Raw genomic sequence first — 40,948 nt, forward strand, 5'->3', positions numbered from 1 at the left:
TGTAATCTCGTTGTGCTATTTGTGCAAAGGCCACCACTTCATAGCCTTATGCTCATCCGTCATTCCAGAATAAAGGCACGAGATATCTGGAATCTCTCTTTTCTCATATCTTGTCTTTGCCTTCCCCAAAGAAATTGGAGTTGCAGCTAGGCAGCAAGATTTCCAATATCCATGAGCATAGATCTTCTATGTAATTGGAATTGGTAAGCGCAGCTAACAACGCTGCGGCTTCAATTACGAAGGGGAATAGCCTTGTGGGTTATTCGACTGCCAGTTCCATGTATCCGCCGTCATCTCCATCACGCTACGCGTCGCCTTCCAGCCAAGCTCGCGTTCTGCTTTTTCAGTACTTGCCCAACATTCGGCAATGTCACCTGCGCGGCGTGGGCAAAGTTCATAAGGAACCGGTTTGCCCGATGCTTTTGCGAAGGCTTCAACCATCTCGAGTACACTTGAGCCTTTGCCCGTACCTAGGTTGTAAATGTGTAAGCCCGCTTTCTCGCCCACGGCTTTTAATGCTGCTACGTGGCCATCAGCCAAATCCATTACGTGGATGTAGTCTCTAACACCAGTTCCATCCGGTGTTGGGTAATCGTTTCCAAAGATAGAAAGCTTCTCTCTACGGCCTACAGCAACCTGTGCGATGAACGGCATTAGGTTGTTTGGAATGCCTTGTGGGTCTTCTCCCATGGTGCCTGATGGGTGTGCACCAACAGGGTTAAAGTAGCGCAGTAAAGTCACGCTCCAGTCGTTTTCAGCGTTGAACAGATCGCTCAAGCACTCTTCCACCATATATTTGCTGCGACCATAAGGGTTAGTTGTCGCGCCAGTTGGTGAAGTTTCAGTAATCGGCACTACTTCTGGATCACCGTAAACGGTAGCCGAAGAACTAAATACGATGCTTTTCACGCCCGCTTTCTTCATGCTTCGAGCTAACACTAGTGAACCATTAACGTTGTTATCGTAGTACTCCAAAGGCTTAGCCACCGACTCCCCTACCGCTTTCAGGCCAGCAAAGTGAATCACCGCTTGGATATCGTTTTCTGAAAACACGCCATCTAGAAAAGATTGGTCACGAATGTCGCCAAGATAAAACGTTGGTCGCTTGCCAGTTAACGATTCGATTCGTTTCAGCACTAGCTCTTTGCTGTTGCAAAGGTTATCAACAATGATCGGCTCCATACCTGCCTGTATCATTTGAATGCATGTATGACTTCCGATGTAACCCATGCCGCCCGTAACCAGTACTTTCACAATCAACCTCTCTTTGTCGTCATTCGTGGGCTAACTCGAACTGACATTCAGCTCAGTAGCACCGTATGTCAGAAATAGTAGCAGCCATTTTGACTATAATTCTGTGATCAAAACCACGAAGTGTAAACGTTTACACTAACTTTCATCATTGGAACTGATCATGACATAGAGAGAACGTATAGCTGTTAACCTCTAATTCATTGAATTTTAATAAGATAATTATAGACAGTTAGATTTGAGATATCACAGATGAGTTGAGCATTTATTTTACTAAAAGTTAATGCAATGACGTCCAGTTTGATTACAATAGGTCTGTAGAATAAAGAGGTGCATTGCTTTTTTACTAAATACCAATTTCAAAGCAGCGCAATGTTCCAATAACAGGAAGTGAGTATGGCAACGTTAAAAGATATCGCGACTGAAGCGAATGTATCATTGGCTACAGTTTCAAGGGTTCTCAATGAAGATCCAACATTAAGCGTCAAGGAAGAGACCAAAAGGCGTATCTTTGAAATTGCAGAGAAGTTGGAATACAAAACCAGCAGCTCACGAAAAACCGTTAGCAGTAAAAAACAAAACCATCACTTCCTAGCACTGTATAACTACAAGCAAGAAGCGGAAGTTAACGACCCTTACTATCTATCGATTCGCCACGGGATTGAAACCCAATGTGAAAAGATGGAAGTTAAGCTAACCAACTGTTATGAAAGTAAAATACAGATCAATTCAGCACCAATCACAGGTGTTTTGTTGGTGGGTAGAATGACACCAGAGGTTATCGAGCAAGCTAAAAAGCTGAGCGATAATATCTGTTATGTCGATTTTACCGATCACTCAGAACCTTATGACTCTATCGATATCGACTTGGCTTTGATCAGCAAAGAGATCACCAACTTCTTTATCAACCAAGGCTATGAGCGCATCGGCTTTATTGGTGGCCAAGACGACGTCAATACCCCTGATATTCGTGAAGTCGCTTTTGCTGAATATGGTGGCCTCAAGAACGTTGTCAGTGAGCAAGACATCTACCGTGGTGACTTCTCTAGCTCATCAGGTTACAAGCTTGCAAAACAGATGCTCGCGACGGGCGACTACCCTAAAGCCATGTTTATTGCGTCAGATTCCATCGCAATTGGCGTTTTACGAGCAGTTCATGAGCACGGATTAAACATCCCTGAAGATATTGCGCTGATCAGTGTAAACGACATCCCAACAGCTAAATTTACCTTCCCATCTTTATCAACGGTTCGTATTCACTCTGAATTGATGGGAATTCAAGGCATTAATCTGCTGATTGAGAAAGTACGCGACGGCCGAACCATCCCACTACGTGTCTATGTACCAAGCAAACTCAAGCTGCGCGATACAACAAAATAATTAAATATATCAAGTAGATAAATAAAGGCTACCTTTGTTGAAGGTGGCCTTTTTTGTGCCCGTCACATACATCAATCTCCACGTATCCCCCTCTTTAATCTGCTACATAAATCAGCCAATAGCATTCTTTTAAGTGGATCACACAGCACCGTAAAAAGACCATAAAAAACGTGATGAAGTTAAAGTAAAACGTTTTCACCATTTTCATTTAGTAAAACTTTTACTGATAATTACCTCAATCCAAAAATACTCGTATTCACTACGACCCAATTACGCATAAGAACGTCGGTCAGCAAACTGCATTCAGACCGAGAGAGAGGCAACGTGAACAACTGGGAAAACTTCCTGAACTTACATGAGAACCGTATGGCACCGCGTGCATACTTCTTCTCGTACGCATCAGAAAAAAATGCAAAAACGTTTCAGCGTGAACTGAGCAGCCACTTCCAACTATTGAGTGGCCAATGGAATTTCAGCTATTTCACCAATCCGCTATTGGTTCCTGAAGAGTTCTATTCTCAGGAAATGAGCGACTGGGGAAACATCACGGTTCCAAACATGTGGCAAATGGAAGGCCACGGCGATCTTCAATACACAGATGAAGGTTTCCCATTCCCAATTGATGTGCCTTTCGTACCATCAGACAACCCAACCGGTGCATACCAACGCTCTTTCTTCCTTGGCGAAAGCTGGGACGAGAAGCAAACAATCATCAAATTTGATGGCGTTGAAACTTATTTCGAAGTTTACGTAAACGGCGAATACGTCGGTTTCAGCAAAGGCAGCCGCCTCACCGCTGAATTCGATATCTCTAACCATGTAAAAGCAGGCAACAACCTACTTTCTATTCGTGTGATGCAGTGGGCCGATTCAACCTACATTGAAGACCAAGACATGTGGTGGACGGGCGGTATCTTCCGTGACGTTTACCTAGTGGGCAAAGAACAGCTGCACGTTCAAGACGTTACCGTTCGCACTGACTTCGACGACGCTTACCAAAGCGCTACTCTGTCGTGCAAAGTGGAACTAGAAAACCTAGCAGCAGCGGTAAACGCAACCCTTGAGTACGCATTGCTTGATGGCAGCCAAGTTATCTCCCAAGGCTCTGTAGATAGCTTAGCCGTCCCTAATCATAAGACTGGTGGCAATGTAGATACTCAATTCTCTATCGATGTCGTGAACCCTGTTCAATGGAACGCTGAAAACCCTTACCTATACCAACTGTTGCTTACGCTGAAAGACGCTGACGGCAAGGTGTTGGAAGTGATTCCACAACGCGTTGGTTTCCGTGATATTAAAGTTCGCGATGGTCTGTTCTACATCAACAACAAGTACGTGATGTTGCACGGTGTGAACCGTCACGACAACGACCACCTGAAAGGTCGTGCTGTGGGCATGGATCGCGTAGAAAAAGACTTAGTACTGATGAAGCAACACAACATCAACTCAGTACGTACAGCGCACTACCCGAACGACCCACGCTTCTACGAATTGTGTGACATCTACGGCCTATTCGTGATGGGCGAAACCGATGTTGAAACTCACGGCTTTGCTAACGTTGGCGACCTAAGCCGCATCACTAACGATGCCGCATGGGAAGCGGTGTTTGTTGAACGTATCGAACGTCATATCCACGCTCAGAAGAACCACCCTTCTATCATCATGTGGTCGCTAGGTAACGAGTCTGGTTACGGTTGCAACATCCGCTCTATGTACGATGCAGCAAAAGCAATTGATGACACGCGCCTGGTTCATTATGAAGAAGACCGTGATGCTGAAGTAGTCGACATCATTTCAACCATGTACTCACGTGCTCAACTGATGAATGCCTTCGGTGAATTCCCACACGAAAAACCACGCATCATCTGCGAATACGCACACGCAATGGGTAACGGCCCGGGTGGTTTAACTGAATACCAAAACGTGTTCTACAAGCATGACGCAATTCAAGGTCACTATGTTTGGGAATGGTGTGACCACGGCATTCTAGCGCGTGATGAAGCAGGCACAGAGTTCTACAAATACGGCGGTGACTACGGTGACTACCCGAACAACTACAACTTCTGCATGGACGGTTTGATCTACCCAGACCAAACGCCAGGCCCTGGCTTGAAAGAGTACAAGCAAGTGATTGCCCCAGTGAAGCTTCGCGATTTCGATGCACAAACGGGCACCTTCACGGTAGACAACAAACTTTGGTTCTCAAACATCGATGACTACACCATCACTGCGGAAATCCGTGCTGAAGGTGAAACCATTGCTGTGCAACACATCAAGATTGAAGAACTGGCAGAAAACTCGAGCCGTGAACTGACACTTAACTTGCCACAACTTGATGAGCGCGAAGTGTTTGTGAACTTTACCGTGCGCAAGGATTCTCGTACGCCTTACAGCGAAGCGAACCACGACATCGCGGTGTATCAATTCCAAGTGAAAGAGAACACAGCACAGCTAGAAGCCTTCACTAACAACAATGCGACAGCACTGAATGTGGAAGAGTCTCGTTTAGCTTACCTAATCAAAGGCCACAACTTCGCACTGAACTTCTCGAAAGTGAACGGCAAGCTGACGTCATGGTTGGTCAATGGCGAAGAGATGATTAAGTCAGAACCACGAATCAACTTCTTCAAGCCAATGATCGATAACCATAAACAAGAGCACGATGGTTACTGGGAGCCTGCACACTTGCAAATTATGCAGGAGCACTTCCGTAGCATTGACCTTGAATGCGTTAACGTTGAACAGGTAAATGGCAAGGTAGAGATCACCACCACCAGCATCATTGCTCCACCAGTATTCGATTTCGGCATGCGTTGTGAATATCGCTACCAAGTTAATGCTGAAGGCCAATTGAACGTTGAGCTAAGCGGCGAACGTTACGGTGAGTACCCTCATGTAATTCCTGTGATTGGTTTTGATATGGGCATCAACGGCGACTTCGACCAAGTCCAATATTACGGACGCGGCCCTGAAGAGAACTACCAAGACAGCAAGCAAGCCAACATGATTGATGTGTACCAATCAACCGTTGCAGACATGTTCGAGAACTACCCGTTCCCACAGAACAACGGCAACCGCCAACACGTTCGTTGGGCTGCGCTTTCAAGCCGCGCGGGTAATGGTATTGCAGTAAAACCACAGCAAGAAATCAACTTCAGCGCATGGTTCTACACCAACCAAAACCTGCACCAAGCACAACACACCATTGAGCTAGAGAAAAGCGGTTACATCACGTTAAACCTAGATCACCAAGTGATGGGCTTAGGTTCAAACTCTTGGGGCAGCGAAGTGCTCGACTCTTACCGAGTTTACATGGACGAGTTCCGCTACGGCTTAACTCTGGTTCCATTCCAAGCAGGCGATTGCGACGCACAACACCTAATCAATCACAACTTTGGTGACGAGTTCTTCACGGCGAATACGCCAGCAACTCAACCACAACAGAACGAGGCATAAGCGATGATCGTTTTAGACAACCTAGAGCAATTTAAAGTCGTTTACCGCGACGGTCGTAAATGGCAGCGCTGTGTAGAAGCGATTGAAAACATCGGCAACATCAAAGATGGCGTGATGTATTCCATTGGTGACTCACTGGCTTACATGATTGAAGACGGCGTGGCTCGTAACACAGAAAACTTCACCGGTAACCGCCGTTACTTTGATGTGCACTACTACTTGGATGGTCGTGAAACGGTTGAGTTTGCAGATAAGTCTCAACTTGAACAGACCCAAGCTTACAGCGATGAAACCGACCGTGAACACCTACTGGGTAACGGTGAAACTCGTGAGTTATCTGAAGGCCAAGTGGCGATCTTTGATAACAGCAAAGCTTACCGCTTCCACGGTGATAACCGAGTTCGCAAGGTGGTGCTGAAAGTGACCATTGAAGACGGTTACTTCCTTAATAAGTAAGCAATAACCCTATTAACTCACAGCGCGTTTGAGCCTTGCCGTTCAAGGCTCAAATAGACTGAACAAAACCTCTGTGCTTCTTCCCTACAAAGAAGCATAGGGAAATAACGACTATAATTATGTGATTCCCTGGAGGACACTATGTCTGAATCTGTACGCGGTAAGTTAGGCAAATTTGCCCTACTCTCCATGACATTTGCAGCGGTATTTAACGTTCGCAACATTGTAAACAACAACATCGAATTGGGATTGAGTTCAGCCCCTATCTTTTTGCTCGCGACCCTTATTTACTTCATTCCGTTCGTATTCATTATTGCTGAATTCGTATCAGCAAATAAAAATTCCGAGTCAGGCATGTACGACTGGCTTAAAAAACCGCTAGGCTCAAAAGCAGCCTACCTAGGTTCGTTCCTATACTGGTTCGTAAACCTTTTCTGGTTTGTATCCCTGCTACCAAACGTAATCGCCTATGCGTCTTACGCGATGTTGGGCTATGAATACGCCTTCTCGCCAGTCGTCACATCGGCTATCTCGATTGCTCTATTTGCGGCAGCGACTCACATCTCAACCAAAGGCGCGAGCTGGCTAGGTAAGATTGCCGAGATCGTGGCATACGGTGTATTCGCTCTGTTTGCAATCTACGTTATCGGTGCACTCATGGCACTAGGCGGCAACCATGAGCCAGTAGAACCAATCACGCTTGAAGCAATGACACCGACCATCAACTGGGCAACGCTAGGTATCATGTGTTGGATCTTCCAAGCAGCCGGTGGTGCTGAAACCGCAGCCGCTTACCTAAACGATGTTAAGGGCGGTCACAAGTCTTTCATCAAGGTTATCATTGGTGCGGGTATTGCAATCGGCGCAATGTACGCAGTGGGCTCTCTACTTGTTAACGTATTCGTTGCTCGTGATGAACTGACCTACGCTGGCGGCATGGTTGAAATCTTCACAGGTATGGCGAACTACTTCGACATTTCACAATCTCTAACGGGTCGCTTCGTCGGTATTATCCTATTCGTTGCTATGTTCGGTTCGATGATGATGTGGACAGCAGCTCCAGTAAAAATTCACTTCTCTGAAATCCCTAAAGGTGTTTACGGCGAGAAGACAACAGAGCTTAACGAACACGGCGTGCCAGTACGTGCAGCTTGGTGGCAGTTCGCGTTTGTATTCGTGATGCTTGTGGTGAACGGCTTCGGTTCTGAATCAGTACAAGACATGATGAACACAGCAATCAACCTAACCGCTGGTACAGCAATGCTTCCGCCGATCTTCATCATGGTGGCCTACTTTGTATTCCGCTTGAAGCATGACGAGACACCACGTGATTTCCGCATGGGTACTCGAGTTCAAGGTATGGCTGTTGTCTCTGTGCTTATCGGCATCTTCGTTGTGAGCATGACGGCATCTGCATTCCCAACAGGTGTTGACCTTGTTCAAGCCTTCTTCATCAACGTCTTCATGACAGCGGTATTCTCTGGTATCGCATGGTGGTGGATCTCTCGCTTTGAAAAGAAGCAAGCAGGTAAAGAAGCAAAGCTAGAAACGGCTAAGCAGTCGTAATCCAGAATCTATACATCTAGTTAAAAGCGCCTTAATTGGCGCTTTTTTTGTTTTAAATCAGATAATTAAAATAAAAAACCCAAAAATAAAACGGCGTTCCGTCAAGGTTTCAGTTCACGAAAAACACCAATTAATAGGTAATAAAACTCAAATAAAAACCAAGGTAAAACATTAACTAAATTTATTTACTCAAGGTCACATATTTGATCAATTTCGATTAACTTCCCGCCGCTTAATCTTTAATCTTCTTGCTGAAGAGACAAACTGATTCATATAAAGAAAGCGACAAAAAAGCCCCTACACGCCTTATAAATCTTCGCTCATGAAACAAGCAATCTCTTCAATGAACTTCTTAATCTTTAACTCTTTGTTTTGGTAATAAGTTTACTGAAATACCAAAGAAAAAAATCCCAAAGAAGTCCGATCGTAAATCGATAAAAACAACAATGAGCCAACCCTGACAAAACAAAGCGGGTGTTTGCCAAACCAACATAACAATAAAAGTGCGGCCTAGAGCTTCCCTCTCTAGGACCAAGTTATAACGATCATCAACGTGATTCACCGGAGAACATCATGTCCGAAAATAAACGCAGTACGATAGGCAAATTTGCCCTACTGTCTATGACCTTCGCGGCGGTATACAGCTTCAATAACATCATTAATAACAACATCGAGATCGGCCTTTCCTCAGCTCCGATGTTCTTTCTAGCAACCATCTTCTACTTTGTGCCATTTTGTTTGATCGTTGCAGAGTTTGTGTCACTGAATAAAGACTCTGAAGCGGGCGTTTATTCTTGGGTTAAAAGCTCTCTAGGCGGCCGCTGGGCGTTTATTTCGGCTTATACCTACTGGTTTGTTAACCTGTTCTTCTTCACCTCTCTGCTGCCTAGAATCATCGCTTATGCGTCGTATGCGTTCTTAGGGTTTGAGTACATATTCACGCCAATCACCACGGCGATCTTGAGCACCATTCTATTTGCGGTTGCTACGCACATCTCAAACAATGGCGCGAAACTACTAGGCCCCATCACCTCACTAACATCGTCGCTTATGTTGTTGCTAACAATGTCTTACATCTTGTTGTCTGGCGGTGCTTTGATCGGTGGTATCGAGCCAGCTGACCCAATCACCATTGAAGCGATGACACCAAGCTTTAACTGGGCATTCCTTGGCGTAATCACTTGGATCTTCATGGCGGCTGGCGGTGCAGAATCGGTAGCGGTTTACGTTAACGACATCAAAGGCGGTCACAAGTCTTTCGTTAAAGTGATCATCATTGCCGGTATCTTCATTGGTGCGCTTTACTCGGTGGGTTCAGTACTAGCAAACGTGTTTGTGTCGCGAGAAGAGCTTAAATTTACTGGCGGCTCAGTGCAGGTATTCGAAGGGCTAGCACGACACTTTGGGTTGTCTGAAATCCTAATGAATCGCTTTGTGGGCGTGGTTTCATTCACGGCGATGCTAGGCTCTCTGCTGATGTGGACAGCGACACCCGTTAAGATTTTCTTCTCTGAAATCCCTAAAGGTATCTTCGGTGAGAAAACGGTCGCTCTAAACAAACAAGGCGTTCCAGAGCGTGCGGCTTGGATTCAGTTCTTGATTGTGATTCCACTGATGTTCATTCCGACACTGGCGTCCGATACGGTTCAAGATCTGATGAGTACCATTATCAACATGACAGCTGCAGCATCGATGTTGCCACCGCTATTCATCATGATCGCATACCTTAATTTACGCTTGAAGTTGGATCACTTACCTCGTGATTTCAGAATGGGCTCACGTATGACAGGCATTACCGTGGTCTCGATTCTGATCGGCATTTTCACTGTTGGCTTCTTTGCGTCAACCTTCCCAACAGGTGCTGACATCATGACCATCATCTTCTACAACGTGGGCGGGATTGTTATCTTCCTTGGCTACGCGTGGTGGAAGTACGGTCAATACGAGAAAAGCTTATCTCCAGAAGAGAAAAAACTAGAAGCAAAGCCTGAACCGGCGAACGCTTAGCTTTACCCTACACTCTCATTGAAAGCTTAAGGCACTCGCATTTGGTGAGTGCCTTTTTATTTATCGGTACAGTCCCACTCAACACCTCGATTTCATCAAAACAATTCAAGAAGAAGACATTCGAGCCAACAATCGAATCGCCTACAAAACAATTCATCGATTGAATAGCTACCATCCTAGCCATGCCTCTACACATTCAACTTAAAGTCAAAATAAAAACAAAGTAAACATTTACTAAAAATAGATCACACTTTTAGACTTACTTAATTTTAAACATCAAAATTATCATTAATATCGGTTTTGCGATCGTAAGCAACCTGACCAATACGCCTTGAAGAGCACCCCATATTAGAAGTCAGAACTGCTTACGAACCTTCATTTATAACCCGACACAGAAGTGATTAAAATGAAAAGTAGTTTTACTAAAACCACTCTTATTACAAGCTGTATTCTTGCTGCCCTAAGTACCACTGCCCACGCGGAAGAGTCCGCAGCAAACCACAGTGATACTCAGCCTCCTAAAACAGAAACTGAAACCCTATTTAACTTTTATGGTGAGCTTGGCCTTGGTGGTCACGTGGCACTAGAAGGTGATGACAAAGGCCGTTATGCAGACGGTACTTACATCGAAGCAGGCTTGGCTATCGAACACGGTAATTGGTTCGGTCTTGCTTACATGGAAGGCTGGACAGTGCAAGCCGACGACGAAGGCAAAGCTTGGGCAACGGGACACGGCTGGGGCGGCTTTGAAGGTGGTTTTAACCGCTTTTACGCTGGCTACCGCACCGACAACAAAACAGAATTCATGATTGGTCGTATGGACTCTTCACTGGATGATGTTCAGTGGTGGGGTGACCCTACGGTTGAATACGGTTACGCGATCTCGAATACACGTGACGTACACCTTGGTGTAAAGATCCAAAACCTAGAAGGTAAGCTTCGCTACAGCGTTTCTTTCGCGCCAGAGTCTGACTTCTCTGAAGACGATGCGCTGATTCACTTCGGTAAATACGACAACTTTGCAGACCAATGGAAAGATAAGAACGCCATGGTCAACGGTTACCTTCAATACGATCTGACTGACGACTTAACCCTAATGGGTGGTGGTGAAGTGCGTAACAACAATGGCGGCGAACTATTGCTATTGGGTGCTGAATACAAAAACTTTGCGACTCGTATTTGGCACGACACAGACAAAGGCAACCAAGAATCATTTGGTAGCGAATCCGGTATTCAAACCAGTGCTTGGTACGAAGCGGCTCAGGGTGTTTACCTTTCAGCAGCCTACAACTACGCAAACTTTGATGGTGACAACGGCGACAAAGAGATCACCTCTTACATCAACGCGGGCGTTTGGTACGAATACGGAAACGGCACATTTGCGACTGCTTTTGATAGCCGCTTTGGCGTAGGCAGCGACACCGAAATCGGCGACGCGCAAGTGTTCGCAATGCAATACTTCTACTGGTAATAACAGGAATTGATCATGAAACTGAATAAATCATTCGCAGCTCTCGCTATCGGTGCAGCCCTTGTCGTTACTGGTTGTGCATCAAACTCCATCTCTGGCTCAGCTTCTGACACAAAACAACTGCAAGCCAGCGAATTTAAGAACGTTATCGACCGTACTGGCTCACCAGAATACATGCGTGACTACGACTTCGATGACCACCAACGCTTTAACCCATTCTTCGACCTAGGCGCATGGCACGGTCACCTACTGCCAGACAGTGCAGAAGGCATGGGCGGATTCCCAGGTATAGCACTGCTTACCGAAGAATACATCAACTTCATGGCTGATAACTTCGACCGACTAAGCGTGTTCAAAGATGGCCAAAAAGTGGCTTTCACTATGGAAGCTTACAGCCTACCGGGTGCATTGGTTCAGACACTAAAATCTGACGATGTCACCGTAGAAATGACGATGCGTTTTGCTTCAAACCGTACCTCTCTGCTAGAAACAAAAATCACTACCGACTCACCGGTTGAATTAGTGTGGGATGGTGAACTGCTAGAAAAGACGCACGCCAAAGAAGGCGTGGCACAAACCGACAAAACAATCGCTGAAACTTACCCTGAGTATGACCGTCAAATCGTCGCAACCGACGATGGCCTAAAGGTGACCTTCGGTAAGGTTCGTTCGACATGGGATCTACTGACTTCTGGTGAGTCTGAATACCAAGTTCACAAGTCGATTCCAACGAAAACCACGGTTGATGGTTTAGCGTTTACTTCAACGGCAAACATTGAAGCATCGACGACTATCTACACCACATACTCGCATGTTCTAACGGCAGAAGAAGCGCAAGCGGAACAGCCTGAAATCAAAAAGATCATGGCAAACCCTACCGACTTCTTAGCCGCATCAGCAGAACGTTGGGAAGGCTATCTTGAGATGGGTTTAACCAACCCGAACGCGACACCAGAGCAAGAGCGTGTTGCGGTTAAAGCGATGGAAACCCTAAACGGTAACTGGCGTGGCGCTGCAGGTGCGATGGAGTTTGACTCTGTGACACCATCCGTGACGGCGCGTTGGTTCTCGGGCAACCAAACTTGGCCTTGGGACACATGGAAGCAAGCCTACGCAATGGCTCACTTCAACCCAGATGTAGCGAAAGATAACATCCGCGCGATGTTCGCTTACCAAATTCAGGCTGACGATGCCGTTCGTCCTTGGGATGAAGGTTACGTGCCCGATCTACTCGCTTACAACCTAAGTCCAGAACGTGGCGGCGATGGCGGTAACTGGAATGAACGTAATACCAAACCAAGCCTAGCAGCATGGGCAGTAATGGAAGTCTACAAAACCACCAGCGACGAAGCTTGGCTACAAGAGATGTATCCAAAACTAGTGGCATACCATGATTGGTGGCTACGCAACCGTGACAACAACGGCAATGGCGTTCCAGAGTATGGCGCTGCTCGTGACAAAGCACACAACACGCCTGAAGGTGAAATGTACTTCACCGTGGTTCGTGGCGATAAGCACGAGACAGTTATAGGCCAAGCTGCACTGGATAAAGTGATTGCTGAAGGTAACTACGATTACATCGAAAGCCCAGCACAAACTGCCGCGTCTTGGGAGTCGGGTCGTGATGATGCAGCCGCATTTGGTTTCATCGATAAAGACCAGCTAGACGCGTATGTAGCGAATGGCGGCAAGCGCAGCGATTGGGATGTTGAGTTCGCTCAAAACCGCGCTGAAGATGGCACGCTACTGGGCTACTCACTACTGCAAGAATCTGTTGACCAAGCAAGCTACATGTACAGCGATAACAAGTACCTAGCAGAAATGGCTGACATTCTAGGTAAAGACGCAGAAGCGAAAGAGTTCCGTGAAAAAGCAGAGCACCTATCGAACTACATCAACACCTGTATGTTCGACGAAGGCACTAACTTCTTCTATGACATTCGTATTGAAGACAAGCCTTTAGCCAATGGCTGCGCAGGCAAACCGATTGTCGAGCGTGGTAAAGGCCCTGAGGGTTGGTCACCACTGTTCAACGGTGCAGCAACACAAGCTCACGCTGATGCCGTGGTCTCTGTGATGAAAGATACCTCAGAGTTCAACACCTACGTTCCACTGGGCACAGCAGCGCTTTCTAGCCCAGCATTTGGCCCAGATATTTACTGGCGTGGACGTGTATGGGTAGACCAGTTCTACTTCGGCCTAAAAGGTATGGACAGCTACGGCTACCGTGACGATGCGATTGAAATGGCAGGCGCATTCTTCGACCACGCCGATGGCTTGGTACAAGACGGTCCTATCCGTGAGAACTACAACCCGCTAAACGGTGAACAACAAGGTGCTCCAAACTTCTCTTGGAGTGCTGCCCACCTATACATGTTATACAACGATTTCTTTACTGACGCAGAGTAAGTAAAAACCTATACCTGTCTTCTGAAATTCAATGAAAATCTAACCTCATAAATTTCAGACTTTGGCACTCAGTTTCTCGCTGAGTGCCTTTTTTATATCTGAAGTAACGTAAGCGAAAAACAAGCACTTAGACCATTTGGCCTACCATGATCCTTTTACTCTGTTCGTTGTACTCAGCTAACACAGGCAAGCTTTTACTCACAAAAAGCAAAGAGTGCTCTTGCTATGAAATCCCATTCAAAAATTTCATCACCCTCACTGAAATATTGAATTCTGAAGACTTATTCGAATTTTATTTATCCTTATTAGCCTTCCGGACATTAATTTGATAGTCGTTTACTAAATAATAGCTAAACTATAGCGTCGCCTACCCCTTTTTTGAGAAAACCCAAATGCCTAATGCTGATTCCACCCTAAACAAACGTATGGGAATCGTTGCGCTCACCTGGCCAATTTTTATCGAAGTTCTTTTAAGAACCGCACTCAACACCAGTGATGTATTCATGTTATCGGGATACTCGGACAAAGCCGTGTCTGCCGTTGGTGTTATTTCTCAGATATCCTTTTTCCTGATCATTGTCTCGACCATGGTCAGCAGTGGTACGGGTATTCTAATCGCGCAATACAATGGTGCTTCCCGCACTCAAGAGAGCGCTCACGTGGGTGTAGCAAGTATCATTCTGGCCATTATTGCCGGTGTGCTACTGAGTGTGATTGCCGTTCTTGTTGCTGAATATTTTATCCCGCTTTATCAACTCGAACCTCAAGTCGAACAGTACGCGCAAGAATACCTGTTCATCAGTGGTGCTCTCACCTTCAATGTAACCATAGGTGTGGTTCTCACCACTATTTTGCGCAGTCATGGCTATTCAAAGTCACCGATGGTGATCAATATGATTGCAGGTGTCATCAACGTATTCGGTAACTACTGTGCCTTATATCAACCTTTTGGTTTGCCTGTATACGGCGTGCAAGGGGTTGCGACCGCGACCGTCATTAGCCAAGTAATCGGAATGTTGATCTTGATTGGTGTGGTCAGAAGCAAAGGGATTTATCTACCAGTGAAGCAGTTTAAATCTGTGCCGAAAGCCATCTATCAAAAAATCATGAAGATCGGCTCGATGAACGCTGGAGAAGTGCTCTCTTATAACATGGCTCAGATCAGCATTACCTTCTTTGTAGTGCAGATGGGTACGTCTTCACTGGCTGCGTTTACTTACGCACAAAACATCGCTCGCCTCTCTTTTGCGTTTGCACTGGCAATTGGTCAAGGCAGCCAAATCCAAACAGGCTATTACATTGGTAAGGGTTGGATCGACGAGATTACCAAGCGCGTGCAACGTTACTTTGTGGTTGGCTTTATCGCGTCAACCGCGATCACCTGCATGGTGTATGTGTTCCGTTTCGAAATTCTCGATCTGTTCACGCAAGATCCAGAGATCATTGCGCTAACGGCGGCACTGATTGCAGGTTCCATCATTCTTGAAGCTGGACGAGTATTTAACCTTATCTTTATCTCTTGTCTAAAGGCTGCTGGCGACATTAAATTCCCGATCAAAATGGGCATTCTCAGCATGTGGGGCATTGGGGTTGCCATGAGCTATTTGCTTGGCGTGCATTGGGGTTATGGCGTATTGGGTGCTTGGATGGCAATCGCGATGGACGAGTGGTTCCGTGGAATCATCATGGCCTATCGCTGGCGAGCTAAGAAATGGACTCGATTCTCTTTTTAGGTTGTTGTTGATACGTCGAAATTTATCTCGACCAAAAGAAAAAGCGCTAGGGGGAGCTAGCGCTTTAAGACCAACTAAGTCCGTTTAGCCTGGTAGTTTTTTAAGCTATATCATGAGGATATAACCATTTTTTTACTTAGGTAAATCAAAAAGCCTATTCTTTACGACTGCCTTGAGTCGTAAATTAAGTATAGTCGGGTTGCGAAAAATGGAAGGAATTATTTCGGTTATTTTTGCTAAATCGAATAAAGCTAAAGTAGAAAACCAGCTCAAATGAACTAACCTTTAATCATGATAGGAAATCTTGATGAAGGGCTATATGGATTCAGAGACGACCACCGCCAAACCCGCTCCTCAAAAAGAACAATCAAACTTATTGTCGTCTTTACTTCATGAATTCAGAAGAAACAAACTGATTTTATGGTACGTGGCATTCATTGCTCCGCTCACCTTAACCATCAACCTATTTGTCCCAAATAATATGAAGTATGACATCTATAGTTATATCGATGTCTTAATGACTATTTGCTATGTCACTTTTATTATCTGGGCAACGTATTACTATTGTTATTTACTGTTTAAGAGAGAAAAGAAACCAACCATACGGTTCATCAAAAAAGTGAAATCATTGCTATTTCCTATCTCGAAACCCATTTACTTTACCTTGTTAATGCTCGCTTTGAACATCTCATTTTCGAGTTACACGTTTATCAAGTCACTCATCCCGCACTTCAACCCTTACACTTTAGACCTCGCTTTTTACCACTTAGATAAGTGGTTGCACTTTGGCGTATCTCCATGGGAAATCACACACTTCTTCCTGCCAAATGCAGCTTCAACTTTGGTGATGAACTTCTTATACAACTTATGGTTTTTTCTGATGTGGGGGATGTTACTTTTTTTCATCATCTATCGAAAAGATGACCAACTTCGTAATCAGTTTATCCTCACCTTCTTGATATCTTGGTTTCTCCTAGGTAACGTCATAGCGACGCTGTTGTCGTCTGCGGGCCCCGCCTACTTTCACCACTTCTATGAACAAGATCTCTATCTTAGGTTAATGGAACGTCTACAAGCGCAGGACCTCCAGTTAAAGCAAGCGAATCTATTCCCACTTTGGATGCTATCCGCGCAGGATATGCTTTGGGATAGCTATGTTACAGGCGTAAGAGGCCGAGGAACGGGGATATCTGCTATGCCTAGTTTGCATGTCACTATCGCCGTATTAATGGCAATGACAGCATTTAGGTTGAACAAAAAACTGGGATATTTAGCGTGGGGCTATGCTTTAATTGTCCAGATCGGCTCCGTTCACTTGGCTTGGCACTATGCAATCGACGGATACTTAGGGGCGATATTAGTCGTCGCTCTTTGGCATGCTATTGGGTACTGGTTGCGAAGACGAAAACCACTAATCAAAGTCCCATAAACTAGATATGTACCGCCCCTTATCACATCGGATAACGAGCTACTCTCCTCGACCTGTTACCTCTTCAACCGCCTGACTAATGGTTTTTCTCAGATGGATGTTTTTATCATCGAGTTGCTTTCCTTTGCGATAAACAAGTTGAATGTCGAAATCAGGAACCTCTATCGGCGGGGCAACAGCGATCAGCGAATTCTCCATATTAGAGTCAGTTCGAGCGACCAACTTAGGCACAATACACAGCAACTTTCTTCCACTTATCAGCCGTTTTACCGTCAAAAAATTACTCGATGCAATCGCAACTTTTCTCGCATAACCGAGTTCCGCTAATTTCATGTCTACGCCCGTTTTTAGAGAACCATTGGGGGAAACTAATGCATGATCGACAGAAACAAATGTCTCTAGCGACATCGGAAGCTCAACACCAAGCACTGAGCTATCAAGTAAGCAAACGTGCTGCTCGGTATAGAGATGTTCAATGCCATATAGTTTAGGCACTTCACCAAAGCTGCCTATCGCAATGTCTAGCTTAGCCTCTTCAAATACCTGCTGGTAATTGGTTCGATTAACGTTAAGAAATGCAACTTGAGAGTTTGGCGAAGCTTGTTTAATAAAATCGAAGATCATTGGGCCAAACATCTGTTCCGCGTAATCGGTAAGTCCGATCTTCCAGCTGCCTTTATAACTATCAACTTCGAACCTTTTGGACAACAGAACTTCAGATTGAATAGTATTAAGCAACGCATCGACAGTGCTTGATAATTCAATCGCTCGGTCGGTCGCTTCCATCTTACTACCGACACGCTCAAACAAAGGGTCATCAAACAGCTTTCTCAGTCTTTGTAAGCTATGGCTCATTGCTGATTGGCTGACATAACAACGTTCAGCTGCCTTGCTTACACTGTTTGTTTTATATAGAGCTTGCAGTGCAATCAATAAGTTAAGGTCAATTCCTTTCCAGTTAAAATCAGCCACAAATCAATCCCATATTATTCATAGTTATAATTAAAACAATTAATTTGAATCATAGTTCAACTCCGCCTAAATTACGCTAAACATTTATCTGGAATCGATCATGCTTTCAATTTTTAAAACCTTTTTCTGGCTTGGCTGGATTAGCTTTGGTGGACCAGCGGCACATATTGGCTACTTCCGTAAAACCTTTGTTGAGAAACTGAATTGGTTATCCGACGAAGAGTACGGGCAAATTGTCGCCCTCAGTCAATTTCTGCCGGGTCCAGGCTCAAGTCAGGTTGGCTTCGCGGTTGGTTACAAAAAAGGTGGCTTAACCGGTGCGATTGCCGCATTTGTAGGCTTCACCTCCCCTTCTGTCATCCTAATGTTGATATTGGCCTTAGTGAGCAACCAGTTGTTGGAAGCACCGCTTTTCATTTCTATCATCCACGGACTTAAGCTACTCGCGGTCGTGGTTGTAGCTGACGCCACTTTCGGAATGTACAAAAACTTTTGCCAATCAAAGATAGCAACAGCACTGTGTGTGATAACCGCGATTGTTCTGCTTTTAATTCCTGGGATCTGGCCTCAGGTATTAGTTCTATTGTTTGCTGCTATGGTTGGCAGCAAGTTCTTAACCTCGCAAGACTTAAAAACAACGCCTTCGACACATAAGATATCGTTAACACCACTCGTGATTTTCGTTGCTTTACTGGTTGGTCTGCCTCTATTCAGTGCTTACTCTCAAGGCATTGAAGTATTTGGCTTGTTCTACCAAGCAGGCAGCTTAGTATTCGGTGGCGGTCACGTGGTTCTTCCGTTGTTACAGAATGGCATTGGTGACCAACTGTCTCAAGATGCCTTCCTAACAGGCTATGCCGCAGCGCAAGCCGTACCGGGCCCGATGTTTACGTTAGCCACTTACCTAGGTTATGTATTAATGCCATCAGCACCGATCACAGGGGCACTGCTCGCAACGATTGCGGTGTTCTTACCGGGCTTCTTGCTGCTACTGGGTGTATTGAAGAACTGGCAGGCAATTGCGAGTAAACCTTTGGTGGCTGGTGCTCTTACTGGTGTGAATGCAGCAGTAGTCGGCTTATTACTTGCGGCTCTATACCAACCCATCTTCACAAGCGCAGTGAGCAGCGGCATAGACTTCGCTCTGATCATTGTTGGTGTTTGGCTATTGAAAACCGTGAAGATGCCGATTGTAGGTTTAGTGGGTACCTTTATCGCAGCTGGTGCGATGCTTAACTATTTATAATTAAGTACTTAGATACCCAACTTTAGATACAAAACTGAGTTACAAACATTAGCCCCTGATAAGGACACTCATCAGGGGCTAATTCATTTTCGTTATTTACCATAAGAAGAATAACTCTTCATAGAACAACACTATATTGGTGTTCTCTCCTTCATTTCTCTCACCTCGGCTAACGCTCGATTTAGGTTTTCATTGGCGATTTTGTAATACGAAGGTTTTTTGTCGATGGCTTGTTGCAGGTAAGGAATCGCTTCATCAGGTCGACCTTGAATAATTAGAAAGTAACCAACATTATTCAGAGCTTCCGGTGCATCCATATGACGCATAAACACATTTATTGCTTTTTTTACGTCACCTGATGCCAAATAAATGAGAGCAAGGTTGTTCTGAGCCTTCTCATTATTAGGTTCGATCTCTAAAGCCGAACGAGTGTATTGATACGCTTCTTTGTAGTTGCCGTACATATAATGGGAATAACCCATATTCAGTAGAGCTTTCACTGAAGTTTTATCGATAGTGAGCGACTTTTTAAAATACTCTTGGGCTATCTGATGTTTGCCTTCTACATCTTCCAAGACTCCGATTCCCATGTAAGCCAAAGCAGGAGACATACTGTCAACCTTCAAGCCTGCCACTTCACTTTGACTTAACGCTTGGTAGTTTTTAATCGTGCTACTACTTTTTAAGCGAACTTGGTCTGCATTGATCGCTTTAAAGAAGTAGCTTCGACCTTCGTCTGTACGGCGCTGCTTAGTATATAAAACACCTAACTGCTCTAATACTTCAGTATGCGCAGGGTTAAAATCTAATGCCGCCAAATACGCTTTTTCAGCGAGTGCGTAATTACCTCTCGATGAGTGAATTCGACCGATCGTAAATAGCGTTTTATCGTGAAACTCTTGTTCAGGAAAAGACAGAGATCGGATGTACTCATAGAGAGCTAAATCGATGTTGTTATCTCTAAGAGCGACATCACCACGCATGATTGCTTCTTTTTCACTGACCGGTGGATCGTCACTGGTTAGGGTGTCAATTGGCTTACCCGAATACAATTCGGCATCAAACTGATTAGTTGGCTCATCAGAAGAGGCGCACCCGAGAATCAATAGCGGTAGTAAAAGTAAAACCATTCTGTTCATTCGCATCATAAACCTACTCCTGGCGCACTTAATGCGTCCATAACAATCATCATCCCTGGTCCAAGGGCAACAATAAAAAAACATGGCCAAATAAATAACAACATTGGGAACAACATCTTGGTGGGTATTTTTGCTGCGATTTCTTCCGCTGCTTGTTGGCGTTTATCTCGAAAATCTTCGGTATAGTCACGTAAGGTCTGAGCTAAACTCCCCCCCATTCTTGAAGCATGTGAGAGCAAAGAAACAAGGCCATCCAATTCATGTAACCCCGTTCTTTCTACAAGTTGACTCAAAGCATCTGGCATCGTGACACCTGCTTGTATTTTGGCAAACACCGTATCAAGTTCATCAGCCAATTCGGGTTGGGAAATGTATAACTCGTTAGCGACACGCCCTAGAGCAGCATTAAAACCTAGGCCTGATTCCGTACAAACCACTAAAAGGTCTAAAGCATCAGGAACCCCATTCCTGATTTTTCTCTGTCTCTCTTTTTGCATTTTACTCAATACAAAATTGGGAAAGAACGTCCCGACAAAAACACACGTCACAATCAATAAATTGTTGTAGCTGCCACCTATAGCCAAGTAAAACACCATAAATGCACAGACAAAACCAATTAATGCTGATAGTACCTTGAAGGCATAAAACACTGAAAGTGCGCTCTTTTCATGGTATCCAGCATGCATTAATTTTTCTGAATACGTTTCGTTATCTTTTTTATTCCCTCGTCCAATGAATGGCGTCAGCGACTCCAAAGTATTGGTAAAGTCATAAGGTTTGCGAGTGCCAGTGTGATTCCCTCCGGAAATTTGTTTTAACTTTTTGTCCAACGGAGAGCGAGTGCCAACAAAAAGAAAACCTAAAGTAAGAGTAAGCAGCATCGTAGTCAGAAGAATCATCCCGTAAAGTAGGGTTTGGCTACTGATACCGAACTCAGATAGTGTTTGTTTCCATACTTCTAAATCAAAGAATTCCATAATCTATATCTCGATATTTATTATTTTTCTTATCCACAACGCCCCAATCGCCAACAAAATCACGCCGACACTAACCATAGATATTCCTCTAGGATCACTGTACAAAGGCTCGATGTATTCAGGGTTTACGAATTTAAGACCGAAAAATAGGGCAAAAGGAGAAAGCGTCAGTATCCAAGCAGAAAGTCGACTCTCAGCGGATAGGGTTTTGATTTTTCTTTCTAGCTTAAAGCGAGCTCTTAATACTTCAGATACTTTTTGCAGATTCTCAGAGAGATTACCCCCCGTTTCTTTCTGCAACATGACCGCACTTGAGAAAGCCAGCATCGATACCGTCGGTACTCTTTCTGTCATTTGTAAAATAGCGAGCCTTAAATCGTAACCATAGTTCAGTAAGTTATAGGTATTCTTAAACTCAACCCCGATAGGCTCTGGCATCTCTTCGCCCACCTCATTAAAAGACTGAACCAATGGCTGGCCCGCCTGTAGAGCTCGACGAATAATATCTAAGGCCTCTGGCAACTGTTCTTCAAACCGTGCCATTCTGTAAGTCACTCTGTTTTGTACAAATAGATAAGCAACAACCCAAACAAAGACGAAAGCGGCAACGCAAATGAACCACACTTGATTGAATACCAAAGCAATCAAAGCCAACAAGGTTCCGCACAAAAATACGATTAATAAGAAGCGGCTTAACGTGAGTTTGAGGCCAGCTAACTCAAGCATGCGTTTTAGATCGGCAAAGAAAGGAATAACGATCAACTTTCGATCGAGTGGCGATAACTCTTTGTTGTAATGTTCTTTTAAGAGAGACAAGCTCTCTTCATCAATATTTCTTTGCGTCTCTTTTAAGCGACGAGATAACTCTTTGTGCTTGGCTTTTTTTCCGGCAGCTGGCAATAACAAGGCTTGCGAAATAAACAACACTGCGACAAACAATAGGGCCAACGATACAGTTACGTTATCCATAATCGGCTCCTCAACTATGTGATTCGGTAAAGAGCTCAAACGGCAAGTCAAGACCACGCTTAACCAACTGGTCGTGAGACTGAGGAACCACACCGGTTGCAGTGTAATAACCTAAGATATTACCATTCTCGTCTATACCTTGACGCTGAAAGTGGAATATCTCAGACATAGTGATAACCTCTCCTTCCATCCCGTTGATCTCTTGGATACTCACCATGCGACGCTTACCATCTTCTTGTCTCTCCATTTGAACCACCAAATGAATAGCAGAAGCAATCTGTGCTCTGAGGTTTTTCGTCGAAATATTCCAACCCGCCATCGAGAACATATTCTCAACACGGCTTAGTGCATCACGAGGTGTATTCGCGTGAATTGTAGCAAGTGAACCATCATGACCCGTGTTCATCGCAGCTAACATATCAACAGCTTCGCTACCACGCACCTCCCCAACAACAATACGGTCAGGTCGCATACGCAAGGTGTTTTTTACCAGCTCTCGCTGACTGATCTCACCTTTACCCTCAAGGTTCGCTGGGCGTGTTTCTAAACGAATCACGTGTGGTTGCTGCAGCTGTAACTCTGCGGAGTCTTCTATGGTAATAATCCGTTTATCTCTAGGAATAAACCCAGAAAAAATATTCAGCGTCGTCGTTTTCCCTGAACCAGTACCACCAGAAATAAGGATATTAAGCTCACCTTTTACAGCGGCTTCAATGAACTTTGCCATTTGTGGGGAGGCTGACTTATATTCCAGCAGATTATCCATGGTTAGGCTGTCTACAGAAAAACGTCGTATAGATACGGAAGGACCATCTAAGGCCAAAGGGGGAATAATGGCATTCACTCGTGAACCATCAACTAATCGAGCATCCACCATCGGAGACGCTTCATCAATCCGGCGTCCAACCTGACTGACAATACGATCAATAATGTTTCTTAAGTGACGATCATCTAAAAACGTATACGGTGTTTTTTCTAATTTGCCTCGACGTTCGACATAAACACTTTTAGGTCCGTTGACCAAAATATCTGACACCGTTTTATCGGCGAGCAATGGTTCAAGTGGGCCAAGGCCGAATACTTCATCTTCAATTTGCTTGATGACTCGCTTACGCCCCTCAGCACTTAATGCGTGGCTTTGGTCATCCGCCATTAACTGAACGATCGCTTCATGAAGGTCTACTTTGGCACGCTCTTTATCCAAACTAGAAAGTAGACCTAAATCTAATGTTTCAAGTAGCTGTTTATGAAAGTAGTGTTTAATCGACAGTTCCTGCTCTAAGACTTTTTTCGCCTCATTCACCGACTTCTCTTGCTCTTCACTCGCCTCTAAACTCTTAGCTTCATGAGATACGTTAGCTACTTTCTGAATAAGGGGCGATACAACGCCGTCTTCCTCTTGGGAAAACTGTTCTACTTTCTTTTCAAACTCCGGATTAATATTTTTTCGTTTAAAGAACATAACGATCCCTCATATATGCTGTAACAAACGTGTTATGAAAATATTTTTTTAAGCCAACCTTTCTCTTCTTGTTCTGGAGGAGAAAGGATATGGGACAAATCAATAATCGACCGTGTAATCGAGCTCTTTTTCTTCGATTCAACCAACGGCAAACCTAAATTGGCGCTCTCAAGAGCCACCTTAAAATCATTAGGCATTAAATGGATGTCATGCTTTCCAACGGTTTGTTCTATGTCTGTTAGCTTGATGGTTTGTCGCTTTTCATAACGATTCACAATGATCTCAATTGAGTCCTGCTGCAATCCGTACTCAAACTTGAGCGTTCGAATTAATCGATTACTATTTTTAACCGAAACTAAGGTTTGTTGAGCAACAAGTAACACCTTAGTCGCAGGAGAGATAGCCGATGCGAAGATATGATCCAACCCTCGAGAAAAATCGATAATAATATAGCGATAGAAGCGACGTAATACGGGCAGTAACTTCCCGATTTTCTGAGCATGTTCATAATCATCTGCGTTATTTTCATGCTTGAAACTTAAAACGTGTAACCCTGATGTGTGCTTATTCACCAAGCTACTCAAAGACATCTCATCCAAATCATTTGAGCTATCGATGGCATCAGAAATACTGTAGGTCGGCGTGATATTCAAATACTCAGGAATAACACCAAACTGGAGGTCAATATCGAGCAACAGCACCTCATTCGGGTGATAACTTGCTATTTCTACTGCCGTATTGAGCGCTAAGGTTGTCGCCCCCATACCACCTTTAGTGTTAATAAACAGGAACACCTCCCCGTAGCTAGAGTTTTCAATTTTTTCCGCTGCGGTTTTCTTGAGTAACGGTAAGAGACCAGAAATAGAAATGTCATGAGATAGGAAATCAGAAGCACCCAGTCTTAGCGCTATTTTTAATGATCCATTGTCATTCTCATCACCGAATACAACCAAAGATAAATCATGCTCTTCCAATTGCAGATTATAGCTTTGCAGATCGACCATTTTCTGAGCCCAACCACCACTCGCTTCGACAAAGATAAGGTCGGGAGTATCTATGCTTCTCACATATTCTTCGGTCATGCCTAATAATGAAAAAGAGTCGATATGAATATTTCGACAACGTTTCAATTGCTGCCTCATATGAGCATGAAAGTTTTCATTGCTATAGATAAGCCATACATTCAAGTTGGTTTTAAGGCGAATCGCATCGTCTTCATTCGGTAAAATATCAATTGCTTCGCCCATATTACCCACCTTGTATTTGTTCCGGACATCTTGTCCTAGTATTTGTATTGGCTTTGATTACACCTAAATTCTCAGCGGGCAAAATCGTCTCAAACGCAGGTGCCGCAAGAAACCCATTTGTCCCTAAAAAGCTGAGGTTGCTGATCAGCTGAATGCCATAGCCTGTCGCTCTTGCTCGTACAAACTTAATCGCACTAAAATTGGTTTCGAAATCAGAGGCAATTTCAGAGCCAGCAGCATCCAAATACGCCACCTCCAAGTTGCTATCGCTAAACCCCAGTAGTGGAATGTCTTCTACAACAATCCCCGCAATGTTATCGCGGTCTAAGACGTAACAAACGGTCGCTAGCCTTGCCGCTTTTCTCGTCGCCTCGTTAACAATCTGGAGTGAGAATACATAAGCCCCCAAAGCCAAAATCAGAAAAATCAGCAAGAAAACCAACCAAGAAACTATCGTAAACTCGATAATGGCTAAGCCGTTGTGCTTGTTGATTGGTTTCATCAGAAAACCCTCATAACAGACGACACACTTAAGGGAACAGATAAGCTTTCAGATGAAAATGGAATCGATAAAAAGTGAGGAACATAGTCGTAATTAACCGTTACTCTCACATAACTGTCTGCTGAAGGAGGAGTGACAACTACATCAGAAGTTGCAAGGCTAGAAAGTATCGCCGTACCTACAGTGTTCTTACCGTAAACCACAATATTTTGAATTTCCGCAGTAGGAGCTAATGTCCCACCCTTTGTTCCATACACCTCACTTACAGCATAACGAGCTCCGTTTTGAACCGATTTTGAGATGACATTGTAGTGAATTAGGATGTTTCCCAGTTCAAGAACCAACACCAAGAAAAACAGTAATACTGGTGTCGCAATCAACATTTCAATTGCAGCGAGGCCCTGTTGTTTTTTAAAGTTGTTATCCATAACTAAGAGCCTCCTCCATCTGGGTCTTTATACAAAACAATTTTGTAAGGACCTTCAGTTGATGACTCAGCCCCACCAGAACCGCCAGCAACACTACAAGAATGTATGAATTCACCAAATACTGCAGGAGTACCGGAATTGTTAGTTGGCGCCTTTTGTAATAAGAAGAAGCACCCTATTTTCTGAACGGTAAAACTGGTTACTCCACCACTTTTACCTGAGCAATCGACCATAGGAATAGGAAGAATACGTCGCCATGCTGTACCACCAGACACACAACCAGAGCCCATACTTGCTATACATGCGTTGGTGTCAGCCTCATATTGGGAATAGGTATAAGAGCCATCAAAATCAATATCACCCGTTTTACTGTCTATCTTAATTTCAGAACTGGGCTCAGTCGTTACATAATCAGATGGGTAATCTGAACTTGATAAGCCGCCACCATAATCACCAAAACGAGTATTTAAACCATCAGCTGTAGGCCCAACCGTTCCCCCAGGCTTGGTAGTAACACTATCGCCAATAGCGACAGAGTAATCATAGTAACCAGCCAAGGCTTCTTTTACCGTGCTACCTCCAGATCCAAAGTCCAGTAGGTGATAATTACCATTTCCCATTTGAGACAGTTTTTTATCGCCCACTTTTAGAGCATGAACTGTACCTACCTCATAACCAAAGACATTGGTAATTGCCTCACCGGTAGCATCATCATAACCATCTTCGTTAATATCGTTATCTGAAGTCCCGTCACCAGTACACACTCCAATGGGTACAATATTATTCACAACTTGCAGTCCTGAGCTTGGTCCTGCAACCGCTGTTGCCGATACGCTTTTTGCTAAACCAAACATCTGAATAAAGAATTCATCCATACCTAATGAGCTGACATTAACTCGAACATATACATCATCATCAGCACCAAACGTAGGGGTCCCCGCAAAGCTTTGAGGGTCGTTAGAGTATTCAACGCTAACCACTGCAGTTGAGAAATCAAATTCATGATTACCAGAAGCCCCCGCCATAGCATTCAATGTTGATGTAACTTCTGCAGATACCGCGGTTTGATCTTTACTGTTATCCAAAATAGTCGCTGCCGCTAACGCCGCTGAGTCAACCGCATTCTGTAAGCGCGTTTTATTCACTAGCATATGGTTGATATCCACGGCTAACGCTGACACAGCAAGGAAGACAAGCAACGCTATAGTCACAAATATGACAACCAATCCGCCCTGTTTTTTAGGTTTTCTTGATACTTGATACAACATAAAGTACCTCCAAACTAATTAAAGCTCTGTAAGACCTGACTATTGCTCTCTGAAAGATCTTCATCGCCTTTACCCACGTAACTGTCGTAACCAGCCTGCATGCGCTCCCCGGTACCATCAGGTAAAACCTGCAAGTTCTCTTGAGTTGCATTCGGGTTGTAGGTTTGCTCCATTTTCAGCTTAGCAACCGACTGCCCCAAAGGCGCGTCATTCGCACAACCGACTAATACCAGTGCGAGAAAGACCATCATTGTTCTAATCATATCTATCTCCTTATAAATCATGACCAAATGAACCTTCGCTACCACCATCAGTTGGCGCGATGTCTTTAGCGGAACTTGAATTATTCTTGTCTTCAGAGTCAGAAGGCTCAGCAATGTAAGCGCTTTTACCTAACAAGTAATATTCCAGGTCATTAGGGTCAACAAAGGCATCAGTTGGTAGTGTGACTTGACTTCTGTCCACTGGTTTAGCGAGTCGAGGAGTAACAAGAATGACAAGCTCTGTTTCTCCCGATACGTATTCTTGACTATTGAAAAGCTGGCCTAGGATCGGCACATCACCAATACCCGGCATTTTGTTGCTGATATCACGCACGTTCTCGCTCAGTAGCCCTGCAATACCGATGGTTTGTCCATCTGCAAGCTCAAGCGTAGAAGAGGCGCTTCGACGTGTAATTGGTGGAATAAAGTAAGTCGCGTTGGTCGAGCCGGGGTCGATAGTCAATGAACTGCTGTTCGCAATTTCACTTACATCAACCGCTAAGTTCAGGTTGATCTTTTTATCACTGAGTACGGTCGGTATAAATTTCAGCCCTACCCCGTATTCTTTGTATTCAATGGTAATCCCATCATCATCCGGAACTGGAATTGGAAATTCACCACCCGCGAGAAACTCGGCCTTAGAGCCACTCAATGCAGTTAAATTCGGCTCTGCTAATACCTTCGCGACACCATTTTGCTTGGCGACATCCAATGCAAAGGTAAATAAGGTATTACTATCGATGAAAGACCCTAGAATCCCGTAATCAGTTGAGGTAGGAATATCGAAGATTGGTGTTGCACCCAGTACACCAGCAGGAACAGATGAAGCTCCCCACGAAAAGTTGGAACCACTGGTTTGGAAGAAGTGGAAATTAGCATCGAACTTTCTCACTAAACTCCGCTGAACCTCGGCGACAGTTACCTCTAACATCACCTGTTGGGCGCCACCGATAGACATTAAGTTGATAACACCAGTTGCAGCAGCTTGCTCACTACCACTCTCTTTAGAATCATCTGCAGCCTGCCCTGCGGCGTAGGTTTCAGCAATTCTCATAGCGACATTCATCTTCTGTTGATTACTGATTTGCCCACTCAACAGCAAGCGATTCTGAGCGCTATGTACCTCGATAGTCTCGTCAGGAAGAAACTCATACAGCTTGGATTTCAGGCTATTAAGATCATGAGTCACCTCGATATTAATAGACTCAATCAACTGGCCTCGAGAATCCCAAGCCATCAAGTTGGTTGCACCTAACTTGTTACCAATCAAAAACACTTCGTTAGATTTCAAAATCACGATGTCCAAAACATCAGGGTCGCCAAGTGAAACCTTGCTCGCTTTACCTGATAACACGACATGCGTCGATTTATGATGCGGAACCGTGACCGTTTTTCCCGTCTGCAGTGCAGCAACACTGGCTGCCGAAAAACAAATCAGGCTAAAAACACACGCTAATAATATTTTCATATCTCACCTCAATCCTTGACGCGCACACTAGATGTTTCTGTACCTTTGATAATGGTGACACTTGGTCTAGGCACATATCGACGAACCACTTTTTTCTCTACTTCATGTGGATTTCTCAAGGTCAGCTGAATACTACCTTTGCTTTTAGCCGTGAGAAGCTTCTCTGCCTCTTTTGGCGTCATCTCAAGTGTTACCGCACGAACGATAATCGGACTGTTTTCTTTCGTTTTAGCCGTTTGGTCGACGGCTAAAACCTTAATGTCTTTTAATACCGTTTGAGTCGCTGCAGAATTTTTTCCGTAAGAAACGGTATTGAGAATATCAACCTTGTTCCCGGGTAATAGAAACCCAGCTACACCGATAACGTCATCGACTCGAATTGTTACCGCTCGTTTATTTTCAGGAATCAAAGCCGCAAGTGTGGAGCCTTCACCAGGAACGGTGAAACGCAGCTTGTGAAGCACCTCTCCGGCATAAATGGTATTAGCGACAACCTGACCAATCAGCTCAGATTTATCCGAATAGTTGTTTTCATTGATCCAATCAACTTCCATCAACTTCGTCGTTAAATACTGCTCTTCAATTATGGTTCCAGCTTCAATTTCTTGAGAGGCCACTACAACCGGGTGACGTTCAACTTCTTCGACTTCTATCGTCGGTTGAACTTGGTTGTCCATCCATTGCTTAGCAAAAAATACAGCCGCTAAGCCGAATACTACGGACAGTAAAAACAATAGGAATACCTGACTCTTATTCATTATTTTCTTCCTCGTGTCCATCAGAGGTAAAGTAGACTTCCCATGCCATGGAAAGAATATCGAAAGTAATAACGGGCGGGAGCTGCTCAAATGAAAGGATATCTTTGCTAATACCAGCGAGATCTTTAGGTAAGCAAGGGAAAAGAGGCACTTTGTAAAGCGTGTGCATTTGAGATAAGCGCTCAAAGAAACCGCTTTGAAGTTCTAGCTCTTTCTCTGCCACAACATTCATCCACAAGGATTCATAGTCACGCAGATTAAGAGGCTTGAATTCGATTTTATAACCCAAGCGACGCAAAAATGCCGGATCACTGATCTTCTCCGGATTTAAGTTAGTAGAGAAAGCGAGGGTCAACACAAATGGCATTGTCACTTGCTGACCATTCGGCAACGAAAGATGATCGAAGTAATATTCCATTGGAACAATCCATCGATTGAGCAGGTTATCGACTGGCATGGGTTGGCGCCCCAGATCATCAATAACAAAAATGCCGTTATTCGCCATCATTTGTAACGGTGCCAACCACACTCGGCTGTTCTCTGAATGATTAACTTCAAGCATATCCATGGTTAGCTCTCCGCCCACCTGAATATTCGGTCTCTCACAATTGAGCCAACGCTTGTCGTACTGATCCTTAAGAGAAACCAATGTTTCACTGCCGTTGCGATCAAGCGGTTTATGGTGTTGCGTAGAGAAAACCTTAATAATGTTACCGAAGGCATAGACTGCATAAGGGATAAAAACTGAAGTGTGTAATGCATTAACTATGCGTGTCGCAACAAATGTTTTACCTGTACCGGCATGCCCATACAAAAGCAGAGCTCGTCCCGAGTTAATTGCCGGGCCTAGCACGGAGATCATTTTGTCTACGCCGTAAACATCACTAAGAGCCGCTTCAACATGTGGTCTGGTCACCAATTCCGCTCGCAAGTCTTGTTGTTTTACAATGTCACTGTATTGAGCAAGTGAAACGGGAACCGGGCCTAAATAAGCATCTCGAGTAAAAGCGAGATCTGCTTCTTCTATGCCCTTTTCTGATAAGGAGTAGCGAACATGACTGTGTGAAGAGGAGTCTAAAGATAAAGCTGAAGTTGGTTGAAAGACTTCAATGAATGATTTCTTTCTAAGTACCGCAAGTCCATTCTCAACAATATGGGTAACCACACACAAATGGTTAGAAAGCTCCAACACATCAGACTTAGGGTAAGCGGATAAGTGTTTAAGTAATAAGTTTTCAATCACAACTTCAGGTATACCAAGCGATTCAATGGAAGTCGGAACCAAAGGAGCTGATATTTGAGGCTTTAAATTACTCGGGGACGGTATCCCTCTAATATCCATATGTTCTCTCCAACACATCGAATTTCAATTTAAATTACGTAAAATAGCTATACATCGCTAAGCCTATAACAACTGAAGGTGCGAAAGGCATCGTCACCTTATTTGAATACCTAGAATGAACCGTTGACACAGTTTTTGTGCTGGTTGACATTCCACTAACTAACATTAGTTTCTCTTCAAAATAACCTTTTACCGTTAGAGACTCGCTGTTCGCACGGTTATAAAGTAAGTAAAACACAGCAATTATTCCCGCGGAAATGATAATATAATAAGTAATATCGAGTAGGTTACCCCATCCAACATATAGCCCTATCACCCCAAAAAATTTCACATCGCCAGCAGACATTGCTCTCAAGAAATATAAAATAAGTCCCGAAGAGAAAAAAACAGCCGCCCCAACCAAAGAAGTGCCAAGTGAACCCCAAGTTAATCCACTATTAATCGCAATAATAAAGTACAACAATACAAATAAAATCAGAACCTTATTCGGTATTCGATTTTCTTTCACATCAAATACTGATACCACAACCAATAGCACCCAAAAAACTAGAGATTCACTTATCATTCATATACCTGACACAATTAATTGAAATTTACTGAACAAGGATACAGCTATACCAGAGAATATTGCCCAAGCGAGAAAAACAAGCAAAGCCGCACCGATAATGTATTCGACAATGGTTAGTCCTTTCTGCTTTTTTATTCTCTTAATATTCATAGTTTCTATGGTGCTGTCGTCGTACTAATCGCACCAACAATCGCGCTTAGTTTCGTTGATAACGCACTACCTATTCCACTAAATATAGTTGTCAATCCTAAAACGAGCATAGCAGCACCAATCACATATTCTATGACCGTCAGACCTTCTTCATCATTCATGAATTCTTTAATGTTTTTCAATAAGTTACTCATAAGAATCTCTCCTTGATTTACGTATCAGGTTTTATTTACCTGTAAACTAAATCTAGAGCCGAACCATATATTCGGTTAGGATTTTCTTGCCATTTACTTGCACTTTTTTGTCGCACTTCTAATCTATTTAAATAAACACATTCATCAATACTTCTCTTACTGCTTATTTAAGTATGATACCGGTTTAATAACTATGAATATAATTACACCTTTACTGTCAGATATAGATAGCGACTTTAATTCAATCATCATCAATAAAATAAGTCGTTACTTTCTCATAAAAAACCATAAACAGGACATATCTATAATCAGCCACTTAGATGTAAGGTTAGTATTTTTTATATTGAATAAAACGGATGAAATTCAACTACTTAAAATGGCACTATCTATTTGTGAAAACTTGAACAAGCGAATTGTTATTATTTGTACAGGTCAGATACCTAATAACGTTCGAAATCATAAGAATGTATTCTTCGTAATTGAAACAAGCAGTCATCATCTGACCAGTTCATTCGAAGAACTAAAGCATAAAACCCAACACATCTTTGAAGCACATTTCGACCTCGATCGAGACATGAATAACAATAACCAAGAACCGACAAAACAGTTTACTTCTGAAGTTGTTAACTTTGTTATGGATAACATTAGCAAGGAAATAAGAGAAACAGACATAGCTGAAAAATGTCACTGCTCAGCAACCTACTTTTCTAAGAAGTTTCATCTACACTTTGGAGTAAGCTTTAGAGACTTTGTGTGCGATAAACGAATCCTGTTAGCCAAGAAGTTAATCGAAGCCGATACCGAATCAAAAATAGCTGTAATTTCTTATCAATGTGGCTACAAGGATGTGTCGTATTTTTCAAGAATTTTTAAGAAAAGGACGGGCGTAACCCCTGCAAGCTATAGACGTGCCTGCACAGATAACAGAAAACGCTAATTTTACTCCCTAAAAGAAAAAATCATGGTACATTTAACATGATTTTAACAAAAATAACCAAAAATAACTTAGCGAAAAACATGGAGTTAGACAATGATTCAGCCTAACGAGTTTAGCCAAGAACAAGCAACAGCTCTCCCTACACCCAATGACATGATTTTAAAATGGGCAGAAGAACGCCCAGATGAAGTCTATTTGAAACAGATTATTAATCGCCAATTTGTCGAATTTACTTATAAAGAAGTAGCAGACAAAGCACTGAAATTGGCGTCAGCATTAGAAGGACTCGGAGCCCAACCTGGCGATCGAGTCGCTCTCGTATCGAAAAACTGTGCAGAATGGTTCATCTGCGATCTTGCCATGATGTTAGGAGATTTTGTCAGCGTCCCAATCTTTCCTACAGCGGGTGCAGACACCATTCAGTACTGTATTGAACACAGTGAAAGTAAAATTGTGATTGCGGGTAAGCTTGACGATCCTAAAGCCACTCAAAAAGTACTTGATGACAATCCGAGCTTAGTGAGTATTTCACTACCATACGACAGTGCAGCGAAGTGCCAACACACTTTCGAACAGCTCATTGATACACATGAACGATCAACCAAACGCCCTCAGCATCACGACGATAAGCTGATGTCACTTGTTTATACATCGGGTACATCAGGGTTACCAAAAGGCGCAATGCTCACCTACGGCGCGTTTACTTGGTCTGTTCAAAGGTTGATTGACCATATTGGAATCCAACCTGGCGACCGCCTGTTTTCTTATCTACCGCTTGCTCATATTACAGAACGCGTTTACATCTTTGGTTCTTCAGTAATGGGAGGCGTGGTTACGGCTTTCCCTGAATCTTTAGACACCTTTATTGATGATGTGAAAATGCATCGCCCTACACTGTTTATTTCGGTTCCTCGCTTATGGACTCTGTTCCAGCAGCGAATCCAAGACAAATTGCCACAGAAGAAACTGAACTTCTTACTTAAGATTCCGTTTATCAACAACATCATTAAGAAAAAGCTTGCTGATGGTTTAGGGTTAGACCAAGCTCGCGTTCTCGGATGTGGTTCTGCACCGGTATCACCTGCTCTACTCGCATGGTATGAGAGTGTTGGCCTGCACATTACCGAGGCATGGGGCATGACAGAGTCTTTCGCCTACAGCACGCTCAACTACCCATTCAGAGCTGACAAGATTGGTACGGTTGGTAATGCAGGCCCGGGTATCGAACTCAAAATAGCTGAAGATGAAGAGATTCTAGTTCGAGGCAAAGGCTTATTCTCTGGTTACTACAAGAATGATATTGCAACCCAAGAGTCTTTTAACTCGGATGGTTGGCTTCATACCGGTGATATCGGTGATATCGATAGTGAAGGTTACCTAACGATTCGTGGGCGTAAGAAAGATACCTTTAAAACAGCTAAAGGTAAGTTTGTTGCCCCTGTACCAATCGAAAACAAACTGTTTGAGTACAGCCGCGTAGAAATGATGTGTTTGATAGGGCTTGGCCTACCAGGCCCAATCCTACTTGTGGTACCGCATGACTTCCCTAATTTCGATAGAGCTCGCTATGAGAAAACGACAAAGCGCGTTATCGAGAAAATGAACGAGCAGCTCGGTTCACATGAGAAGATCAAAGGTGTATTGATGATTAAGGAACCATGGAGCATTGAGAATGGCGTGTTAACCCCGACTCTCAAAATCAAGCGACATATCCTTGAGCAGAAATACCATGAAGTTGGTCATAACTGGCCGAAAGATAAATTGGTGGTTTGGGAAGAATAACCATGACTTCCACCTAACACTGAATAAAGAGTGCTACTAAACTGAAACTAGCACTAAGAGGGAGCTTGAGAGCTCCCTCTTTTTATATGACCCACTTTCTGTTGGCCTTTCTTCCTATTGACCGTTTTTCTACTGACAGCCTTATTGCAAGTAAACCGACCCGCAGACAACTATTACAAGGTTAACCTGATAATTACGTCTAACATCTCATCAAAACAAGGACCTAGCGCCTCTTCATCGATGGCATGACAATACACTCCTTCAAGCTGAGCAGGGTCATAATCCGCACTAAGATCAGGATCATCTAATAGCGCACTAGAATTCGCCATCCGTAGCAATAAGTCTTCACCAAACTCGCTATCAGGTCCTGTCGCTGATGTTAGAGATGAACCTAACCCTAACGTAAATACATAAATATCTTCCGTTCTGGCTTTTTCCGCAATATCTTCGACGAGATTACGCGCAACCCGATTTACACGGGTATACAAATCATTCGCTGAATGACTATCTGGATCATATTGCGCGACTGGACGCAACGCATGAGACGGATTTAGAATGTTGAACTCGGTGGCGCTTGAATCATGAGTCGTGTAGTACTGGGGCATCTCACTGATATGGTCATCAATATCATTTCCCTCATAGCCACCAGATAAAGTGGTGGCTATCGAGTCATGCCTCCAAAGCCCTCTCGGCGTACCACTGGAACCATCGCTTGATCGAATAGCGCCCGTATGTGAATCCCCGTCCTCAAAATCAAACGTGGTTGCAAAGGTGTTTGGTGCTCCATCGGTAAAGAACACGATCACTTTCAAATTTGCCGGATCAGTCACCGTTCTCAGTTCATTCAGAGCTCGATACATCCCTTCCGATGCATTGGTATATTGTGCGTTCGAGGTACTACCAAAGTTAAAGCTATCAATTTCAGATTTGATAGTGCTTCGACTGTGTCCTCGAGTCGATGTGAACCCAACAGGTACCTCTGACCCAAACGCAAATTTCACCAACGAGATACGATCAAAACCTTCATGAAAATTCTCAACGAATGACTTAGACCTATCGATGACATCTTGAGTCACGTCGCCGATACTCCCTAACCTCAAAGATGTAGTGTTATCAATCACTAACACTAAATCTACAGGGCGGCGGATCGACTGTGCGGATACACCAGGGTTAAACGTGTCTAGCCCTATCAATGGCAAAAAAACAGTGGGCACTTGCGCTGTTGCTGAGATATCGATAGAGATATTACCAAACGAATCATTAGCGAAATTGACTGCGCCTAAGCTAGGAGTGGCTGAATAGAAGTCTGCGGGGATATTAGCTGCAAAATATTTTTGAGCAGCTGCCCGTCCAGCATCTTCGCCATTAGCGACCGCCCTTGCAGCCGCAATGCTGGCTGCATCGACCGCGGCAAATAATTTCGACTTAACAATATAAGCTCGACCAGCGTCAACAGAAAGACCAACAACTAAGAGTATAAAAGGCAGCGCAATAATTGACATCAAAGCCACTAACCCACGACTGTAACGATATTTGATTGGGGTTCCCTTATCCATATCGACCTCCCTTACATATATGTTGTGTCGCTCAGAATGTATTCATCATCAAACACTCGACTAAAAATAGGCGAGTAGTCGTAAAAGACTTCAACGCTGTACACAATCTCTCCATCATCAAGTGCAACCGCTAAGTTGTTAACAACAGGAGGATCATCAGCATCCACATCCGAGCACTCTCCATCATTGGCCCAATTGCTGCAGCTCGCCCAAATAGCACTGTTTTTACTTAACCCGTGCTGGTTCCATCGATACTGACTTTTAATGTATGGAGAAGCATCTTCTTGACCGACCAACTCAGTAATGTAAATAACGCCGTCTTGCGTTAAATCCAAAGTGCCTGATGTTGTCGCTATGATGTCCATGACTTCTTGTGGGGTATCAGTGTTACTTCGCGAGATAATGTTTCCACCTTCTCGACTGATACTGATAATAACGTGGTTAGCTTGAATGAGATGTGTTATGTCGACAGCCGCCACGATCAGTAGCATAAATAAAGGCGCTATCAACGTCATTTCGATTGCTGCAAAACCTTTCTGAGCGGCTTTTTTCAATTTAAAAGGAAACATCCAGTCCCTCCCTAAAAAGCTTCGTTTTTCATCGCTGCGCTGACGGTAAATTTGAATTTTCCATCATCGAGCAAAACATACATATAGGGATTTACAGATGGCCACTCACAATCAAGATGAATAGAAATAATGTCTCCAGAACCGCCAAAGCCGGTGATTGCATTACCATAGACATCTTCAACACGTATATTCTGAACATCCATCACTTTATCGAGTAAACCGCTCGACGATTGAGAGATTTTTTCCAAGATAGCCGCTTCGCGATCACTCGATGAGTCAGGATCCAAGTCAGAACGACCTGTAATGGCATATCTTGCCCCCTCCCTTGCCGAGTGTTGCATGGTCAGTTTAACGAACCCATAAATACCAAGGTCAACAACCGTTAAAAAAAGCGCAAAAAACAGGCTCACCACAATCGTAAATTCGATAATAGCGATACCTTTTATTTTGGATTTTAGACCGCTTCGATAGCGGTTACCTTCTGAACCTCTTGAAATAAATTTCATACAGCCCCCACCCTTTCGTCTTTCTATTCACCCTATCTAGCCCAATAGAATCCTAGGAGATATAGAAAGACTCAACATTACAGATATAGAATTGATAAATGAGTTATTCAAGCAGTATTCAATTAATCAATTTCAACACTATTAATACGGAGGTGGATTCAAACTGTTTTTTGTTTAATTTAATTTAATTCAATTGCTTATATAAAATTAAAGGTTCTAATAAAACATAGTAATTTAATTTTCATTTATTAATCCCAAAAATAACTGTCTGTTTTATATCCATTAGACAAAGAAAGGAAAAAACATTATGACGCTTGTTTTTATATAAATCAGAGTTAAAGTCTCAAAAATAAGACAACGTAAATTGAAAAATAAGCATTTAGTTTAGTAGGAATGGATTTTTATAAGTACTCGATGATTAATGGGTAAAGTCAGGCTGGATTAAGCGAGTACAAATGAATATTGTGGCCGAGATAGAACCAGCAAAACTAGCCTTCACGCTAATGGATACATAAGTCATGATTATAAACATTTAGTATAATCAGAAGCATCGTTATTCTCTTACTCTAACCCTATATCTTCTTTCATCCTACGACTCAGCTGTTCTGCACATAAAACCTTATTCTGTTTCGCCTTAGCCTTACCTCCTTTGATCTTATTATTTTTAAACAACTTAGTCCCATAAAATCTTGTCCAACGGATTAATGCTTCCATAATTGCTCTCTTGTATTTGCCATCGTTCTGTCGTTATTATGAAAACAACCTGTTCGATAATCGAACAACCATTATTAACAAGAACTATAAGCTGAGATTATGGATAATAGACTGCGTCACCTTTCAGGTCTCCGTTACTTTGAAGTTGCGGCTCGCTTGAACAATTACAGCAAAGCTGCTGAAGAGCTGTTCGTCACTCAAGCAGCCGTCAGCCAGAAGATTCGACAGTTAGAAGAACAGGTTGGATGTAAGCTCTTTATTCGTAAGGGGCGTGCAATGACTTTGACGCATGAAGGGCACACACTTTTTAGACATGTCTCTGATGGATTTCAAGATATTCTGCTGGGGTTAAACAAGATCCAATCAGAACCTATTCAAGGGCTACTTGTTGTTAGAAGTCCCCCCTCTTTTGCTTCTCGTTGGTTACTGCCTAGGCTGTGGAAGTTCTCGGTAAAGCACCCAGAGATCCCAATTAAGATACTAACAGGGTGTGATACACCAAATTTAAAACATGGCGAAATTGATGTGGCTATTCGACAAGGTGAAGATCTATGCGTTGAAGAAGGCTTGATTCTTGAGATGCTAATCAACGAACCGGTTTACCCTTTTTGTTCCCCTAAACTCGCAAACTCTTTGAACTTAACATCACCTGAACAACTCCTCAAATGTTGGCTGATTCAGTTTGATAGCGGTTGTTTCCCGTGGGATGAATGGTTTAGGCAAGCAAACATATCGACTCAAAGCAGCACCATTCAGTGGATGGAAGTCGGTACCTTTGATATGGGGCTAACCACGGTCATGGCGGGACATGGGGTTTGCTTGGCAACAGACAGCTTAGCTGGTGACTTCATCGAACGCGGCTTACTAGTGAAGCCCTTTGATATAGGCATGACACCTGGGGTTCAAGTCAACCTATGCTTTGATCCTAGCTCGCCGAGGAAAGAACGTATTGAGGCATTTACTGAGTGGTTGCATGAAGAAGTGTCTGAAATATCTAAGAGCTAACTTTAGCTTTGGCTTTGGCTTTGGCTTTGCAAAGATAACTCAGCATTACTTATCACACTCCGCGTTCACGTAACTCCTTTTATATAGATAGAGTTACGTGCGTGAAGTTTATTTACTCCCAAAAAGATTTTTTCATCTCTTCATTAGCCTGCTCTCGGGTAATACCAACATCTTCAAGTAAATGATCCGATAGCTCTGCTAGGTGTTTTCTCGTCCTACGATTCTGAAGATAAATCCTAAATTTAGAATAGAATTTCTTAATTGATAATGATGACAAAAATGAATGGTTGGTATTTGCGGTTGCTGTGATCGTATCCATAACCTTTCTCCTGTTGATCTCTCGCTTTGTTATGGTCAATAATCGACCAATAGAGCAACATCGACAAACGATAGATACTGGCATTCAGTTAAGGAAAACTAATGTGAGAGAGCGCACCCCACCTTTCCAAGGGATATACTATTTTTATACTGCGGCTGAAACAGGCAGTTTTAAGCTTGCAGCAGAAAAGCTATTTGTCACGGCTGCAGCAGTCAGCCAACAAATTCGCCAACTTGAAGAATGGTTAGGCGCAGACCTGTTTATTCGTCAGCACCGAAAAATAGTACTCACTCATGAAGGTGAAGTGCTCTATCTACAAGCGAAGAAAGGCTTTGCTCATATTCAAGATGGAGTAAGACGAATAAACCAAGACCCCAACCCCACTCAGTTATCGATTTCGACCGTACCCTCTTTTGCACAACATTGGTTAGTGCATAGAATTGGCAACTTTCGCGATCGCCACCCTGATCTATCTATGTTAATTGAGCCGACCAATAAGCTAGTCACATTTGAAGATTCTAATGTCGATATCTGTGTTCGATACGGTCATGGAGACTACCCAAACATCGAATCACGTTGGTTGATGGACGAGGTCATTTACCCGGTTTGTCACCCTATCTATCAAGAGAAACACGGTATCTATGACATCGACGATCTGCATAAAGCGGAACTGATTGAAGACCGTTGGCCTGATATGGATTGGAATCTATGGTTAGACGTTGCTGGGGCGAAGGCAGGACGTTCATCATTGCAATTTGACGGCTCACATTTTGTTTTAGAGGGTGCATTATCCGTTCAGGGCGTTGCCTTGGTTAAGCACAGCTTGGTGTATCGCTATTTGCAGGAAAAGAAACTCGTCCGAATCGGTAATATCGCGCTGAAGCCTAAATACAATTACTTTTTATGCGCGCCTCCAGGTTACTTCCATCGAGAAAAGATAAAACGCTTCGAAGAATGGATGCAGACTCAAGTTAAATTGTTTGGTGATACAGGTAGAGAAGAGCTTTCGATTATCCACACCGATTACGAACTCAAATGGTCGGATAATTCATAAAGCGAAACTGGTATACTTAGCTCAAATAAATGGCGAGAACATCTCATGACACAAGACAATAATCCACTTCACGGTATCACTCTACAGAAGCTACTGACTGAATTAGTTGAACATTACGGTTGGGAAGTGTTGAGTTACATGGTGAACATCAACTGCTTTAAAAAAGACCCGAGCATTAAATCGAGCTTAAAATTTTTGCGTAAAACAGATTGGGCTCGTACCAAGGTAGAGCAGATTTACATCGACTTAAAGCGTTAATCTCTCCCTACTTTATCTGTCCCGTGTTGATTAAATACGGGACAACCCCTGTGTCTACTTTTTAGGGGCCACATCAACATCACATCTCGCATCTCGCATCTCGCATCTCGCATCTCGCATCTCGCATCTCGCATCTC

General features: G+C 43.5%; 36 protein-coding genes. 15 read left to right on the forward strand and 21 right to left on the reverse strand.

Annotation, left to right across the window (positions count from 1 at the left end; translation table 11 throughout):
• Window positions 1-234 precede the first annotated feature (234 nt).
• Window positions 235-1,254: a UDP-glucose 4-epimerase GalE gene (gene galE / locus AB6D58_RS04615; RefSeq protein ID WP_372156545.1), complete on the reverse strand. Its 1,020-nt coding sequence runs from the start codon at window positions 1,252-1,254 to the stop codon at window positions 235-237.
• A gap of 393 nt (window positions 1,255-1,647) precedes the next feature.
• On the opposite strand from galE, the gene ebgR reads away from it, so the two are divergent.
• The 9 genes from ebgR (at window position 1,648) to AB6D58_RS04660 (ending at window position 17,158) form a co-directional block, all read left to right on the forward strand.
• On the forward strand, window positions 1,648-2,631 hold the full coding sequence (ebgR, locus tag AB6D58_RS04620; protein ID WP_372156547.1) for a transcriptional regulator EbgR: 984 nt from the start codon (window positions 1,648-1,650) through the stop codon (window positions 2,629-2,631).
• A gap of 324 nt (window positions 2,632-2,955) precedes the next feature.
• On the forward strand, window positions 2,956-6,087 hold the full coding sequence (gene ebgA, locus AB6D58_RS04625) for a beta-galactosidase subunit alpha (protein WP_372156549.1): 3,132 nt from the start codon (window positions 2,956-2,958) through the stop codon (window positions 6,085-6,087).
• A gap of 3 nt (window positions 6,088-6,090) precedes the next feature.
• Window positions 6,091-6,543, forward strand: a complete 453-nt coding sequence (locus AB6D58_RS04630; RefSeq protein ID WP_372156551.1) for a beta-galactosidase subunit beta — start codon at window positions 6,091-6,093, stop codon at window positions 6,541-6,543.
• Between the two features lie 141 nt (window positions 6,544-6,684).
• Window positions 6,685-8,109 (forward strand): amino acid permease, encoded by a 1,425-nt coding sequence (locus AB6D58_RS04635; protein ID WP_372156552.1) that lies wholly within the window; start codon window positions 6,685-6,687, stop codon window positions 8,107-8,109.
• Window positions 8,110-8,682: 573 nt separating this feature from the next.
• Window positions 8,683-10,116, forward strand: a complete 1,434-nt coding sequence (locus AB6D58_RS04640; RefSeq protein ID WP_372156554.1) for an amino acid permease — start codon at window positions 8,683-8,685, stop codon at window positions 10,114-10,116.
• A gap of 406 nt (window positions 10,117-10,522) precedes the next feature.
• Window positions 10,523-11,587, forward strand: a complete 1,065-nt coding sequence (ygjJ, locus tag AB6D58_RS04645) for a protein YgjJ (RefSeq protein ID WP_372156556.1) — start codon at window positions 10,523-10,525, stop codon at window positions 11,585-11,587.
• 15 nt (window positions 11,588-11,602) lie between these two features.
• Complete coding sequence (ygjK, locus tag AB6D58_RS04650) at window positions 11,603-13,996, forward strand: alpha-glucosidase (RefSeq protein WP_372156558.1); 2,394 nt, start codon at window positions 11,603-11,605, stop codon at window positions 13,994-13,996.
• A gap of 392 nt (window positions 13,997-14,388) precedes the next feature.
• A complete protein-coding gene (locus AB6D58_RS04655) occupies window positions 14,389-15,729 on the forward strand; it encodes an MATE family efflux transporter (RefSeq protein WP_017060807.1) in 1,341 nt (446 codons plus the stop codon).
• A gap of 307 nt (window positions 15,730-16,036) precedes the next feature.
• Window positions 16,037-17,158, forward strand: coding sequence for a phosphatase PAP2 family protein (locus AB6D58_RS04660; RefSeq protein ID WP_240800845.1), 1,122 nt, complete (start codon window positions 16,037-16,039; stop codon window positions 17,156-17,158).
• A 39-nt stretch (window positions 17,159-17,197) separates the two neighbouring features.
• Here the strand turns inward: AB6D58_RS04660 and AB6D58_RS04665 are convergent, their stop codons facing one another.
• Window positions 17,198-18,130 (reverse strand): LysR family transcriptional regulator, encoded by a 933-nt coding sequence (locus tag AB6D58_RS04665; protein WP_102299781.1) that lies wholly within the window; start codon window positions 18,128-18,130, stop codon window positions 17,198-17,200.
• A gap of 100 nt (window positions 18,131-18,230) precedes the next feature.
• Between AB6D58_RS04665 and chrA the strand changes: the two genes are divergently transcribed.
• Window positions 18,231-19,376, forward strand: coding sequence for a chromate efflux transporter (gene chrA / locus AB6D58_RS04670; RefSeq protein WP_102441362.1), 1,146 nt, complete (start codon window positions 18,231-18,233; stop codon window positions 19,374-19,376).
• A 131-nt stretch (window positions 19,377-19,507) separates the two neighbouring features.
• Here the strand turns inward: chrA and AB6D58_RS04675 are convergent, their stop codons facing one another.
• From AB6D58_RS04675 to AB6D58_RS04740, 14 genes are all read right to left on the reverse strand, one after another.
• Window positions 19,508-20,524 carry a lipopolysaccharide assembly protein LapB gene (locus AB6D58_RS04675; protein WP_137002258.1) on the reverse strand — a complete coding sequence of 339 codons (1,017 nt, stop codon included), beginning with the start codon at window positions 20,522-20,524 and terminating at the stop codon, window positions 19,508-19,510.
• The gene (locus AB6D58_RS04680) at window positions 20,521-21,492 is read right to left on the reverse strand and encodes a type II secretion system F family protein (RefSeq protein ID WP_065676103.1); all 972 of its coding nucleotides are present in this window, start codon (window positions 21,490-21,492) and stop codon (window positions 20,521-20,523) included. The genes AB6D58_RS04675 and AB6D58_RS04680 overlap by 4 nt, the downstream gene beginning before the upstream one ends.
• A 3-nt stretch (window positions 21,493-21,495) precedes the next feature.
• Window positions 21,496-22,461, reverse strand: coding sequence for a type II secretion system F family protein (locus tag AB6D58_RS04685; RefSeq protein ID WP_065676104.1), 966 nt, complete (start codon window positions 22,459-22,461; stop codon window positions 21,496-21,498).
• 10 nt (window positions 22,462-22,471) lie between these two features.
• The gene (locus AB6D58_RS04690; protein WP_065676105.1) at window positions 22,472-23,923 is read right to left on the reverse strand and encodes a CpaF family protein; all 1,452 of its coding nucleotides are present in this window, start codon (window positions 23,921-23,923) and stop codon (window positions 22,472-22,474) included.
• Between the two features lie 32 nt (window positions 23,924-23,955).
• The gene (locus AB6D58_RS04695) at window positions 23,956-25,170 is read right to left on the reverse strand and encodes an AAA family ATPase (RefSeq protein WP_136981653.1); all 1,215 of its coding nucleotides are present in this window, start codon (window positions 25,168-25,170) and stop codon (window positions 23,956-23,958) included.
• A gap of 1 nt (window position 25,171) precedes the next feature.
• Entirely contained in the window at window positions 25,172-25,672 is a 501-nt protein-coding gene (locus AB6D58_RS04700) for a TadE/TadG family type IV pilus assembly protein (protein ID WP_136979395.1), read from the reverse strand.
• Window positions 25,672-26,100: a TadE/TadG family type IV pilus assembly protein gene (locus tag AB6D58_RS04705; protein WP_017063307.1), complete on the reverse strand. Its 429-nt coding sequence runs from the start codon at window positions 26,098-26,100 to the stop codon at window positions 25,672-25,674. Before AB6D58_RS04705 ends, AB6D58_RS04700 begins: the two co-directional genes overlap by 1 nt.
• A 2-nt stretch (window positions 26,101-26,102) precedes the next feature.
• Window positions 26,103-27,368 (reverse strand): pilus assembly protein TadG-related protein, encoded by a 1,266-nt coding sequence (locus AB6D58_RS04710; protein WP_372156562.1) that lies wholly within the window; start codon window positions 27,366-27,368, stop codon window positions 26,103-26,105.
• A gap of 14 nt (window positions 27,369-27,382) precedes the next feature.
• The gene (locus tag AB6D58_RS04715; protein ID WP_017063305.1) at window positions 27,383-27,652 is read right to left on the reverse strand and encodes a hypothetical protein; all 270 of its coding nucleotides are present in this window, start codon (window positions 27,650-27,652) and stop codon (window positions 27,383-27,385) included.
• A complete protein-coding gene (locus AB6D58_RS04720; RefSeq protein ID WP_137002257.1) occupies window positions 27,642-29,099 on the reverse strand; it encodes a type II and III secretion system protein family protein in 1,458 nt (485 codons plus the stop codon). Before AB6D58_RS04720 ends, AB6D58_RS04715 begins: the two co-directional genes overlap by 11 nt.
• Window positions 29,100-29,107: 8 nt before the next feature.
• Window positions 29,108-29,857 carry a Flp pilus assembly protein CpaB gene (cpaB, locus tag AB6D58_RS04725; protein WP_137002256.1) on the reverse strand — a complete coding sequence of 250 codons (750 nt, stop codon included), beginning with the start codon at window positions 29,855-29,857 and terminating at the stop codon, window positions 29,108-29,110.
• Window positions 29,850-31,199 carry an AAA family ATPase gene (locus AB6D58_RS04730; RefSeq protein ID WP_137002255.1) on the reverse strand — a complete coding sequence of 450 codons (1,350 nt, stop codon included), beginning with the start codon at window positions 31,197-31,199 and terminating at the stop codon, window positions 29,850-29,852. Before AB6D58_RS04730 ends, cpaB begins: the two co-directional genes overlap by 8 nt.
• A gap of 34 nt (window positions 31,200-31,233) precedes the next feature.
• A complete protein-coding gene (locus tag AB6D58_RS04735; protein ID WP_136981652.1) occupies window positions 31,234-31,764 on the reverse strand; it encodes a prepilin peptidase in 531 nt (176 codons plus the stop codon).
• A gap of 158 nt (window positions 31,765-31,922) precedes the next feature.
• Window positions 31,923-32,111 carry a Flp family type IVb pilin gene (locus AB6D58_RS04740; protein ID WP_017063299.1) on the reverse strand — a complete coding sequence of 63 codons (189 nt, stop codon included), beginning with the start codon at window positions 32,109-32,111 and terminating at the stop codon, window positions 31,923-31,925.
• A gap of 193 nt (window positions 32,112-32,304) precedes the next feature.
• On the opposite strand from AB6D58_RS04740, the gene AB6D58_RS04745 reads away from it, so the two are divergent.
• Together AB6D58_RS04745 and AB6D58_RS04750 are read left to right on the forward strand one after the other, a co-directional pair.
• Window positions 32,305-33,048: an AraC family transcriptional regulator gene (locus tag AB6D58_RS04745; RefSeq protein ID WP_137002253.1), complete on the forward strand. Its 744-nt coding sequence runs from the start codon at window positions 32,305-32,307 to the stop codon at window positions 33,046-33,048.
• Between the two features lie 93 nt (window positions 33,049-33,141).
• Entirely contained in the window at window positions 33,142-34,830 is a 1,689-nt protein-coding gene (locus tag AB6D58_RS04750; RefSeq protein ID WP_017068215.1) for an AMP-binding protein, read from the forward strand.
• 173 nt (window positions 34,831-35,003) lie between these two features.
• Here the strand turns inward: AB6D58_RS04750 and AB6D58_RS04755 are convergent, their stop codons facing one another.
• The 4 genes from AB6D58_RS04755 to AB6D58_RS04770 form a co-directional block, all read right to left on the reverse strand.
• The gene (locus tag AB6D58_RS04755; RefSeq protein WP_136979383.1) at window positions 35,004-36,386 is read right to left on the reverse strand and encodes a VWA domain-containing protein; all 1,383 of its coding nucleotides are present in this window, start codon (window positions 36,384-36,386) and stop codon (window positions 35,004-35,006) included.
• A gap of 11 nt (window positions 36,387-36,397) precedes the next feature.
• Window positions 36,398-36,955, reverse strand: a complete 558-nt coding sequence (locus tag AB6D58_RS04760) for a TadE/TadG family type IV pilus assembly protein (protein ID WP_017063295.1) — start codon at window positions 36,953-36,955, stop codon at window positions 36,398-36,400.
• Window positions 36,956-36,966: 11 nt separating this feature from the next.
• Window positions 36,967-37,461 (reverse strand): TadE family protein, encoded by a 495-nt coding sequence (locus AB6D58_RS04765; RefSeq protein ID WP_017063294.1) that lies wholly within the window; start codon window positions 37,459-37,461, stop codon window positions 36,967-36,969.
• A gap of 561 nt (window positions 37,462-38,022) precedes the next feature.
• Window positions 38,023-38,175 carry a hypothetical protein gene (locus AB6D58_RS04770; protein WP_017063293.1) on the reverse strand — a complete coding sequence of 51 codons (153 nt, stop codon included), beginning with the start codon at window positions 38,173-38,175 and terminating at the stop codon, window positions 38,023-38,025.
• A gap of 99 nt (window positions 38,176-38,274) precedes the next feature.
• Between AB6D58_RS04770 and AB6D58_RS04775 the strand changes: the two genes are divergently transcribed.
• The gene (locus AB6D58_RS04775) at window positions 38,275-39,180 is read left to right on the forward strand and encodes a LysR substrate-binding domain-containing protein (RefSeq protein ID WP_372136669.1); all 906 of its coding nucleotides are present in this window, start codon (window positions 38,275-38,277) and stop codon (window positions 39,178-39,180) included.
• 112 nt (window positions 39,181-39,292) lie between these two features.
• Here AB6D58_RS04775 and AB6D58_RS04780 read toward each other — a convergent pair whose 3' ends face one another.
• Window positions 39,293-39,499 carry a DUF1127 domain-containing protein gene (locus AB6D58_RS04780; protein ID WP_136981650.1) on the reverse strand — a complete coding sequence of 69 codons (207 nt, stop codon included), beginning with the start codon at window positions 39,497-39,499 and terminating at the stop codon, window positions 39,293-39,295.
• A gap of 103 nt (window positions 39,500-39,602) precedes the next feature.
• Here AB6D58_RS04780 and AB6D58_RS04785 point away from each other — a divergent pair, with 103 nt between their 5' ends.
• Both AB6D58_RS04785 and AB6D58_RS04790 read left to right on the forward strand, forming a co-directional pair.
• Window positions 39,603-40,553 carry a LysR substrate-binding domain-containing protein gene (locus AB6D58_RS04785; protein WP_372156567.1) on the forward strand — a complete coding sequence of 317 codons (951 nt, stop codon included), beginning with the start codon at window positions 39,603-39,605 and terminating at the stop codon, window positions 40,551-40,553.
• A gap of 45 nt (window positions 40,554-40,598) precedes the next feature.
• Entirely contained in the window at window positions 40,599-40,811 is a 213-nt protein-coding gene (locus AB6D58_RS04790; protein WP_372156570.1) for a VF530 family DNA-binding protein, read from the forward strand.
• Window positions 40,812-40,948 lie beyond the last annotated feature (137 nt).

Source organism: Vibrio sp. 10N.239.312.D08 (genome assembly GCF_041466145.1).
GTDB lineage: Bacteria > Pseudomonadota > Gammaproteobacteria > Enterobacterales > Vibrionaceae > Vibrio > Vibrio crassostreae_C.

Excerpts from the sequence above, each read along its gene's own strand:
- ebgR (WP_372156547.1), top strand. The coding sequence starts at position 1,648 with ATGGCAACGTTAAAAGATATCGCGACTGAAGCGAATGTATCATTGGCT.
- AB6D58_RS04630 (WP_372156551.1), top strand. The coding sequence starts at position 6,091 with ATGATCGTTTTAGACAACCTAGAGCAATTTAAAGTCGTTTACCGCGAC.
- AB6D58_RS04635 (WP_372156552.1), top strand. The coding sequence starts at position 6,685 with ATGTCTGAATCTGTACGCGGTAAGTTAGGCAAATTTGCCCTACTCTCC.
- AB6D58_RS04640 (WP_372156554.1), top strand. The coding sequence starts at position 8,683 with ATGTCCGAAAATAAACGCAGTACGATAGGCAAATTTGCCCTACTGTCT.
- ygjJ (WP_372156556.1), top strand. The coding sequence starts at position 10,523 with ATGAAAAGTAGTTTTACTAAAACCACTCTTATTACAAGCTGTATTCTT.
- ygjK (WP_372156558.1), top strand. The coding sequence starts at position 11,603 with ATGAAACTGAATAAATCATTCGCAGCTCTCGCTATCGGTGCAGCCCTT.
- AB6D58_RS04655 (WP_017060807.1), top strand. The coding sequence starts at position 14,389 with ATGCCTAATGCTGATTCCACCCTAAACAAACGTATGGGAATCGTTGCG.
- AB6D58_RS04660 (WP_240800845.1), top strand. The coding sequence starts at position 16,037 with ATGAAGGGCTATATGGATTCAGAGACGACCACCGCCAAACCCGCTCCT.
- chrA (WP_102441362.1), top strand. The coding sequence starts at position 18,231 with ATGCTTTCAATTTTTAAAACCTTTTTCTGGCTTGGCTGGATTAGCTTT.
- AB6D58_RS04675 (WP_137002258.1), bottom strand. The coding sequence starts at position 20,524 with ATGATGCGAATGAACAGAATGGTTTTACTTTTACTACCGCTATTGATT.
- AB6D58_RS04680 (WP_065676103.1), bottom strand. The coding sequence starts at position 21,492 with ATGGAATTCTTTGATTTAGAAGTATGGAAACAAACACTATCTGAGTTC.
- AB6D58_RS04685 (WP_065676104.1), bottom strand. The coding sequence starts at position 22,461 with ATGGATAACGTAACTGTATCGTTGGCCCTATTGTTTGTCGCAGTGTTG.
- AB6D58_RS04690 (WP_065676105.1), bottom strand. The coding sequence starts at position 23,923 with ATGTTCTTTAAACGAAAAAATATTAATCCGGAGTTTGAAAAGAAAGTA.
- AB6D58_RS04695 (WP_136981653.1), bottom strand. The coding sequence starts at position 25,170 with ATGGGCGAAGCAATTGATATTTTACCGAATGAAGACGATGCGATTCGC.
- AB6D58_RS04700 (WP_136979395.1), bottom strand. The coding sequence starts at position 25,672 with ATGAAACCAATCAACAAGCACAACGGCTTAGCCATTATCGAGTTTACG.
- AB6D58_RS04705 (WP_017063307.1), bottom strand. The coding sequence starts at position 26,100 with ATGGATAACAACTTTAAAAAACAACAGGGCCTCGCTGCAATTGAAATG.
- AB6D58_RS04710 (WP_372156562.1), bottom strand. The coding sequence starts at position 27,368 with ATGTTGTATCAAGTATCAAGAAAACCTAAAAAACAGGGCGGATTGGTT.
- AB6D58_RS04715 (WP_017063305.1), bottom strand. The coding sequence starts at position 27,652 with ATGATTTATAAGGAGATAGATATGATTAGAACAATGATGGTCTTTCTC.
- AB6D58_RS04720 (WP_137002257.1), bottom strand. The coding sequence starts at position 29,099 with ATGAAAATATTATTAGCGTGTGTTTTTAGCCTGATTTGTTTTTCGGCA.
- cpaB (WP_137002256.1), bottom strand. The coding sequence starts at position 29,857 with ATGAATAAGAGTCAGGTATTCCTATTGTTTTTACTGTCCGTAGTATTC.
- AB6D58_RS04730 (WP_137002255.1), bottom strand. The coding sequence starts at position 31,199 with ATGGATATTAGAGGGATACCGTCCCCGAGTAATTTAAAGCCTCAAATA.
- AB6D58_RS04735 (WP_136981652.1), bottom strand. The coding sequence starts at position 31,764 with ATGATAAGTGAATCTCTAGTTTTTTGGGTGCTATTGGTTGTGGTATCA.
- AB6D58_RS04740 (WP_017063299.1), bottom strand. The coding sequence starts at position 32,111 with ATGAGTAACTTATTGAAAAACATTAAAGAATTCATGAATGATGAAGAA.
- AB6D58_RS04745 (WP_137002253.1), top strand. The coding sequence starts at position 32,305 with ATGAATATAATTACACCTTTACTGTCAGATATAGATAGCGACTTTAAT.
- AB6D58_RS04750 (WP_017068215.1), top strand. The coding sequence starts at position 33,142 with ATGATTCAGCCTAACGAGTTTAGCCAAGAACAAGCAACAGCTCTCCCT.
- AB6D58_RS04755 (WP_136979383.1), bottom strand. The coding sequence starts at position 36,386 with ATGGATAAGGGAACCCCAATCAAATATCGTTACAGTCGTGGGTTAGTG.
- AB6D58_RS04760 (WP_017063295.1), bottom strand. The coding sequence starts at position 36,955 with ATGTTTCCTTTTAAATTGAAAAAAGCCGCTCAGAAAGGTTTTGCAGCA.
- AB6D58_RS04765 (WP_017063294.1), bottom strand. The coding sequence starts at position 37,461 with ATGAAATTTATTTCAAGAGGTTCAGAAGGTAACCGCTATCGAAGCGGT.
- AB6D58_RS04770 (WP_017063293.1), bottom strand. The coding sequence starts at position 38,175 with ATGGAAGCATTAATCCGTTGGACAAGATTTTATGGGACTAAGTTGTTT.
- AB6D58_RS04775 (WP_372136669.1), top strand. The coding sequence starts at position 38,275 with ATGGATAATAGACTGCGTCACCTTTCAGGTCTCCGTTACTTTGAAGTT.
- AB6D58_RS04780 (WP_136981650.1), bottom strand. The coding sequence starts at position 39,499 with ATGGATACGATCACAGCAACCGCAAATACCAACCATTCATTTTTGTCA.
- AB6D58_RS04790 (WP_372156570.1), top strand. The coding sequence starts at position 40,599 with ATGACACAAGACAATAATCCACTTCACGGTATCACTCTACAGAAGCTA.